The sequence below is a fragment of the Bradyrhizobium sp. CCBAU 11386 genome, from assembly GCF_028128955.1.
Taxonomy (GTDB): domain Bacteria; phylum Pseudomonadota; class Alphaproteobacteria; order Rhizobiales; family Xanthobacteraceae; genus Bradyrhizobium.
Map to the genome: position 1 here is coordinate 1 of NZ_LBKA01000214.1, position 43,465 is coordinate 43,465.

The following is a 43,465-nucleotide window of genomic DNA, read 5'->3' on the forward strand; positions in this document are numbered from 1 at the left end:
ATGCCGGAGCCGCCGGCCCCTCCACCTGCCGGACGCGATCGCGCGGCTGGGCGCCGCCCGCCGGACATCGGACCTCCGCCGCCGCTGCCGCCCGCACCGGGCGTGCGCGGCTTCCGCGACATCACCGCCGACGTCAACGATCTCGGTGGCGCCGCCGCGCAGGCCAATCGCGCCGCGCGCCGCACCTATGCCAACGTGCCCTCGCCCTCGCCGGAATTCGACCGGCTGGAGCCGAGCCTGGAGAACCGCGCCGGCGAGGGCGATGCGCCCTATTCCTATGACGAGTCGATCGAGGAGGCCGAGCGCTATGCGCCGCGGGCCGCGTCGACGCGCCCGCACATCCCCGTCCTCGACCGCGACACCAAGAAGCCCAAGCGCGCCCGCTCCGTCTTCCCGTTCAAGAGTGCGATCGCCGTCGGCATCGTGCTGATCCTGGTCGGTGCCGGCATTCTCTGGGGCAAACAGCTGGTCCAGATCGCGAACGGCCTGTTCAAGTCCTCGCCGACCCAGGTGGTTGAGGCGCCGAAGGATCCGTCCCAGCCGCAGAGCAAGCCGAAGATCCCCGATCGGGTCGGCCAGCCCTCGGCCAGCGACCAGCCGGTCGCGCCGGTGGCGCAGAAGGTCGTGCTCTATGACGAGGATCCGTCCGATCCGAAGGGCAAGCAATATGTCGGCTCGGTGGTGTGGCGGCTCGAGCCGATCAAGGCGTCGGGCAACCAGAAGGCCGACGTCGCCGTGCGCGCCGACATCGAGATTCCCGACCGTAAGTTCAAGATGACGATGTCGTTCCGCCGCAACACCGACTCCTCGCTGCCGGCGAGCCACACCGCGGAATTGACCTTCATCCTGCCACAGGATTTCCCGGGCGGCAGCGTCTCCAACGTGCCGGGCATCCTGATGAAGTCGAACGAGCAGGCGCGCGGCACGCCGCTCGCGGGCCTCGCGGTCAAGGTCACCGACGGCTTCTTCCTGGTCGGCCTGTCCAATGTCGACGCCGACCGTGCCCGCAACGTCCAGCTCCTGAAGGAGCGCTCCTGGTTCGACGTGCCCCTCGTCTACGCCAACCAGCGCCGCGCCATCATCGCGATCGAGAAGGGCGCCCCCGGCGAGCGCGCCTTCAACGACGCGTTCGCGCAGTGGGGCGACTGAAGCGTTTTCGAGCGAAGTAGATACCCGTTCGCGTCAGGAAAACGCGTCAAGGCAGCGATCTTGAGCCCGCTACCTTGAATCCGAACCGATCGGTTGCTCGGGCGAGCCGAGGCCCGAGCCTGAGCTGCCGATCGGTTGTCCGTTGGCAGTGTGGCCGACGCCGACACCCGCGGCGCCGACGTTGCCGGACGACTGGCTCGTCCCCGGTGCGGTATTTGAACCGTTGACGGCCGAGTTTTTCTGGGCCGCCGCCGTCGCGCTCGGACCGCTGAGCGACGGATCTGACGGGACGAAGTAGTTCGTCGCCTTCCTTGGCGTAGAGACTCCGCCGGCCGTCGTTCCTGTCGTGCTGCTTGTGCTGTCTGTCGTTCCGGAGTTCGTCGGGCGTGGGAGAGCGCTGGGCCCGCTGAAGGCCCCAGAGCTCGGCGCACCGTAGCTGCCGGCGCCGTAGGCACCGGCTCCGTAAGCGCCCGTCGAACCTGCGGCCGCAGCGCCCGTTCCTCCAGTGCCACCCGCGCCAGCTCCGCCCGCGCCTCCTGCGCCTTGCGCGAACGCCGGCGTAGCGATGCCGATCGCGGCGAGCGCGACCAGGGTTTCAAGTGTCCGTAAAGTCATACTCCGCTCCGATAAGTGTTGGAAACGGATCAATGACGGACGGCCGACAAGGTTTCCGGCGCCGGTGTCGCTTGAGCCACGCGCGGGTGGGCGATCCGCCGGCGTCGCCGCCTATTGCGCGGCGGCTTCCCGCTTCCGCGATGCTGCTGCGGCTGCGTGCTCGCGGTCCATCACGGCGCGGCAGCCGGGGCTGACCTGCGCCTTGTTCCGCACCATGCAGGCGGTGATCCGCGGGATATCAGGGATTTCACTGGAGCACAGCCGCATCGCATCGCCCGAGCACATCTGCTGTGCTTCGGGCGAGAAGGCGAAGCCGGGCGATGTCTGGAATGCGACAGCGGTGGTGGCGAGGGCGAAGAGAGTTGCGATGGTCTGATTGCGTGTCATGTCGAATGCGTCCCCGAGGTCCGTGGGCTTGAGCCGCTTGGTTTTGGGGCGCCGCACGCGGCTTGACTTGCCGCATGTCGCAGCCATCACGCCGGGAACTCAATCCCGCATGTGGTTGCTCGATCTCTCGTGATGTTCGAATCGAAAAGTGCTGCGCCGCCCGAGCCAAGTATGCGCCATTGTCGTATGGCTGCAATGGGCCGCGCGAACGAATTCGCAATTGTTGCGCAGACGTCACGTCGAAGCGACGCGTTGCGTCAGATGAGGCGATAGGATGGCGTGCTTGTGGCGTCGCTCTCGCCAAGTGCGGCGGCGTGTTCCTCGACGGCGGTGACGCCCTTCGCGGTGAGCTCGAACAGATCGCCGTCCTTCATCACGTAGCCGTCGGCGATCAATTGTCCCATCTTGCCTTGCCGGTCGTCGGCAAAGGCGATGGATTGACAGATGTCCCTGAGGATCGAGAGCTGCTCGTCGCGCAACATGGCTTCACCTCTCCGTTCACAGGGACTGTTTCCGATCCTCACATGCCGTGACTGGCGAACACCTTGCTGCACGATTTCGACAGCTTGGCCCGGTTGGCCTGCAGGCAGCCCTGCACCGCGCTGTCATTGCCGAGGTCCTTGCGGCACAGCCGCGAGGCATCGCGCGAGCAGGCGTTCTGCTCCTGCGGTGTGCCCATGTGGCCTTGCGCGAGAGCGGGCGCGCTCGACAGGCCACCGAGGGTTGCAAGCGTGATCGTCGCCAGAAGAAATTTGCGGGACATCGGCGGCTCCAGTCCAAGGGGGGTGATTCAGGTCCTGTCTGAACTCGTCGCCTTGCCACTTGTTCCCCTCGGGGGAGGCGCCGGCGCCCGCTATTCAAGGTTCCCGAGGCGCTGCTATAACAGGGGTGAAGTGTGAGGGTCTTTGATGAAACGCTATCTGGTGTTTGCGCTGGTCGGGCCGTTCGTCGGCGGGTTCCTGCTGCTGCTGACGACGACCTACCAGTCCGGCTACTGGACCCAGACCAACCTCGGCGAGGTCGGCAAGCTGTTCGCAGTGTTCTTCAAGTCCCTGCAATACAGCTATCTGTTCGGCTTCCTGCCGTCGCTGATGATCGGCGCGGTCGATGACATCCTGGTCCACATCCGCCGGGTCGGCCCGGTGCTGCGGACGCTGCTGGTCGGCCTGTTCGCCTTCGTCCTGGCCTCGCTGACGTACAGCTCGCGCGGGCCGGATTCGGGCGCGGTTCAGTTCATCCTGTACGGAATGGTCGGCTTCGTGCCGTCGGTGATTTCCTCCTGGCTCGTGCATAGATATGTCGAGGAGCCGCAAGCGGCGGCGGCACCGACCTGACCGCGCGACGTTCGGACGCGGTGCAGCAACCTCCGCCGCGTCGGCGAGTTTCCCCTGGGCTATGACCATGTCCGACGACGATATTCTTGCTCCGCGCAAATCCCGTTCCGGGAGCCGTTCGCGCTTCTCAGGCACCGAAGCACGCGGGCCGATCATCGACCAGGACGGCCGCGAGATCCGGCCCGAGACGCTGGAGCAGGGCTTTCGCGAGTTTCGTTTCGAGTTCGGCCAGGGTAATCCGTTCGGCAATCTGACGCGCGAGCAGCGCATCGCGCGGCTCGAGGCGATCGCAAAGCTGCTCGACGTCGCCTTCATCCTGCCCGGCACCAACATCCGCTACGGCATCGACGGCCTGATCGGACTGATCCCCGTCGTCGGCGATATCATCACCACGGCGATCTCGCTGTGGCTGGTGCGCGAGGCCCGCGCGCTGGGCGCGCCCTGGTACCTCACCGCGCGCATGCTCGGCAATGTTGCGGTTGACGGCGTGGTCGGCATGGTGCCGCTTGCGGGCGACGCCTTCGACGTCATGTTCCGCGCCAACATGCGCAACATGCGCCTGCTCCGCCGCTGGCTCGACAAGCAGCCGCGCTTGTAGGGCGCTGCTCTCCGTAATTGAATATGCCCGAACGGTCGTCATGCCCGGGCTTGTCCCGGGCATCCACGTTCTTCGTGCCGCGGTCTAAGGCGTGGATGGCCGGGACAAGCCCGGCCATGACGCTGTGGAAGCATGGGACTCCAAAGCCCTCAAACGCAAAAAGCGCGATAGCCTTTCGGCCATCGCGCCTTCTGCGCACATCGGAGGCTTGCGAAAAACTTATGCCGCGTCGGCGTCGGCCTCGGCGGCCGGCTCGGGCTTGCGGCGACGGGGCAGCGGGAAGGCTTCGCTCTCATAGAGCGAGCGGATGCCGTTCTGGTCGAAGCGCGCTTCCTCGACCTGGAGATAGGCGCCGTTCAGCGAATCCGTCGGCAACTGCTCCATCGCGAACTGCACGGCTTCGGCCGCGGTGCCGAACCGGCGATAGGTGAAGCCGGCACGCTTCTTCTTGCGGATCGCGGCGGGGAAGAGCTCGGCGGATGTGTTGAAGTTGAACGGACGCAGTGGACGCATGGTCAAAGACCTCGTGATCTTCTCTGGGGCTTTAAGCGCGTGGGGTTTGGGAGGGCGGAGGCCACAAGCGCGTGGGCCCGCCGCACATGTCATTTTCGTCCTCTAATATAGGCCGATTTGACAAAAATGCGACCCCTGCGATGGGAGATGATGAATCCGCGCATGGCTGCCCCGCAAGGGCTGTAAACCAAGTGATTTCAATGTGTTAAATGGTTTACAGCTTGCCGAGAAGCAACAGCACGACCAGCACCACGAGCACGACGCCGCCGATCCCCATGCCGGAATGGCCCATGCCGTAGCCATAACCGCCGACACGGCCGGACAGGCCGCCGAGCAGGTAGATGATCACCAGGATGATCAGGATGGTCCCGAGTGTCATGGCATCCTCCCTGGCGGCCGCCAAAACGCGATGATCGGCCGCACCGCCAGAGAAGAAAAGCACATCGCGCCGCCGGGTTCCATGGCGGAACCCGGCGGCGCGCAACGTTTATTTCGGCTCGAGCTTCAGCGCCGCCGAGTTGATGCAATAGCGCAGGCCCGTCGGCCCGGGGCCGTCGGGAAAGACATGCCCGAGATGGCCGCTGCACTTGGCGCAGAGCACCTCGGTGCGGATCATGCCGTGGCTCACGTCCCTTTCCTCGTCGACGTGGCTGTCGACGGCGGGCTGCGTGAAGCTCGGCCAGCCGCAGCCGGAATCGAACTTGGCATCGGACTCGAACAGCACGTTGCCGCAGCCGGCGCAGACATAGGTGCCGGCACGGTGGTCGTGCTCATACTCGCCGGAGAAGGGACGCTCGGTCGCCTTCTCGCGCAGCACCGCGTACTGCATCGGCGACAGCTCGCGCCGCCACTGCTCTTCGCTCTTGATGACTTTGTCGTCCGTGGTTTTCGTCTTGGCGTCGGGCATGGGTCTCCCGTTTTTTGGTGATCTCGCGATCAGTTGGTGGCCTTGCTGGCATTCACCAGCGTCGGCTTCTCGATGTAGTTATCCGCGAACAGCTTTTTCAGGTTCTCGATCTTGGGGAGGTCGTTATAGGCGATGTAGGGCTGGTTCGGATGCAGCGTCAGATAATCCTGATGATAGGCCTCCGCCGGATAGAACGTCTCCAGCGCGCCGACCTTGGTCACGATCGGTTTGCTGAACACCTTGGCGCCGTCGAGCTGGGCGATATAGGCCTCGGCCACCTTCTTCTGCTCGTCGGAGGTGGTGAAGATCGCCGAGCGATATTGCGTGCCGGTGTCGGGACCCTGGCGGTTGAGCTGGGTCGGGTCGTGCGCCACCGAGAAGTAGATCTGGAGGATCTTTCCGTAACTGATCTTCTTCGGGTCGTACTTGATCTCGACCGATTCCGCATGGCCGGTCCGGCCGCTCGAGACGGTCTGGTAGTCGGCGGTCGCCTTGGTGCCGCCGGCATAGCCGGAGACCGCGTTGACGACGCCCGCGGTGTGCTGGAACACGCCCTGCACGCCCCAGAAGCAGCCGCCGGCGATCACGGCGGTCTGGATGCCGCTCGCCGGTGCCGCGTCCATGGTCGGGGCGGGGATCACGACCGCATCCTCGGCGGCCCGGGACGGCACGGCAAAGGCCAGCGTCAGGGCGGTCGTGGCAGCCAGCAGGGACAGGAGTGCGGGACGGCGCATGGCAAATCCTCTTTCCGGAAGGTGGATACTCTAGGTCGGTTGGCGCCGGGCGAACAGCCTGTCCGGCGGCATTCGGTCACCTGAGATACGGGGACAGGTGCCGATTGTTACGCCGCGGCGGACACGACTCTGTGAAAAACGCGGCCCGAGGCAGCCCGGCTTGGCGCGGTGAGGAACTCCGCGCTAGATGAACCCGCGCGATCGACGATCGACTCAAAAGTGGTGGCTGGAGCTGGCCTGACAACATGCTGCGCGTCGTTTCCCTGACCCTCGTCATCCTGATCTCCGCCGCCGCGATCGCCGCAGCCGAGCCGCAAGCCGGCGACAACCTCGCCATTTGCCGCGACCGCCAGGCGGAGGCGCAGGCCCGCGCGGCGGCCTGCGACAATCTGCTCAACGCCGACCGGCTCACCGGCAAGGACAAGGCGATCGCGCTATCCGTGCGCGGCAACACCATGATCAACAAGCGCGACTACGTCCACGCGATCGAGACCCTGTCCATGGCCGTCGACCTCGATCCGGACTACGTCATTGCGCTCAACCTGCGCGGTCTCGCCTATGAGCGCAGCGGGCAGGACGACCTCGCGATGGCCGACTACAACCTCGCGCTCCAGAAGCGCCCGGCCTACGGTGTCCCCTACAACAACCGCGGCATCATCCAGGCGCGCCGGGGCGCGCTGCAAAGCGCGCTCGACGATTTCAACCTGTCGATCAAATACACGCCCAAATTCCTGCTCGGCTGGACCAATCGCGCCCGCGTGCGCACGCTGATGAAGGATTTCGACGGCGCGATCGCCGATTTCGCGGAGGCCGAGAAGATCGATCCGAACGCGCCGCAGATCGCCGGCAACCGCTGCATCACCTGGGGCATGATGGGCAAGTTCGACCGGGCCCTTGCCGACTGCAACGGCCTGATCGAAAAGCAGCCGAAAAACGTGTTCGCGATCAACAATCGCGCCGACGTCAACATGATGAAGGGCGATCTCGACGCCGCGCTGAAGGACTACAACACGGCCATCCAGATCAATCCGAACAATGTCCGTGCACATTCAGGCCGCGGCCAGATTTACGAGCGCAGGAAGGATCTTGCCCAGGCCCGCGCCGACTATCGCGCCGCGGCCTATTCGCTGACCAAGTTCGACGAGACCGAGGTCGCGCGCGCCCGCGCCATCGCGCAGGAGCGGCTCGCCGCGCTGACGCCGCAGGCGCCCGCCGGGGTGACCGGGCGCCGCGTTGCGCTCGTGATCGGCAACGGCGCCTACAAGAACGTGCACGCCTTGCCCAATCCGCCACGCGACTCGAAGCTGATCGCAAACGTGCTGCGCGAGGTCGGCTTCCAGACCGTGATATCCGTCAGCGACCTGACCCGCGACAAGTTCTTCGAAGCGCTGCAGACGTTCGCTGCCGAAGCGGAGAAGGCCGACTGGGCGGTGGTCTATTACGCCGGCCACGGCTTCGAGATCGGCGGGGTGAACTATCTCGTCCCTGTCGACGCCAAGCTGGCTGCCGACAGGGATGCCGAGGCTCAGGCCGTCGCCCTGGAGCAGGTGATCGCAGCGGTGGGCGCTGCGAGAAAAGTGCGTCTGGTGATGCTGGATGCATGCCGCGACAATCCGTTCGCGCCGACCATGCAGCGGACGCTGTCGCTCAAGCTGGTCGACAAGGGCTTTTCCAACATCGAGCCCGGCGCCGGCTTCATGGTGGTCTACGCCGCCAAGCACGGCGAGACCGCGATGGACGGCGACGGCGGCGCCGACAGCCCGTTCGCCACCGCGCTCGCCCGCGAGATCAAGGAGCCGCGCGTCGAGATCAGGAAGCTGTTCGACATCGTCCGCGACGACGTCTGGTCCGCGACCAGGCACGGGCAGCAGCCGTTCACCTACGGCTCGCCTCCGGGGCGGGAGGATTTTTATTTTGTCGCGGGGAAGTGACGGCGGCGCCGGGGGCGCAATGCCCTGCGTCGCCCTTGCTCACGTCATCGAATTGAACCAGTCGAAAACCGTGGGCTGTCCGTTAAGGACCGTGCTGTCGCCATAGAGGCTTGCCAGGAAGGTGCCGCGGTGGCTCGCGCCGTTGACCGGAACGCCGCCTGCAAGTTGTCCGCCCGAGGCGGGCGCCATCCTGACCAGGCTCGGATACAAGGCCTCGTCGGCCAATCCGTAGTAGAATCTGATGGGTGAATCGTAGTCCCAAAAGGTCGCGCTGTTCGAGCCCAGGCGCCGCAGGAGTTTGCTGTTGGCCTCGTCGGTGAAACGCTCGAAGAATCCGTCTACCAGGAAGTCGGAGGCCGGCGGAATGGTTTTCGCGATCTCCCCATCGAGGCTGTAGTCGGACCAGTACTTTTCGGCAAAGGCGCGGTATTGCGGCTTGATCGCCGCATCGAACAGCTTGTTCAATCCATAGTATCGCCGATAGCTTCCAAGAAGGACGATGAGGCAGGGCGTGATCCACGCCGGCGGCATCGGATAAGCAGTATCCGCAGATGGTATGTAGGACTTGGGAGCCACCCAGTAATGAAAGCTCTCGGGCAGATTATTGAACGGACTCTGGGTCGCGCTCGCCATCACCTTGATACCGCGCCGTTGCATTTCCTGCTTGAGCCATTGCGTATTGAGGGCTCCCTGCGACCAGCCGTTCAAGAACAGGGAGGATTTGCGCAGGCCCAGTTTTCCGAGCTCCAGCAAGCCGGCGTTCAAGACGTCGAGGCAGCATTGGACGGTAGCGTCCTTCACTGCATAGGCTTCGCTGCGGCCGTTCCGATAGGGCCCCTTGCCAAGGTAATCCGCGGCGATGACGGCGTAGCCGTTTCCCGCGAAGCGCTGGATGTTGAACAGCGTCTCGATCGAATCGACGTTGTCGCGCAGCTCGTAGCCCTCGGCTTGAAGTCGCGTCAGGTTCGAGGGGACCTGATCGAACGAAAGAATCGTACCGTGCTGCCAGGATATGACGGGAAGTGGACCGCGCTTGCCTACCGGGACTGCTAGCAGTCCGCTGATCTTGACCTTTTCTCCCGTTTCCGGGACGCGTGTAAAGGTGGTGATGCGTCTCAACTCGACATCGAAGCGCGCGGAATGATTTTCCGGAAAGTTCGCGGCCAATATGCTGCGCTCGTTGAAAACCGCGTAGAACTTCGCGGCCAGCGCGTTGAGTCTCTCCTTGGAGACGTGCACCGGTCCGCTCAGATCGTCACGTGAGCTTCCGGCCGGTATTGCAACGGCAGGGCCGTGCGCGGCCATTGAGATTGCGAGTGAACCAGCTGCGGCACCCGCGGACTTCAGGAAGCCTCGACGGCCAACCTCAATGCGCTCAAGGTTCGCGTTGAGGTAATTAGGTCTTGTCGCGTGCGTATTCATGCCGTCCGCCCCCGTTTGGCTGGGCGCTGATAGCACGTCAATCCCTAGCGCCTGATGAATGCAGAATTGCGCTCGACTGGAGGAATGCGCGGCACACCCTGGAGAAATTCAGACGACGATGGAGAGCCGCTTCGCCGCGCGCGTGATCCCCGTGTACAGCCACCGCGCCCGCGAGTCCTGAAACGCAAAACTCTCGTCGAACAGCACGACGTCGTCCCATTGCGAGCCCTGCGACTTGTGCACGGTCAGCACGTAGCCGTAGTCGAACTCGTCATAGGGCTTGCGCTGCTCCCAGGCGATCTGCTCGACGCCGCCCTCGAAGCAGTCGGCGCGCACCGAGACCTTCGTCACCTTGTGGCCAAGATCCTCGTCCGGCGACAGCCGCATCGAGAGGATGCGCGATTTCGAGCGCGCGGTGTTGCGCGACTTCACGCGCCAGAGGCCGCCGTTGAACAGGCCCTTCTTGCGGTTGTTGCGCAGGCACACCAGCTTGTCGCCGGCGACCGGAAAGGCGTCCTCGATGTTCTGGCGCTGCCGCACACGCATGTTGTACGCGCGTCGCGTGTTGTTGCGGCCGACCAGCACCTGGTCGGCGCCCATGACGCGGTCGGGATCGAGCTCCTTGCGCGACACCACCTCGCTCTCGCCGTAGCGGCCGATGTCGAGCTCGCGGCCTTCGCGGACGTCCATCGACATCCGCACGATCGGATCGTCCTGCGCCTGGCGGTGCACCTCGGTCAGCATCGCGTCGGGCTCGGTGTTGGTGAAGAAGCCGCCGCCCTGGATCGGCGGCAGCTGCGCGGGATCGCCCAGCACCAGCAGCGGGCAGTCGAACGACATCAGGTCGCGCCCGAGTTCGGCATCGACCATCGAGCATTCGTCGATCACGATCAGCTTGGCCTTGGACGCGGGCGCGTCGTCCCACAATTCGAAGCTCGGCTGCTCCTCGCCGGATTCGCGGGCGCGGTAGATCAGCGAGTGGATGGTGGAGGCGTCGTCGCAGCCCTTGTTGCGCATCACCAGCGCGGCCTTGCCGGTGAAGGCGGCGAACTTCACCTCGCCGTCGACGCCCTCGGCGATGTGCCGCGCCAGCGTGGTCTTGCCGGTGCCGGCAAAGCCGAACAGGCGGAACACCGGCGGCGTGCCGCCCCGGCCGGGCTTGGCCTTGAGCCAGTCGCCGACGGCCTTGAGAGCGGCATCCTGATGCGGGGTGAATGTGGGCATGTCTGTCTTGAGGAGGGGCGAGCCGCGGCGATTCGCCATCCCTCAAAACTAACCATTCGGCCCGCCGGTTCAAGCGGGGTCGCCCGCTATTGCCGGGGGCACTCGAGCCGCGCAAGAGGTCGTCATGCCCGGGCTTGTCCCGGGCATCCACGTTCTTCGTGCCGCATGGCGAGGCGTGGATGGCCGGGACAAGCCCGGCCATGACGCTGCGGAGGCTATGGCGGCCAAACCGTCAGGTCATATGCGATCGCCCCTATTGCCAGCCGGGAACGCCGCGCATGTCGGGCAGATGGTGGGCGATGCCCTTATGGCAGTCGATGCAGGTCTTTTCCCCCGTGAACAGGAAGCGCTGGTGCGCCACCGAGGCCCGCGGCGACTGCTTCGTGATGTCCATGGAATCGGCGCTGTGGCAGTTGCGGCATTCCAGGGAATCGTTGGCCTTGAAGCGGGCCCATTCATGAGCGGCCAGCTCGAGACGGTGATCCTGGAATTTCTCCCTTGTGTCGATCGTGCCGAAGATCTTGCCCCAGACTTCCTTGGAGGCCTGCATCTTGCGCGCGATCTTGTCGGTCCAGTTGTGCGGCACGTGGCAGTCCGGGCAGGTCGCGCGCACGCCGGAGCGGTTGCTGAAGTGGATGGTCGACCTCAGCTCGGCATAGACGTTGTCCTTCATCTCATGGCAGCCGGTGCAGAACTTCTCGGTGTTGGTCAATTCCAGCGCGGTGTTGAAGCCGCCCCAGAAGATCACGCCGGCCGCAAAGCCGGCCAGCACCAGCACGCCGAGCCCGAACACCGAGCTCGGCCGGATCAGCACCTGCCAGAGCTCGAGCGCGAAATCCCAGCTTCGCGCGATGAAGCCGCGCTTGGCTTTTGGCTCGTCAGCGGTCGTCGTCATCGGCGGCCACCGGGGCTGGCGCGCGACAGCAGCGTGTCGATGTCGGTGAAATCGTTGCTGACGGGCGGGTTGGCGGTGTTCTGCGGCACGTGGCATTCCGTGCAGAAGAAGCGCCGCGGCGAGATCGAGGCCAGGAACTGGCCGTCGCGGTCCATGAAATGCGTGATCGAGACCATCGGCGCCTGCGATTCCGCGGTGCGCGCCCGCGCGTGGCAGGACAGGCATTTGTTGCCGTTGAGGTCGACCTGGTAGCCGTCGATCGTATGCGGGATCACCGGCGGCTGCTCCGGATAATTGCGCACCTCCCTCTCGGAGGTGTTGCGGTTCGGCAGTATCGGCGGCGCCGGCCCCTCGTCATTGAGCGGGGCCGGGCCGCGCAGGCCCGACGTCACCGTCTGCGCGGTCAGCGAACTCGCGCCCGCGGCGATCGCGAACGCAAGCAAGGCGATTCCAAATCGTTTCGTCATGACAGGCCCACCCGCTCGATGCGCACAGCGCATTTCTTGAAGTCGGTTTGCAGCGAGATCGGATCGGTGGCGTCCAGCGTCACCTTGTTGATCAGCTTGGATTCGTCGAACCACGGCACGAAGACGAGGCCGCGCGGCGGCCGGTCGCGGCCGCGCGTCTCGACGCGGGCGCGGATGAAGCCGCGGCGGGACACCACCTTCACCTCGTCGCCGCGCCGGATCTTCGCCTCCTGCGCATCGTCCGGATGCATGAAGCAGACGGCCTCGGGGAAGGCCTTGTAGAGCTCGGGCACGCGGCGCGTCATGGTGCCGGAATGCCAGTGCTCCAGCACGCGGCCGGTCGAGAGCCAGAACGGATATTCGCTGTCGGGCGATTCCGCCGGCGGCTCGTAGGGCAGGGCGAAGATGCGCGCCTTGCCGTCCGGATAGCCGTAGAACTGCACGTCGGTGCCTTGCTTGACGTAGGGATCGCTGCCCTCGCGGAAACGCCATTTCGTCTCCTGGCCGTTGACGACAGGCCAGCGCAGGCCGCGCTCGCGGTGATAGGTGTCGAACGGCGCGAGGTCATGGCCGTGGCCGCGGCCGAATGAGGCGTATTCCTCGAACAGGCCCTTGTGCACGTAGAAGCCGAACGCCTTGGACTCGTCGTTGAGATAGCCCTGCTCGATGTCGGAGACCGGGAACTTGTCGACCTGGCCGTTCTTGTAGAGCACGTCGAACAGCGTCTTGCCGCGCACGTCCGGCTTCTTGGCGATCAGCTCCTCGGGCCAGACCTCCTCGATCTTGAAGCGCTTGGAGAATTCCATGAGCTGCCAGAGATCGGACTTCGACTCGCCCGGGGCAGGGACGAGCTGATGCCAGAACTGCGTCCGCCGCTCGGCATTGCCATAGGCGCCTTCCTTCTCCACCCACATCGCGGTGGGCAGGATCAGGTCGGCCGCAAGTGCAGTAACCGACGGATAGGCATCCGAGACCACGATGAAATTGTCGGGATTGCGGAAGCCCGGATAGGTCTCCTCGTTGGCGTTGGGGCCGGCCTGGAGGTTGTTGTTGACCTGCACCCAATAGGCGTTGATCAGGCCGTCCTTCAGCATTCGGCTTTGCAGCACGGCGTGTGCGCCGGGCTTGTCGGGAATGGTGCCCTCGGGCAGCTGCCAGATGTGCTCGGCATGGTCGCGATGCGCCTTGTTGGTCACGACCATGTCGGCGGGCAGGCGGTGCGAGAAGGTACCGACCTCGCGCGCGGTGCCGCAGGCCGAAGGCTGGCCGGTCAGCGAGAACGGGCTGTTGCCGGGCGAGGAGATCTTTCCGGTCAGAAGATGGATGTTGTAGACGAGGTTGTTGCACCAGACGCCGCGGGTGTGCTGGTTGAAGCCCATGGTCCAGAACGAGACCACCTTGGTCTTGGGATCGGCGTAGAGCTCGGCGAGCGCCTCCAGGCGGTTGAGCGGCACGCCGGACATCTCGGCCGCCTTCTCCAGCGTGTATTCCGACACGAACTTGACGAACTCGTCGTAGCTCATGTCCGTGGAGTCGTTGGCCTTGGCCGCGCCCGTCGCCTTCTTCTGGAGCGGGTGCTCGGGCCGCAGCCCATAGCCGATGTCGGTCTGGCCGCGCTTGAACACGGTGTGCGCGGCAACGAAGTCCTTGTTGACGCGGCCTGTCTTGATGATGTGGTTGGCGATGGCGTTGAGGATGTAGAGGTCGGTCTGCGGCTTGAACACCATGCCGATGTCGGCGAGGTCGAACGAGCGGTGCTCGAAGGTCGAGAGCACGGCGACGCGGACATGCGGCGCGGACAGCCGGCGGTCGGCGAGGCGCGTCCACAGGATCGGGTGCATCTCCGCCATGTTGGAGCCCCACAGCACGAAGGCATCGGTGGCCTCGATGTCGTCATAGCAGCCGGGCGGCTCGTCGATGCCGAAGGTGCGCATCATGCCGGCGACGGCCGAGGCCATGCAGTGCCGCGCATTGGGGTCGATGTTGTTGGTGCGGAAGCCGGCCTTGAACAGTTTCGAGGCGGCATAGCCTTCCCAGATCGTCCACTGGCCGGAGCCGAACATGGCGACGCCGTTGGGACCGCGCTTCTTCATTGCCTCCTTCCACTTCACCTCCATGATGTCGAAGGCTTCGGTCCAGGACACCGGCGTGAAGTCGCCGTTCTTGTCGTATTTGCCGTTCGCCTTGCGCAGCATCGGCTGCGTCAGGCGGTCGTGGCCGTACATGATCTTGGAGAGGAAGTAGCCCTTGACGCAGTTGAGGCCGCGATTGACCTCGGCCTTGATGTCGCCGTGCGTCGCGACGACGCGGTTCTCCTTGGTCGCGACCATCACGGAGCAGCCGGTGCCGCAGAAACGGCAGGCGGCCTTGTCCCATTTCAATTCGCTCACCTCGCGCTCGGTGGCGAGGTTGGCGGCGAGCGCCGGCACCGGCAGCCCGGCGGCAGCCGCCGCGATGGCGGCGGCCTCTAGCTTGAGCATCTGGCGGCGGTCGAGCTTCGGCGATGTCATGATGGCTCTTCCTGACTCAGGCGGTTTCGATGGCGTGGAAGACGAGCGCCGCGGAATAGACGTTCGGCAGCGACTGGATGGTGTTGAGCAGGGTGCCGAGGCTGCCGGCGTCAGGCGCTTCGGTCACGACGACGAGCTTGCCGCGCGGGTCGCGGCCGTGGATCTCGCAGCCGGGCAGCGCGGTGATCTCGGCTTCGAGCTCGGCGAGCCGCTCGGGGCGCGCTTGCACAATGATGCTGGCGATCTCGGCGCCCGGCGGCGGCACGATGCGGTCGGTGCCGAGCACCCGGCCGGTGATCAAGGCGCGGCGGTTGAGCGTGGCTTTATTGAGTGAGGCTTGGGCCATGATGCCTGTCTTTCGCTCTGGGGATCAATGCGGGGAGGCTGGTGGGCCGGGAGGACCGGCAAACATCTGGTAGATCCAGACGCCAAGCCCGTAGGAGCCGACCGTTCCGACGGCGAGGACGGGCATCACGACCGCGGTCAGGAACAGGAAAGCGAAAATCTCCATGCGCTTACGGCGCACGCGCCCAGTCGTGTCGTCAGGGGCCGACATATTCGTCTCTCTGAAATTTTGGGAATTGAGACGGCATCCGGGCCGTTGCCTTGCCCTGCTTGTGCTGCAACCGCGGCGTTAATGCGTTGATCTGGATCAACCGGCCGACTTGCGCGGATGTCGCAGCGCGGCCCCGACGCCGGGCGCGCGCTGCGACGTGCAGACAAGGAGACGTTCTGCCACGCGGCGGAATTGCGATTCCGTGGACAGCCCCGCCTCACCCGTTAAGATGAGCTTAACAAGAACAATGCGGGAGAGGCGTCATGAAGTTCGGCATCTTCTATGAGCTGCAACTGCCACGGCCCTGGGTGGCGGGCGACGAGCTCAAGCTCTACCAGAACGCGCTCTCGCAGATGGAATTCGCCGACAAGCTCGGCTACGACCATGCCTGGGTCGTCGAGCATCACTTCCTCGAGGAATATTCGCACTCGCCTTCGCCGGAATCGTTCCTGGCCGCGGCGAGCCAGCGAACCAAGAACATCCGGCTCGGCCACGGCATCCTCCAGCTCACCACCAATCATCCCGCGCGTGTTGCCGAGCGCGTCGCGGTGCTCGACCTGCTCTCCAACGGCCGCTGCGAATTCGGCATGGGCGAGAGCGCGTCCATCACCGAGCTCGAGCCGTTCGGTCGCGACATGGAGACCAAGAAGGAGGTGTTCGAGGAGGCCGTCGCCGCGATCTTCCCGATGTTCAGCGACGCGGGCAGCGAGCACCACGGCAAGTATTTCGACATCCCCTTGCGCAACGTCGTGCCGAAGCCGGTGCAGAAGCCGCATCCGCCGCTGTGGATGGCCTGCTCGCAGTTGCCGACCATCGAGCGCGCCGGCCGTCACGGCTTCGGCGCGCTCGGCTTCCAGTTCGTCAGCGCCGACGCCGCCCATGCTTGGGTGCACGCCTATTACAACGCCATGACCAAGCGGCTGCACAAGCTCGCCGACTACGAGATCAATCCGAACATGGCGCTGGTCTCGTTCTTCATGTGCGCCAGGACGGATGAAGAGGCGCGTGCGCGCGCCGACGGCGCCACCTTCTTCCAGTTCGCGCTGCGCTTCTACGGCGCCGCGCAGAACCGCCAGCGGCCCGCGCCCTACACCGTCAACATGTGGGACGAGTACAACAAGTGGAAGCGCGACAATCCCGAGGCCCAGGAGGCGGCGCTGCGCGGCGGCCTGATCGGCTCGCCGGAGACGATCCGCAGGAAGCTGAAGCGGTTCCAGAGCTCGCATATCGACCAGGTCATCCTGCTCAACCAGGCCGGCAAGAACAGCCACGAGCACATCTGCGAATCGCTCGAGTTGTTCGGCCGCGAGGTGATGCCGGAGTTCCAGAACGATCCGGTGCAGGCGGCCTGGAAGAGGAGCGTCATGAGCGGCGAGATCAAGCTTGAGGAGATCGACACCCAGGCCTTCACCGACCGCTACGGCAAGCTCGCGATCAACGTCGCCCCGGCGAGAGCTGCGGCCGCGGGATAGGGGTGTACGTTTGACGTCGGCTGTGCCCTTATCGGCGGCGCGGGGCTTCCGCATCGGGCCAATCGCCCGCTCCCGCGCCGTCGCAACCCTTGCTGGTCGATCGTCTCGCCGAAACCCTTCGGGTGCAAAGGATCGTTAACCGTATGATGCGTTCAAGATCCTGTTTGCGCGGGAAGAATGCCGGTTGGGACCGCAATAGTCCGTACTTGATCTCCCCTGAGGGCTCTGTTTGGATATTCTCGTTCGCCAATTCGAATTTCGGGTAATCGAAATGAATAAGAGAAGTGGATACCGTTGTTCATGACTGCTCCTTCACCGGAAAGCATCGCGACCGTCCACCGCGCTGGCGTCGGCAATCGTTTGCTGGCAGCGTTGCCGCCGGCGGATCTCGGCTTGCTCACGCCCCACTTCCAGAAGGTCTCGTTCGAGCCGGATACCGTCCTGGTGCGGTCGGGCGATGAGCTCGACCCGGTTTACTTTCCCCATAGCGGTGCAATCGCCTTCATGCTCGATATGCCGGACGGGCAAACGGTTGCAACCACGTTGATCGGACGGGAAGGCGCCTTGGCCTCGTTCTCCGCACTCGGCCCGTCGCTTTCATCGGTGACCGCGGTTGCTCGCGTGGCCGGCACGGCATCGCAGATCTCCGCCGCCAGGTTTCGGGCTGCTTATGCGCGAAGCGAGGCCATCAGGAATGTCGTGCAGGTCCACGTCCGCGCGTTGATGTTGCAGCTCCAGCACGTTGCGGCCTGCAACGCGCTGCACCTGGTGGATGGCCGCATGGCGCGGTGGCTCCTGCAGCTCCACGACCGCGTTCCCAATGATCTCCTCCCGGTGACGCAGGAGGCGCTTGCGCAGTTGCTTGGAGTGCGGCGGACAACAGCGACTCTGACGATGAGCAAGCTGCGCGCGGCCGGCGCCGTCCCGTCCGACCGGCGCGGGTTTGTCGAGATCGACCGGGTGCGGCTCGAGCGCGTTGCATGCGATTGTTATGCGCTCATGCAGGACAAGATCGATCGGATGTATTGCCAGGAACTGTCGGCGCCGCAGCCTGCCCTTGCGCCATTCCCGGAAACAACCGCGCAGCAGTCAAGGCGCATATGAGGTCCGCTGCGCCCCGTTCATGAGTCCTCACTCTGGACGTTCGGCGTCCTCCGCGCCGGAGCGAGCTTGCGCCGTCGCGCCGCGATCTCATGCGGGCTCCGCCGCCCTGCTTGATTGTGAACGGCGGGCTGCAACTGGGCCAGGCTTTCGCGAAGGCGCAGGTCGGCCGCCGCCACCGCCGGGTTACCGTCATCGCCGTGCACAACGGCGTCGCCGACTTCAGTCTCGGGCAGCTGCGCCTGGGCGATATCGTGCTCGGCGGGCGCGGGACGCAGTCCGAACCCGCTGGTGTCGATGACGGCCGCTTCGGGTCCCCTCCGCTCTGAGTGAATCCGGATCGGCGGCAACGCGGAATGCGAGTCCGTGAGCCGGCTCGGCGAAGGTGCGGGCAACACCCAGTCGGCCGCCAGAAGCAGCAGGAGCAGCGCGCCCCCAGCCGAGAGAAAATACGCCCGCAGGGGCATCTCGGGCTCGACGACGCCGCGCGCACGCGACAGCACAGACTTCCTGCTCACGGCCGCCAGCTCCCGGGCATGAAATGATTCCGTCTCATTTTCAGAAGCTCGTGGGCCGCGGGTGCCGGCACGCGCGTTCGGCGTCGAGATAGCCGCGCTCGTCGAGCCATTCGATCGGGCAATAGGCCATCGCCTTCGGGTCGATCATGTGCCCGTCGCGCTCGAGGGCCGTCCGCGTGCCCGTGAGTCCGGTCCACACTGAAGCGCCGGTGGCCGGCTCCACGTCCATGACGTCGTACACTTCGATGAAGTTGAGCATGTCGGACTTCCGGGATGCTCACGCGGCGGCCGGGGAAGGGGGCTCGACGCCTTCAAGCGCGACACCTCTGCGGACGAGTTCGGATTCGATCGCGTCGAAGATGGATTCGACCGGCGCGAGCCACACCGTGACCCAGCAGATGATGCAATCGCGGGCAAGCAACAGCCCCGACGTCATGCGAGGCTCCTCCGGCTGGCCGCATGCCGCACCGGCGCGGCTTCGCCGCCGGCGAGCGCGTGCACCCAGGCGAGCACCGAAATGGTGAGACCCAGCAGCAGGCTCACGCCCACGAGCGACACGGCCACCATCAGATTGAGCGACGCGACGGCAATCCCAGGCCAGGGATTTTCCCGCACGAGCGCCAGGAACAGGCTTGACATCTTCGGTCTCCTAAATAAACTACACCGTATAGTTCATATACAGCGCGGATCGCGGGATGTGTCAAGAGCCGAGGCTCACAAGCCCGTGTTCGTCCTGGTCGGACGAGGGAGACTTCGGAGTGAGGCCAAGGATCCCTTTGAAAGCAGATGCCTCAAACTGAGAAAGGATTCGATATGTTCAAGAACCGGTTGGTGCTCGCAGTCCCGGTGCTCGTTGCGCTGGGCACCGCTGCGTTCGCGCAGGAGGACCGCGGCACAGCTGAGCAGAGAGCGGCGTGCACTTCTGACGCGTTTCGCCTGTGCGCCGGCTACGTCCCCGATCCCACCAATGTGGAAGCCTGCCTCAGGCAAAGAAAGTCGGACCTGAGCGAAGCTTGCAGAGCGGTCTTCGACCACGCAGCCGCCGCGGTTTCGGTCAGGACCGTGGGATCGCACCGATAGCGCGACGCCAGGAATGAGGACCGATCGTATGAACACAATCTATGCTCCTGCTTTCGCCGCGTTCGGAGGTTCGGCCTTCGGAGCGATTTCAACGATCGTGACGGGATGGATGAGCCGGCGCCGCAGACTCCGCGAGCGCCATCACGCGCACGCGACGTCGAAGCGTGAAAAGCTGTATCGAAGCTTTATTGAGGAGGCGTCCCGACTTTACGCGGACGCACTCACCAGCGACAAATCCGAGATCCCGGCATTGGTGAATTTGTATGCGCTTATCGGGCGCATGCGGATTCTGTCCGACGATGAGGTGGTCCATGCCGCAGAGCGGGCAGGCCGGCTGATCATCGAGACCTACCTCGCACCGAACACGTCGTTCGTCGACCTGCCGGGCTTCCTGGAGGAGATGGATCCGTTGCGCGAATTCGGCGAGGCCTGTCGGCGTGAAATGCACGCGATTCCGTTGCGTTGAGGCAGAGCATGCTGAAGGCGCAGACGACCCGCCGGGCTGGATTGTCGTGCACGCGTGAACGAATTGTGCAGGCTGCAATCCGCTTGTACCGGGAGATCGGGTACCGAAAGACCACGGTTGCCGACGTCGCTCGCGGCGCAGCAATGTCCCCGGCAAATCTCTACCGGTTCTATCCCTCCCGCCGGGCGCTCGAGGAGGCTGTCGTGACGGAGCTGCTCGAGGAGGTGTCGGCGGCGGCCGCAAGTGCAGCGCGAAGCGGCCGCTCGAGCCTGGAGCGCCTGAATGCAGCATTTGGTGCGATCTCCCGGATGCATGAACACCGGCTGACAAACGATGTCCGATTGCACGAACTGGTGGTGGCCGCAGGACAGGCGAACTGGCTGGCCTGCCTGTCTCATGCGGATCGGCTTCGCGGCGTCGTGCGGTCGATCATCGCGGCCGGCCAGGTGAACGGGGAGTTCCGGGGCGGCAGCCCGATGGCGCTCGCCTGCTGTCTGCTGGACGCGATGGATGCCTACCTCAATCCCTCCCGTGTCAAGGCGACCGCGCTTCGGCCTGCGTTCGACGAAATGATGCGCTTTTGCGCGGGGGCGCTTGGCAACGCGGCGTTCGCTGGCCCGGCGCCTCCTCAACTCATCAACGTTCAGGCCGGTTTGCGCCATAAATCCACCTGTTGAGGCCGGCGCGCGACGGCTCACAGCGTCCTGTGCCTCACAGGCCGCAAGGAAGAAGCCGACACGTTCGCGCATGGAAACGATGCGGCCCCACGGGATGGGTGGCGGCGGAGTAGGGCGTGTACTCCCCTAGATCAATCCTTTGCTGGACGCGTTTTTTGCCGCCGATTGTCCGCCAGCGTCATAGCGCCGGCAGCCACCAGGACAATGACGATGACCATGGCAAGCGCCTCCACCGAGGCTAGGGTGCCGTACCAGCTGTTCCAAAGCTCAAGCATGCGCTGGCCTCCATCTGAGCGGGCGTCCACCAGCGATAAAATACGCTCTGTCGAAAGGACGTGCCTTCGCGCACAGGGACAATGCTACGTTTCGTCGCGCGCGTTTTGATCGCGCGGCAACATGACCTATGCCCGGCGCCCGAATATCGAGCGAACGTAGGTTCCGGTCGCCGTGCACTGAGATCGCCCGCGGCTATGTCGAAGATGCTGGCCGACTGTGAAGTAGCTTACATCCCGTGTTCTTGGCCCGGGCTAATGTGGCGGAAGCTTCTTGCCTTGAAGGAGGCATCCAATGCTCGCAGCAATCAAATGGAACTCCCGATACAACGCTCGCGAATGGGGGATGATGGTCGGGGCGCTCGCCGTCCAACTCCGTGCACTGAATGCAAATCGGCAGAAGGGCGAAAGCAAGCCGAGGCGGCCACCCTGGAAACACTTCGACGACACCCATCATTGGGACCCAGCCGCGGAGGAATGGGTCCCCAACAATGATCGGTGATCAGGCTTCAATATCCCTTTCGCTGATGGACCTGTCGAGCGGTGCGGTCACGTACAAGCAGCTGGATCGGGATGTGCGTCGGGACTTCCCGAATGAGTGACGGCGCCGGGCCGGGACCCGGAGGCGGCATGGTAACGGCCAGCTTCCGGCACGCCGGCCTTGCTGATATTCTCCGCCAAAAGACGTTTGGCGGAGGATAACGATGCGGGCCCACGGGATGGCCTCGAATGTAGCGGCTGGCGATGTCACGCCCGCGGTCCTCGCGATCGGTCGGCCGGATTTTCCGGAAGTGCTCATCGAGACGCTGCGCCGGCAGGCGGCCGTCGGCCATTGCATGGTGTTCTCGCTGAGCCGCGCGGGCGCCGCGCACTGCCTGCTCGATGCCGGCAACATCCCGATCGGCGCGGACCTCGGCGCTGCCTATGCCGGACAGTTCCATGAATCCGACCCCAATCGCGATGCGATGTTCGAGGACGAGGGCGGCGCGTCGATCATGCTGCCGGCCTTCGCACCGCGCATGTATGGCGCGCGCTACCGCAAGATCTTCTTCCAGGATTCCGGCATCGTCGACAAATGCGCGACCGCAATCTGGGTCGACGACACCTGCTTCTACGTCAATTTCTATCGCATCGCCGCGCAGGGCCGCTTCAGCGACGCCCAGCGCGAACGCCTCCGGGCGATCGCACCAGCGATCGGGGCGAGCGTCGCACGCCACTTTCAGCGCAGTGCAACGCCCGATCAGTCTCTCGCCACGCTGTTTGCCACCCGCGCGCCGCTTGCCGATCTCACGCCGCGCGAGCGGGAGGTCTGCCGGCGCATCCTCGAAGGCTTCAGCTCCGAGGCGATCTCGCAGGCGCTCGGCATCAGCGTGCATTCGACGCTGACCTACCGCAAGCGCGCCTATGGGCGGCTCGGCATCTCCTCGCAGAGCGAGCTGTTTGCGATCGTGCTGCGCCTGCTCGTCGGCTCCAGCCTGAACTAAGGGGTACTCTTAGTCCGTGATCTCGGCTTCCAAGAGCAAAGCGGACACGCGATCGTCGCCTTTTGACCCATTTCAGACTTCGAGGGGAGGGCTTACCAGCAGTTTGCGGGTTCTTCTAACTCGAAATGGGTAGTTTCCTCAACGACCCCGATTTGCGATAAGCCGATGCCGATCGGCATCGGCAGAGAGTTTGCCCTCGTGAACCAAACACGCGCCATCTCTTCGTCCGTCGGCAGACTGCAGTGATCAATCCGATCTGAGCGCATCTCGCCGAGTTCTGCATTGTCGCACCGATCGGGCGCAGGGGTCTCGATCAACCGCTTGGTGAGCGGGAAAGTAGCGATCTTCGATCTTTATCAGGGAGATCAAAAGGTCAGTCATGATGGACAATCCAACTGCCTGGTCCAGGCGACGACGATGTCCGATCCACGATCGCTAACGCCGGAGATAAATTTCCGCCAAGGCACCAGATATGCCGGCGGCCTGGTCGCGATTGGAGTGATCTATTTCGTCCTGGCAAAAGGCGGCCTCGCTCTCGCCTCTTTTCATCCCAGTGCAACACCAATTTGGCCACCGACGGGTCTCGCGCTGGCGGCGGTGCTGTTGTGGGGATATCGGACCTGGCCCGCAATTTTCATTGCAGCGGTGATCGCCAATGCGACCACCGCCGGCTCCGTTGCCACCGCAATTGCGATTGCGACCGGCAACACGCTTGAGGCCGTTGTTGGCGCTTATCTGGTCAATCGATGGTCGCGTGGACGTCATACGTTTTCGAGACCAAATTCGGTCGCGAAGTTTGCGCTGATCTGCATCGTGATCGCGACGCCGATCAGCGCCAGCATTGGACTGACCAGCCTGGCGACCGCCGGGTACATCGATCGGACCAATTTCGCGAACGCCTGGGTCACATGGTGGCTGGGAGATGTGACCGGCGCGCTGGTCATTGCCCCCGTTATCGTGCTTTGGGCATCAAGCCACGACCATGCTTTCGACCGCGATGATTCTTTGGAGACGGTCGGCGTCCTCGCAACAGCGGCGGCTGTTGGACTCATTGCTTTCAGTCCCCTGATCGAGCAAACGCCGAGCAGAGATCCACTGGGTTTTCTCGCGATCCTGCCAATGTTGTGGGCGGCGCTGCGCCGCGGTCCACGTGACACCGCAACGGTTGCGCTGGTGCTTGCCGGCATCACGGTTTGGGGGACGCTCACGGGCGGCGGCCCCTTCACGACCGCGGACCTCAACGTTTCATTCCTGCTGGTGTTGATGTTCCTGATCAGCATCACGGTTCCGAGCTTGTTACTGAGCGCCGACGTCGAGGTCCGCAAGAGGGGGGAGAAACGTCTGCGCCGCGCGCAGGTCGAACTCGAACGGAAGGTCGCAGAGCGTACGCAGGAGCTTGAGCTCGCCAATGCAGCAAAATCGCGCTTCCTTGCCATGGCAAGCCACGATTTGCGGCAGCCATTGCATGCACTGGGCTTGTTCATTGCCCAGCTGCGCATGCCGCTCAGATCGGCGGAACGGACAAGGACGATCGAACTGGTCGATGCAACGCGCAAGGAAATGGATGAAATGCTCAATTCGCTGCTGGATATGTCCAAGCTGGATGCCGGAATCCTTATACCCACAATTACTGAATTCCCGATCGCGCGCCTGTTGCAAAAAATTGAGACGACGTTTGATCAGGCAACGCGAGAAACGGGCTTGCGTCTACGCGTCAGGCGAAGTGACGCCTGGGTGCGGAGCGACGCCATGCTGCTCGAACGCATACTGCTTAATTTGGTATCCAACGCTGTGCGCTATACATTGCGGGGTGGGATCATTGTCGGCTGTCGCCGGCGCGGTCAAATGTTGCGCATCGAAGTATGGGACAGTGGTCCCGGCATTCCCGAGGATCAGAAGCAGAATATCTTTGGCGAGTTCTTTCAACTGGCCGCCCGCGACCGGAACCGGTACGGCAGCATGGGGCTCGGCTTGGCTATTGTCGACAGGCTTCGCCTGCTTCTCAACCATCCAATCGACTTGGCTTCGACCGTGGGCCGAGGTTCGCGATTCGCGATCCTGGTTCCGATGGTCGATGAATGCGACACGTCCGCCGAGCCCGTCGACTCTCCCCACCCCGCGGCCTTTGCAGTCGAAGGCAAGGTCGTTCTTGTTATTGCCGATGCTCCAATTGTCCAGGAGGGAACGGGCGGATTGCTTGGCAGATGGGGATACACCGTCCTTACCACCGGATCCGACGAAGCGGCACTTATCCGACTTGCGGAGCGCCAACGCCCCGATCTCATCATCTCGGATTATCATCTTGCGAATGGAAAGACCGGGATCCGAGCCATTGAAAAAATCAATGCGGCGTTCGGTTCATCCATTCCAGCTATTCTCATCAGCGGCGATACGGCACCTGAACCAGCACGTGAGGTCAAGGATAGAGGATACATTTTGCTGCACAAGCCTGTCGATCCGATGCGGCTCCGCGCTGTCATGCACGAGCTCTTGATGGATCATGACGATGGGAGGGATACCCGGGCGGCTTCATGACTCGGATTTCGGCGGCGAGTCCCAGCCCATTTTTCCTACTTTTATGACTGCCTCGGTGCGGCTCGTTACGCTGAGCGCCTTGAGAACGACCGTGATGTGATTTTTCACTGTCGGCACTGCCATGTTGAGCGTCTTGGCAATGATCTTGTTGCTTTTTCCCTTCATCAGAAGCGCAAGCACTTCGATCTGCCGATCGGTCAATCCGAGACCCCTGAGAAAGTCGGGCGTCGTCGGTTTGTTTGTAAGCCGCGGAGACGGTGTTTCCTCCAGAATTTCAGAGGGAATGTAAATGCCGCCAGAGAACACCAACTCAATGGCGTTGAGCATGACCTCTCGTTCGGTCGTTTTAGGGATGAAACCCAGTGCGCCAAGTTTGAAAGCGCGCTTGACTGTGTCTTGATCATTCGAGGACGAAAGAATGATGATAGCAATGGTCGGATAGCCGTCTCGCAGTTCGCGGAGGACAGAGAAGCCATCTCTGTCGGGCAAATTGATATCAAGCAAGATGAGGCTGATGTCGGGATGTTCGTCGACTATGTCCACTGCCTGACGGCTGCTCGAAGCTTCGAATATGACGGCTTCTCGCTTCAGCTGTCTCAGGACTGCGCACAACGCCTCGCGTATCAATGCATGATCGTCAACAATAAGGACTTTCATGAAAAGCTCTCCGTCATCCTATGGCACGGAGATCCAATTTGAGAAATCATACACCCGCCTTTGGGTCTTTGGCGAGGAAGAGGCTGGCGGGAAGACTGGGCCCGAAACCGTCCATTCTTCATCGCTGGCCCAACCAGCGGCCCACGGTTTAGGCACTCAAGATAGAAGTTGAATGCCGTTGTATGCTGTAATTGCAATCAGCTCACGGGACGCCAAAGAAAGCGAGTGCGGACCACAGGAGTCGCGGGATTCAGACTGCGGATATCTGCAGGTACCTTGATCATAGGACCTAGGAACCCCTCCGTGAGGACCTCCGGCTGATTTACGCGCTGTGCCGTTGAGCGATAATCGTCAACCGACAGCCTCCCGCGCCAGGAGGTTCTACCAGGCGTCGCCGTAATTCGCGGCCGGGTCCGGCGCGGCTGATGTTTTTCGTCAGTTTCGGTCCCTCTTGAAACGTGCTCGGACGCCGGACGGGGAACCAGATGCTTGATCGAACTGCCACCCCGAAGCCATTCGCAGGCGCGCTGCCGGAGCTGAACGGCTACGGCCGCGATCTGCGCATTGATGCCTGCCGCGGCATCGCGCTCTGGTGGATCTTTCTTGACCATGTCCCCGACAACATCGGGAGCTGGCTGACGCCACGCAACTACGGCTTCAGCGATGCCGCGGAAGTATTCATGTTTCTTTCGGGTTTGACCTGTGCGCTGTCCTACGGCAAGGCACGGCAGAGCGGGGGCTGGGCTGGCGCGATCGGCCGGACGCTGTGGCGAAGCTGGGATATTTATGTCGCATTTCTACTGCTCACCCTCGCCTGCGCCATCGTGGTTCACCTCGCGGGCGGCGGCCCTCTTGCCGACAAGAGCAATACGCGCATTCTGTTGGATCAGCCGGGCGTGACGCTCGCGCATGCGGCGATCCTGCAATACCGCCCAGTGAATACCGACATCTTGCCGCTCTTCGTGCTTTATCACCTTTTGTTCGCGCCGCTGCTGTGGCTGCTGCTGCGAGCGCCGAACGCAACGCTGGGCGCGTCGCTGCTGCTTTACGCACTGGTGCACGTCTTCGGCTGGACCATCCCGGCATGGCCGAATGGCCACTGGTTCTTTAATCCGCTGGCCTGGCAGCTGCCGCTTGTGCTTGGCGCGTGGTGGATCATCGAGGGCAAGAGATTTCGACCGTGGGTGACCTCCCGCACTGTGCTTGTTCCTGCGATTCTCTATCTGCTGATCAGCCTCATCATCGCATTGAGCTGGAGCGTCAAACCGCTGGAAGCGTTGGTCCCGCAGGCACTCCTGACGCTGTCTTACCCGATGGACAAATCGAATCTCGCTCCATTGCGACTGCTGCATTTTCTGGCCCTTGCAGTTTTGGCCGCATGGCTCGTGCCTCGCGATTGGCGGGGGCTGACGACGCCGGTGATGCGTGGCGCCATTCTCTGTGGGCAGAATTCGCTGCCAATCTACTGCCTTGGCGTTCTGCTGACGCTGGTCAGCCACCTGGCGCTGCTCGACATCTCGGAGGGGCTGACGGTGCAGATCGCGCTCAGTGTTGGTGGCGTCCTGGTGATGATCGTGGTGGCGACGCTGCTGAATTTGATCAAGATCAAACCCAGGCAGCAGCCGCACGCAAAAGCCGTCGAGCAGCCAACCATGTTTGGATTAGATCACAAGGACGCACAAGGACTGTGGAGCCTGCCCCTTAATCTTCCGGCCATCGTACAGGAGCCAAGGCCATGATTTCTCAGCCAAGGACCCACAAGAGAGCGATGCTGATCGCGGCGTCCGTGATGTTTGCCTGCGTAGCGGCATTTCTGTCGGTCAACCTGACATCACCCACCAGCGCCGCGCTCGGCGCGGACTGGCAGTGCAGCCGGTTTGCGCTCGTATTCACGACCTGCACCCCGGTGGGTGCACACGAGACCGTTTCCACTGGTATGCGCAAGCTGACCTACCAAAAGCCGGGCGCCATGCTGCGAATGTAAGCTGAAATCAGAGGACACCCTCTGCGAGGGCTCCGTTACTAATTTGAGTCGGGCTGCCGATACGCTCGGCCAACTCCAACAGCTGCTCGGTCTGGCGCTCGGTTGGAATGTCGCCTCTGTCGCTTCATGGCCCTTAACGAACGTTGTTTATGCGTTTGTCGATGTCCGCAGTCGTGGGCCATGCGGACCCGCTACCGTGCGCGCGCGCACTCCCTGTCCCTGTCGCTAGGGACAGACGGCAGCTCCTGAACGCGCTAGCTTGGCGGGACACAGCAGGAGAGCGAAGCTTGAGCACCGCGCCGCGCATTGACGTCGACCCGGCCGCGTTCTGGGCCGACCCCTATCCGATGCTCGCGACCATGCGCAAGGAGGCGCCGATCGCCTTCGTGCCGCAGCTCGGCTCGACGATGCTGACGAGCCGCGACGACATCTCGATCTCCGAGAAGCAGATCGACGTGTTTTCCTCGCACCAGCCCGCCGGCCTCATGAACCGGCTGATGGGCCACAACATGATGCGCAAGGACGGCGAGGCGCACCAGGTCGAGCGCCGCGCGATGTTCCCGACGGTGTCGCCGAAGACGGTGAAGGCGCATTGGACCGCGCAGTTCCAGGCCCATGCCGACCGCATCCTCGACGCGATCGAGCCGGGGCGGATCGACTTCATGCGCGACTTCGCGCTGCCGTTCTCCGGCGAGTGCCTGAAGTCGATCACCGGCCTCACCAATATCGGCTTCCAGGACATGGACGCCTGGTCGCAGGGCATGATCGAGGGCATCGCCAACTATGCCGGTGATCCCGCCGTCGAGGCGCGCTGCCATGCCGCGACATCAGGCATCGATGCCGCGATCGACGATATCCTGCCGGTGATGCACAAGCATCCCGACCAGAGCATTCTCGGCGTCCTGCTCGCCTCCGGCATGCCGATGGAGAGCGTGCGCGCAAATGTGAAACTTGCGATCTCCGGCGGCCAGAACGAGCCGCGCAAGGCGATCGCCGGCACGGTGTGGGCTCTGCTCACCCATCCCGAGCAGCTCGATCTCGTCCGGCGTGGCGAAGTCTCCTGGCTCCAGGCTTTCGAGGAATATGCCCGCTGGATCTCGCCGATCGGTATGTCGCCGCGGCGCATCGCAAAGCCATGGTCGATCCGCGACGTCGCGTTCGAAACCGATGAACGCGTGTTCCTGATGTTCGGCTCCGCCAACCGCGACGAGAAACATTTCGAGCGCGCCGATCAGTTCGACGTGCGGCGCGACACCAGCAAGAGCGTCGCGTTCGGCGCCGGCCCGCATTTCTGCGCCGGTGCCTGGGCCTCGCGCGCCATGATCGCCGACGTCGCGCTGCCGACGGTGTTCGCGCGCGCCGGCCGGATCGAGATCGCCGGTGACGAGCCGGTGCGGATCGGCGGCTGGGCGTTCCGCGGGCTGCAGAATTTGCCGGTGAGATGGCAGCATTAGTCCGCCTTGGGGGGGACCATCCCGAACGCCGCCATGATGCCATCTTGCACCTGTCTTGCCCGACGAGTCAAACGAACTTCGGATAATGCGTAAGTAATTGTTTTCGCACGCCACGGCTACTGTGCATGGGGTTGTTTTCGCGGTTTTTGGTTCCGGCCGCGAGTCTTGAGGCCGAACGTGCGCGGCCTTCACATCTGCGTGCAGAAAAATTCCATCTTCATTCGCACGGCGCCTTGAAAGATTAATCATGCGCTCCGCCACGCGCGCAGTGCTCGCATCGCTATTTTTCCGCGCGTCTCGACACCTCCGCCGCTCCGCACCATCATTCACGACACGTGAATGATGACGGCCGCAGGCGGCCGGGAGTTTGGAATGCAGCGTCGGGACTTTCTGAAACTGTCCGTTGGAACCGCAGCCGCGGCTGCGTTCGCCTCGCGCGCCGTCGCGCAAGGCGCGGTGAAGGAAATTCGTATCGGCTACCAGAAGAACGGCGTGCTGGTCATCACGCGCCAGCAGGCCGCCCTGGAAAAACATTTTGCCCCGCAAGGCATCGAGGTGAAATGGGTCGAGTTCTCCTCGGGCCCGCCGATGATGGAGGCGATGAATGTCGGCAGCGTCGATTACGGCGCGGTCGGCGATTCCCCGCCGGTGTTCGCGCAGGCCGCGGGCGCCGCGATCGTCTATGCCGCAGGCCAGCCCATCACCAACGGCCAGGGCATTCTGGTGCCGAAGGATTCGCCGATCCGCACGATCACCGAATTGAAGGGCAAGCGCGTCGGATTCACCAAGGGCTCCAGCGCCCACAACATCGTGGTGCAGACGCTGGAGAAGGCGGGCCTCACCTATGCCGACATCACCCCGGTCTACCTGACGCCGCCGGATGCCGGCCCCGCCTTCGCCAACGGCAGCATCGAGGCCTGGGCGATCTGGGATCCGTACTTTGCCATCGGCGAGACCAAGCAGAACGGCCGCATCCTGATCAACGCGCGCGAGGTCACCAAGACCAATTCCTTCTACATCGCCAACCGCGACTTCGCGAAGAACCACGGCGCCATCCTGCAGCAGATCGTCGACGTCACGACCGCGACCGCCAAATGGGCCGAGCAGCACCGCGACGAGGTCGCCAAGTCGCTGGCCGCGGTCACCGGCATTCCCTTGGAGATCCAGACCATCGCGGCGAACCGCTCGTCCTTCGTGGTCGGTCCCGTCACCGACGACATCGTCACGACCCAGCAGGGCGTCGCCGATCGCTTCCACAAGCTCGGCCTGATCCCGAAGCCGATCGTCATCCGCGACATCGTCTGGCGCAACCCGGCAGCCTGATCGTGCCGACCAATCTCCCCGTTTCAAAAGGTCTAGACATGAGACGCATCGTTCAACGCGTGATCGCAGCCATCGTCATGTCGGTCGGTATCGTCGCGGCCGCCGTTGGCACGACCTACGGCTAGCCATCGGAGCCCATCCATGAGCCAATCCAAAAGCAACATCCTCTGGTTCCTCCCGACCCACGGCGACGGCCGCTATCTCGGCACCGGCATCGGCGGCCGCGAGGTCAATTTCAACTATCTGCGCCAGATCGCGCAGGCCGCCGACCAGCTCGGCTATTTCGGCGTGCTGCTGCCGACGGGGCGATCCTGTGAAGATTCCTGGATCGTGGCCTCGAGCGTGGCGCCGTTCACCGAGCGGCTGCGCTATCTCGTGGCTGTCCGTCCCGGCCTGCAATCGCCGAGCGTCGCGGCGCGCATGACGGCGACGCTCGACCGCATCACCAATGGCCGACTTCTCGTCAACGTCGTCACCGGCGGCGATCCCGTCGAGAACAAGGGCGACGGCATTTTCCTTGGCCATGACGAGCGGTACGAGGTCACCCGCGAGTTCCTCAACGTCTATAGCGACCTGCTCGCCGGCAAGACCGTCAATGTCGAGGGCAAGCATATCCATGTCGAAGGCGGCAAGCTCTTGTTTCCGCCGGTGCAGTCGCCGCGTCCGCCGCTGTATTTCGGCGGCTCGTCGGATGCCGGCATCGACGTCGCGGTCGACACCGTCGACAAATACCTCACCTGGGGCGAGCCGCCGGCCCTGGTTGCCGAGAAGATCGCGAAGGTGAGGGACGTCGCCGGCGCGCGCGGTCGCAAGCTCTCCTTCGGCATCCGCCTTCATGTGATCGTCCGCGAGACCAATGACGAGGCCTGGAGCGCCGCGGGCGAACTGATCAAGCATGTCAGCGACGACACCATCGCGCTGGCGCAGAAGAATTTTGCCCGCATGGATTCCGTCGGCCAGCAGCGCATGGCGCAACTCCACGGCGGCAAGCGCGACAAGCTCGAGATCGCTCCGAACCTGTGGGCCGGCGTCGGCCTCGTGCGCGGCGGCGCCGGTACGGCGCTGGTCGGCGACGCCCAGACCGTCGCGGCCCGCATCAGGGAGTATCAGGACATCGGCATCGATACCTTCATCATGTCGGGCTACCCGCATCTGGAGGAGGCCTATCGCTTCGCCGAGCTGGTCTTCCCGCTGCTCTCGCTCGAGCAGCCTTCTAACGTGACGAAGCTGCACTTCAACGGTGGCCCTTTCGGCGAGACGGTCGGCAGCGACTTCCGCCCGCAGCATCGGGTGTCGCAGTCATGAGCCTGATCGACAGCATTTCACGTCCGCGCGGCTTCCGCCTGCCGCGCGCGGACGGGCTGATCCAGTGGATCGTACCACTCGCCATCGTCGCGATCTGGCAGGTCGCGAGCGTCACCGGCTTCGTGCCGACGCGCGTGCTGCCGGCGCCGAGCGACGTCGTGCTCGCAGGCTGGAAGCTGCTGCTCTCCGGCGAGCTCGTTCGCAACATCTGGGTCTCGTTCTGGCGCGCCTCGATCGGGTTCCTGATCGGTGGCAGCATCGGCTTCGCCTTCGGGCTTGCCAACGGCCTGTCGCAGCTCTCGGCAAAGCTCACCGACACCACGCTCCAGATGGTGCGCAACGTGCCGCATCTGGCGCTGATCCCGCTGGTCATCCTGTGGTTCGGCATCGACGAGAGCGCAAAGCTGTTCCTGGTGGCGCTCGGGGTGTTCTTTCCGATCTACCTCAACACGCTGCACGGCATCCGCACCGTCGATCCCCAGCTGATCGAGATGGGCCGCATCTACGGCATGAGCGACGGCGAGCTGTTCCGCCGGGTGATCTTCCCGGGCGCGCTGCCCTCGATCTTCGTCGGCATCCGCTTTGCGCTCGGCATCATGTGGCTGACCCTGATCGTCGCCGAGACGATCGCGGCGTCCTCGGGCCTTGGCTACATGGCGATGCAGGCGCGCGAGTTCATGCTGATCGACGTCGTCGTGCTCTCGATCCTGATCTACGCTCTGCTCGGCAAGCTCGCCGACAGCGCCTCCCGCGTGCTGGAGCGGGCGACGCTCTCCTGGCACCCCGCCTTCCAGAAACGTTGAGAGTGACATGCAGACAGCCCTTCGGACCTCCCTTCCCGAAACCGAGCTCGCCAGCCGCGCCAATTTCGCGCCTCACGCCCGTGTGGTGCGCGAGGAGCGGGCGGTGCACGCCAGCGGCCTGCCGCTCAGCATACGTGGCCTGCGCAAATCCTTCGGCGACAACGAGGTGCTGCGCGGCATCGACCTGCACATCCCCGCGGGCCAGTTCGTCGCCATCGTCGGCAAGAGCGGTTGCGGCAAGAGCACGCTGCTGCGCCTGATCGCCGGCCTGGACAGGATCGATGCCGGCAGCATCAGCTTTGGCAGTGACGTCCAGCCCGAGGATATCCGCGTGATGTTCCAGGAGCCGCGGCTGCTGCCCTGGGCGCGCGTTCTCGCCAATGTCGAGGTCGGTCTCGGCCGCGATCGTTCATCTGCCGATGCGCATGCGCGCGCCGAGAAGGCACTGACCGAGGTCGGCCTTGCCGACAAGCGCGACCAGTGGCCCTCGGTGCTGTCGGGCGGCCAGAAGCAGCGCGTCGCGCTCGGCCGCGCGCTGGTCTCCCGTCCGCGCGTGCTGGCCTTCGACGAGCCACTCGGCGCGCTGGACGCGCTGACCCGCATCTCGATGCAGCGGCTTCTGGAGCGGGTCTGGCGCGACCAGGGCTTTACCGCGATCCTGGTGACCCACGACGTTTCCGAGGCGGTCGCGCTGGCGGACCGGGTGCTGGTGATCGAGGAGGGCAGGATTGCCCATGACGTCGTGGTTAACGCAGCCCGGCCGCGGGAGCGCGGCTCGGCCGAGCTTGCGGGTCTCGAAGGCTCGATCCTGAGCCACCTTTTGTCGGCGGACGATCGTACCTAAATAGAGGGAACCCCGCTTCGGGGACCACGCCATGAATGTAGTGCCTCGCGATCTCATGACTGAAATCCCCGTCTCGCCCGCCGATTTCCGCGGCGCCATGCGCCACCTCACCGGCGGCGTCAGCGTCATCACCGCCGGGCGGGGCAAGGACATCACCGGCATGACGGTGACCTCGGTCACCTCGCTGTCGGTCGAACCGCCGACGCTGCTGGTCAGCATCAATCGCGACGCCTCGTCCTTCCCGCTGATCCGGCGTCACGGCGCCTTCGGCGTGAACATCCTCAACGCCGACCAGCTCGACGTCGCCGAACGCTTTGCCGGCAAGGGCGGGCTCAAGGGCGCAGACCGTTTCACCGGTGCCCGGTGGGTGACGGCGGTCTCGGGAGTCCCGCTGCTGGTCGGCGCATTGTCGGCCTTCGATTGCGAGGTCGAGGAGATCGTCGAGCGACACTCGCACGGCATCGTCATCGGCCGTGTCAGGGACGTCAAGAGTTCGACGCGGACTGCGGCGCTTGCCTATTGGCACGGCCAGTACGTGGCGGTCGACCAGGACGAAGACGCCGCAAGGCTCGCCGAGGTCAGCCTTCCCGCGCGCGGCCGGCGCGGCATTTGATCGCCGCCGGCAGACGGCGCGGAAGGCTGGCCTTTTCGCTCGCATCGCTCTAGAAGCGCTGCCTGAGCCTCCCGCCGGGGCGGCAAAGGAGCGGAATGATGAAGCGCGTTGCGACCTGGGCCTTCTACGCCGTCGGCGCGCTGGCGATCGCCTATCTCGCGCTCTACGCCTATGCGATGTTCAGCGGCCAGCCGATCATTCCCGGCGACCCCATCCACATTTTCCGCAAGCCGGATGCGCCGAGTTATTCGTGAGGTGAATGCGTGCGCAGCCATGTGGCGCACCGATCTCTCCGCTCGTCATGGCCGGGCCTGACCCGGCCATCCACGTGCTGCCGCGATTGAGGAGAGACGTGGATGCCCGGGTCAAGCCCGGGCATGACGACGGAGTGCGTGGCGACTAGCCCCGCAAGATCGCCAACGCCAGCGCCTGGGCGCGCGGCACGATGCTGTCGATCTCAAGATATTCCTCCGGCGTGTGCGCGAGCCCGCCGACCGGACCGAGGCCGCAGATGGTCGGCGTGCCGACCGCGGCGGTGAAACCGGAATCGGCGCAGCCACCGGAGAACTCGCCCTGGAGCGTGGTGAGGCCGACCTGCCTTGCGGCCGCTTGATAACCCTCGAACAGCGTCTTCGAGGCCTCGCTCTGCACCACCGGCACGAACTCGCCCTTGATCGTCAGCGTTGCGCTCGTGCTCGGCACGTAGGAGGTCGCGACGATTGTCTCGATCGCGGCCATCACGGTGGCCCGGTCTGCGGGATCGACATAGCGCAGATCGATCTGGCCTTCGGCATAGGGCGCCGTCGTATTGACGGACTGGCCGCCGGAGACGAGGCCGACATTGAGCGTGATGCCCTTGTCGAGATTGGTCAACGCGTGGATCTGGACGATCTTGTGCGCGAGCTCTCCGATCGCGCTGACGCCGGCGGCGAAATTGGCGCCGGAATGCGCGGCTTTGCCGGTGATGGCGACATGCATGAAGATGCCGCCCTTGCGGCCGGTGACGACGTTGCCTGTGGGGCGGCCCGGCTCGGAATTGAACACCGCGCGCGCGGCGCGCCCCTCGCGCTCGATCACGGGACGTGACGAGGGCGAGCCGATCTCCTCGTCCGAGGTGATCAGCACCTTGATCGGATGCGGGCTGCCGCCGAACTTGTGGAAGGCGGTCGCCACGAACACGTTCATGACGAGGCCGGATTTCATGTCGGCAACGCCGGGCCCATAGGCGCGGTTGTCGCGGATCGTGAACGGACGTCGCCCGGCCTCGCCCTTGCCGAACACGGTGTCGCGATGCCCCATCAAAAGCACGGGCTTCTCGTTGCTGCCGGGCTTTGCCACCTCGGCATGAATTGCATCGCCGAAGGTGGCGTCATTCTCGCGCCGGAACGGGATGCCGTGCTCGGCAAAGTGCCGCTCGAACCGCGCACCGACCGCATCGACGCCCTCCTTGTCATAGGACCCGGAATCGATGTTCACGACATCGCGCAAGAGATCGATCATCGCCTGCCGTTGCGACGCCAGCCAATCCGTGATTTGAGCTTCAGACATGTTTACCCTCGTGTGGTTCTCACGCGGGGTTATAGGGCCTTGCGCAGGCGCGACCTAGTCGCCGGATGCGGTGCGGCCATGTGCTCGGCCCCGTAGCCCGGATGAGCCAAGCGATATCCGGGAGCGGTCACGCCGAGAGCACCCCGCATGTCGCTACGCTCATGCGGGCCACGGCGCTTCAAGAAGGCAGCCGGCTTAGCGGCTTGGCTGCGCCATCGCCTCCACACCGCGAAGTTGCGTCGCGACGGTCAACGCACCGATCTTTCGGCCCATGTCCTTGCCGACTTCGGTCGAGAACCGGTAGTGAAAGCCGGCCCAGATGCGGGCGTTGGAGACTTCGTCGCTATAGTCCTGGAGCCGCGACCACTTTCGCGTGACGCCTGGTGCAGTGGGACTGGTCAGCGAGAACTCGCCGAAGTCTCCAACGACAGTCTGGAGCACGGTCGAAATCGCTGCCGACGTGATGCAGTGGGCGCAGGGATATTCCGGATGCATCGGCGTTTCCCCCAGCGGCAGCCAGGATGCATCACGAGGCGTTGCCGCATTCGACGTCAGGTCGGCGTTGCGTATGGCGGTGATCGGCCGCCAGAGATTGTAGTGGTACTTGGCGTCGAACACGGCGACGAGGGCGTCGTTGCCCGCAATTGACGTCAGCGCGAACAGCCGGGCACAGTCGACGAGATCCATTCCCTTGGCTGTTGCGGCCTGCCTCACGATCGGGTTGTAGGTGCGGGCACCGACGAAGAACCAGAATCGTCCGATCGTCGTTTGCTCGGGCGTCCGGGTCGAACTGCCTCGGCTGCCGACCTCGCGGATCTCGTTGACGTCCCGGGTCCAAACCTCTGAATCGAGCGCTGGCGGTGGTCCGGGGCGGAACTGTGACCCGGACGTCATGACCCACGGCGTTGTCGCACCCGTGGTCGAGAAAAGCGGGACGACGGTTGGAACATAGGCACCCGGTGTGGTCAGGGGCCGGTACGTTTCCACGGCGTTGCTGCCGTCCTTCGCACGAAGCTCCATGATCTGCGCCGCAGCCTCTTTTCCGAGGGCGATGCCGGCGATCTTGGACTCGCCCTCGGCAATCGGTGCCAGCGCGTTCGTCAGCGTCGCGTCCAGGTCCGGCTTGAGGTCCGGATAGATCGACAGCAGCACGTCGTGAACCGCAACTGCCGCTGCGGCTTCCCGCGAGGTCGAGCGGTCCGCGGACAACGAGATCTTGTATGGCGCGTAGCGGTGGTCGATCGCGTTGACCGCCTCGAACATTGCAACATGCATCATGGACAAGGCGCGGCTGTGCGGCGCCGGAGGAATTTGTTTCTCTGCGGCGATCGCATCGGCCTTTGCATTCCAGTCCATGATCACGTCGGCGCGCGCAAGCGGCGCCGAGACTGCAATCAGCGTGACAATCAGCGAAAGGCGGGAGATGGTCCACGAGGAGCATTTCATGGCGTGCCCTTTCGATTTGAAGGACGTTTCGCGCGGCCGATGCGGCTCTGGCCGACGTCGCGTCGCGCTGCCCGCGGACTCTAGCGATCTTGATGTGTTTTGATTGTGAACTGCTTCACGCGCCGCGCGCGGCTCGACTGAGAAGCAGATTTTTCCTGGCCGGCACAACAGTGGCGTTCCGAATGGGTAGGCTTGCCTTACCGTTCGCGCTGCATTGTGGAGTCGGCTATAGTCGCCACAGGCTGCCAGTTGGACGTGCCGAAGTCCGTGGCTCAATTTTCAAGGCAGCTCGCATGCCGTCGGCAGGCTGTGCCTTGCTCTCGTTTCAGAGCGTCTTTTCTAGGACGACATTGTCACCGGTGTAACCTTGACGGAGAGAAACATGCCGTTGTTCATCTCGTACGTCTCATACTCAAATGCCGGTATCAAGGGAATGGTCGACAAGCCGGTCGATCGCACATCGGCCATCGGCGCGCTGGTCGAGAAGGCCGGTGGGAAGCTCCAGGGAGCTTTCATGACCACTGGTCAGCACGATGCGGTGCTCGTCACGGAGTTTCCTGACGGCTCCGATGCCATTGCGATTGGAATGGTGGCCGCTGCGGCTGGCGCCGTCTCCAAGATCGAAACCGTACGCGCTTGGAAGATGAGCGAGTTCAAGAGCATCGCGGAGAAGGCTTCCAAACTCGTGAGCACCTACGTTCCGCCGGGCAAGTAGACCCGCGCGGGCGACTTGCTAAAAAAAATGCCCGGGCCAAGCCCGGGCATTCGCATCCTCTCAGTCTTCGCAGAAGCCTCACGCCCCCACCATCGGCATGCGCGGATATTCGCCCGGCGTTCCCGCCGGGGTGATCGGGATGCCGCCGTCGGCGTATTCGTTGAGCTTGTTGCGCAGCGTGCGGATCGAGATCCCCAGGATGTTGGCGGCGTGGGTGCGGTTGCCGAGGCAGTGCTTCAGCGTCTCCAGGATCAGGTCGCGTTCGACGTCCGCCACCGTGCGGCCGACGAGCGCGCGCGTCACCTGCTCGGCGGCCATCGTGGCATGCGCCACGGCCGGTACGGTCTTGGCGAGGTCGAGGCGGTCGCCGTCCGGGGTGAGGATCGCGTCGGGTCCGATCTCGTCGCCCTGCGCCATCAGCACGGAGCGGTGCATGGTGTTTTCGAGCTCGCGGACGTTGCCCTGCCAGCGGTTGCTGGAGAGCACGCGGCGCGCTTCCGCCGAGATCGGGCGCACCGGCACGCCGTTGGCTTCGGCGTACTTCTTCACGAAGTGCTGGGCGAGCTCGAGGATGTCGAGGGGACGCTCGCGCAGCGGCGGGATCTTCAGGTTGACGACGTTGAGGCGGAACAGCAGGTCCTCGCGGAACGTGCCTTCGCGCACGGCCTCGGCCAGATTGCGGTTCGAGGTCGCGATGATGCGGATGTCCACCGGCACCGGCTTGGTGCCGCCGACGCGGTCGATCACGCGCTCCTGGATGGCACGCAGCAGCTTCGATTGCAGGCGGACGTCCATCTCCGAGATTTCGTCGAGCAGCAGCGTGCCGCCGGTCGCTTCCTCGAACTTGCCGATGCGGCGGGCGATTGCGCCGGTGAAGGCGCCCTTCTCGTGGCCGAACAGCTCGGACTCCAAGAGATGCTCGGGGATCGCGGCGCAGTTGATGGAAATGAACGGGCGCTTGGCGCGCGACGAGCGCGTGTGGACGTAGCGGGCCAGCACTTCCTTACCCGTTCCGGATTCGCCGGTGATCATCACCGAGGCGTCCGAACCTGCGATCTGCTGCGCGAGCTTGATCACCTTCGCCATGGCCTCGTCGCGATAGACCAGCTCGCGGGAATCGTTGGCGACCGCGGCCAGCACCGCGGCGATCAGCTCCGGATCCGGCGGCAGCGGGATGTATTCCTTGGCGCCGGCGTGGATCGCGGCGACCGCGGCGCGGGCGTCGTTGGTGATGCCGCAGGCGACGATCGGGGCGTGGATGTGCTCGGCCTCCAGCCGCATCACGAGGTCGCGGATGTCGAGGGCGACGTCGACCAGCAGGAGATCGGCGCCCTTGCCGCCGCGCAGCACGCGCATCGCCTGCTCGTGATCCTCGGCATGGGTCACGGTGGCGCCGTTCTCCATCGCGATCTTGGTGGCGGTGGTGAGCTGGCCCTTCAATGTGCCAACGATGAGAAGCCGCATGTCAGTCTCCTGTCCGTCTGGTCGCGCTGCCGCGCGTCATTCCCTGCAATGGCAAATAATCAGGTGCGTTCGGTCTTGATGATTTCGGTCATGGTCACGCCGAGCTTGTCCTCGACCAGGACGACCTCGCCGCGGGCGACCAGCTTGTTGTTGACGTAGATGTCGATGGCCTCGCCGACGCGCCGGTCGAGCTCCAGCACGGTGCCGGGCCCGAGCTTCAGGAGCTCGCCGACGTCCATCTTGGAGCGGCCGAGCACGGCCGAGACCTGCACCGGCACGTCGAACACGGCCTCGAGGTCGGCGGCGGCGCGCGCCGCATATTCGTCCTCGCTGTAGCCGACGTCGGTGCCGGTTGGCGGCAACGGGCCGTTGAGATCGGGCAGCGGGACCTGTCCGTCGGTGTCGCTCATGGCTTAGCTCCCCCTGCGGGACGCGATATAGCGTCCGACCATTTCGTCGATCTTGGCCGCGATGGCGCCGCGCTCCAGCACGACGCCGCCATCGGCCCATTCGATCCGGCAGTCGCCGGTCGCAATTTCCGGCTCGGCCAGGATCACCAGCCGGCCCTCGAAGCCGCTCTGCTTGGCAAGCCGCTCGATCTTCTCGCGGGCACTGTCGTAGAGCTCGTTGTTGATGCGGACGACGAGATGCGGCGTCGCGACCAGATGCGAGAAGCAGTCCTTGACCAGCGCTACGATCTCGCCGAGCGGCTCGGCGGCGACCAGATCGGCGCACAGCTTGCGCGCCACCGCGACCGCGACCTCGACCGCCTCGGTCTCCATCTTGGTCTCGATGCTGCCCATGCCCGAGGCGACGCCCCGGATCGCGATGTTGATCTCTTCCATGGCGAGCGCGATGCGGCGGTCGCTCTCGGCCTTGGCCTCGCGCTGGCCGGCAGCAAAGCCGTCCTGATAGGCGCGCGCCTCCGCTTCCGCGACCTTCTGGGCGATTTCGGCCGCGGACGCGGCCTTCTCGCGCGTCCGGTCCGGCGCGGCGAAGTCGGTGTCGAACAGGAATTTTGCCGGAGCGGCCATCAATACACCAGTTCGTCGTCGGCGCGGTTCTTGGTCAGCATGATCTCGCCCTTGGCGGCGAGGTCCTTGGCGAGGTTCACCAGCAGCGCCTGCGCCTCGTCGACGTCGCGCAGACGGACCGGGCCCATCGCCGCCATGTCGTCCTGGAGCATCTTGGCCGCGCGCGAGGACATGTTGCCGAAGAAGAAGTTGCGGACATCCTCGTTGGCGCTCTTGAGCGCGACGCCGAGCTTGTCCTTGTCGACGTTGCGCATCAGGGTCTGGGCCGAGCCGGAATCCAGCTTCACGAGGTCGTCGAAGGTGAACATCAGCGCCTTGATGCGCTCGGCCGATTCCCGGTTGTCCTCTTCCAGCGAGGTGATGAAGCGGGTTTCGGTCTGGCGGTCGAAATTGTTGAAGATTTCGGCCATCACCTCGTGGGCATCGCGGCGGCGGGTCTGCGACAGGTTGGACATGAATTCGGTGCGCAGCGTCTTCTCCACGCTCTCGATCACCTCCTTCTGTACCGCTTCCATCTTCAGCATGCGGTTGACGACGTCGAGGGCGAGATCCTCGGGGAAGATACCGAGCACGCGCGCGGCGTGCTCCGGCTTCAGCTTCGACAGCACCACCGCGATGGTCTGCGGATATTCGTTCTTGAGATAGTTGGCGAGAACCTCTTCCTGCACGTTGGAAAGCTTCTCCCACATGTTGCGCCCCGCGGGGCCGCGGATCTCGTCCATGATGCCGTTGACGCGCTCCGGCGGCAGGTATTGCTGGAGCAGCCGCTCGGTGGCGTCGAAATTGCCCATCAGCGCGCCCGAGGCCGACATGCGCGAGACGAACTCGAGCAGCATGTCCTCGACCGTGTCGACCTCGACGGTGCCGAGCGTCGACATTTCCAGCGAGAGCTGGCGCACCTCGTCGTCGTCGAGCATCGACCAGATCTTGCCGCCGTACTGCTCGCCCAACGCCAGCATCAGGATCGCGGCGCGCTTGGGGCCCGCCACCGCCTCGGTCTTGGCGCCCGCACGGCTGCCCTGGCGGGCGCCGAGCGTCGAGATCACGCTGGTGATGTCGTTGGAGTTGGCGTTTTGCAGGCTGGCGGCCATGTCAGTTCACTTCTCGATCATTTCGCGGGTTCGGTCAGCCATTGACGGATGATGGCGACGGTTTCGTTGGGGTTGCGTTCGGCGAGCTCGCCGACGCGATGAACGGACTGGGCGTGGACCTGGCCCTGGATGGTGGCGACGTCGATCGCGCTGGCGGCGCCGCTGGGCAGCAGCGCCTGGCCGGCGGCTGGCGCGGCCTCTTCCGAGGCGGCCGGGCCGGCGAGGGCGCCGGAGATGGCGGCGGCAACCTCTTCGGAGGCCAGGATGCGCTTGACCAGCGGGCGGATCACCATGAACAGCACGACCAGGCCGAGCAGCATCATCACGCCGAGCTCGACGAAGTACATGACGTCGTCCTTGGTGAACTGGAGCATGCCGAGGAAGCCCGAGGGCTCGGCGATCGGGGCGGTGGAGGGGGCGTCGGCAAAGCGCAGATTGACGACCTCGACCTGGTCGCCGCGCTTCTGGTCGAAGCCGATCGCCGAGCGCACCAGGGTCGCGATGCGGTCGAGCTGCTCCTTGGTGCGGTCCTGATAGGCCAGCTCGCCTTTCTCGTTCTTGCTGTAGATGCCGTCGACCAGCACCGCGACCGAAATGCGGTTGACCCGGCCGGCCTCGGTCACCTCGGTCTTGGTGGTGCGGGAGATCTCGTAATTGTTGGTCTCCTCGGTCTTCTTGCTCTGGTCCTTGGCCGCGACGCCGCTGTTCTGCTGGTTGCCCGGCAGCTCGTTGTTGACGGTGACCTGGCCGTTGTTGTCGGCGGTCATGCTGCTTTCTTCGCGGGTCTGGCTCGAGCGCAGCACGCGGCCCTCGGGGTCGAACTTGTCCGAGGTCTGGGTGATCTTGTTGAAGTCGAAATCGGCGGAGAGCTGGACGCGGGCGCGGCCCGAGCCGACCACCGAGGAGACGATGTCCTCGACCTGCTTGCGCATCCGCTTCTCGAAGGTGGTGCGGCGCTCGTCGCCGAGCGCCTGCTCCGGATCGGTCGCGGCGCCGTCGGCGAGCAGCTGGCCGGCCTCGTCGACGATCGAGACCCGCTGCGGCTTCAGTCCGTTGACGGCGGAGGCGACGAGATGGCGGATGGCCCTGATCTGCTGCGCCTCCAGCGCGCCGCGGACCCGCACCACGATCGAGGCCGACGGCTCCGGCGCCTCGCGCGAGAACAGCGGGCGCTCCGGCAGCACCAAATGGACGCGGGCGGCCTGGATGCGGTCGATGGCGCGGATGGTGCGGGCGAGCTCGCCTTCCAGCGCGCGCAGATGATTGATGTTCTGGACGAAAGAGGTGGTGCCGAGCGCGTCCGACTTGTCGAACACCTCGTAGCCGACGCCGCCGCCCTTGGGCAGGCCGCCCTCGGCGAGCTTCATCCGCAGCCGCGTCACCTTGTCCTTGGGCACCATGATGATGGTGCCCTCATTGCGCAGTTCGAACTGGATGCCCTGGCGTTCCAGGTCCTTGATAATGCTGGAAGAATCTTCAACCGAGAGGTCGGTGAACAGCGTCGTCATCTGCGGCGTGGTGACCCGCATGATGACGAACGCAAAGAAGCCGATGAGCGCGGCGGTGACCGCGATCATCGCCCCGAACCGGGCGGCGCCGATACCTTTTAAAAAGTCCGCAAGACCTTGCAAGCAACCGCCCCGACAGCTTCGACCCGCATTCCAGAGCGGTCGACTGGGCAATTATTGCCTAGGTGATGGTTTCGATATGGTTAACGAAGGTTAAGAGCTGGGACAAAAGTAGCGCCAACAAGGAACATGAAAAAAATCGGCCCCGCAGGGCGAGGCCGATTTTCGTCAAAAGCCGCAGATTTCCGGATCGCTTACTGGCGATATTGCTGGATGCGGGTGGTGCGAAGACCCGCCAGACCGTGCTGGTCGATGGAAAACTGCCAGGAGAGGAATTCGTCGACCGTCAGCGTATAACGGCTGCAGGCCTCCTCGAGGGACAGAAGTCCGCCGCGGACGGCGGCGACGACTTCAGCCTTGCGGCGGATGACCCAGCGTTTGGTGCCGGGTGCTGGCAGATCTGCGATCGTCAGCGGACTGCCGTCCGGCCCGATGACGTATTTTACCCTCGGGCGATGGGGTTCTGTCATGGCGTACTCACAAACTCTCAACCACTGAACTCACGCCATAACCCTACGCGCCGCGGCTTAAAAATCCGCTAAGCCTAAGGGTTCAATACAATTCTCGTTGAAACTTGCGGGAACGCGGCCGGCTTGGCGGGCTGAACACCATGGTTCGGGCCGGCCAAGCGGGTCTTCGTAAATACTTTACTAACAAAACGAGGCCTGCGCGGCGATGCTGCAAGGCCTTTGTAGTCGTCCCGGCGAAC

Annotated in this window: 48 protein-coding genes; 20 read left to right on the forward strand and 28 right to left on the reverse strand. The window is 64.2% G+C overall.

What is annotated here, in order from left to right:
• Window positions 1–1,149, forward strand: a 1,149-nt coding sequence (locus XI09_RS17330) for a hypothetical protein (protein ID WP_271567898.1), incomplete at its 5' end; no start/stop codon positions are given.
• A 726-nt stretch (window positions 1,150–1,875) separates the two neighbouring features.
• Here XI09_RS17330 and XI09_RS17335 read toward each other — a convergent pair.
• The 3 genes from XI09_RS17335 to XI09_RS17345 form a co-directional block, all read right to left on the reverse strand.
• Window positions 1,876–2,238 carry a hypothetical protein gene (locus tag XI09_RS17335; protein ID WP_271567939.1) on the reverse strand — a complete coding sequence of 121 codons (363 nt, stop codon included), beginning with the start codon at window positions 2,236–2,238 and terminating at the stop codon, window positions 1,876–1,878.
• Window positions 2,239–2,408: 170 nt separating this feature from the next.
• On the reverse strand, window positions 2,409–2,633 hold the full coding sequence (locus XI09_RS17340) for a hypothetical protein (RefSeq protein ID WP_271567899.1): 225 nt from the start codon (window positions 2,631–2,633) through the stop codon (window positions 2,409–2,411).
• A 38-nt stretch (window positions 2,634–2,671) separates the two neighbouring features.
• Window positions 2,672–2,914: a hypothetical protein gene (locus XI09_RS17345; RefSeq protein ID WP_271567900.1), complete on the reverse strand. Its 243-nt coding sequence runs from the start codon at window positions 2,912–2,914 to the stop codon at window positions 2,672–2,674.
• A gap of 145 nt (window positions 2,915–3,059) precedes the next feature.
• Between XI09_RS17345 and XI09_RS17350 the strand changes: the two genes are divergently transcribed.
• Both XI09_RS17350 and XI09_RS17355 read left to right on the forward strand, forming a co-directional pair.
• Complete coding sequence (locus XI09_RS17350; protein WP_271567901.1) at window positions 3,060–3,485, forward strand: DUF5413 family protein; 426 nt, start codon at window positions 3,060–3,062, stop codon at window positions 3,483–3,485.
• Between the two features lie 61 nt (window positions 3,486–3,546).
• The gene (locus XI09_RS17355; RefSeq protein ID WP_271567902.1) at window positions 3,547–4,083 is read left to right on the forward strand and encodes a DUF4112 domain-containing protein; all 537 of its coding nucleotides are present in this window, start codon (window positions 3,547–3,549) and stop codon (window positions 4,081–4,083) included.
• Window positions 4,084–4,302: 219 nt separating this feature from the next.
• Here XI09_RS17355 and XI09_RS17360 read toward each other — a convergent pair whose 3' ends face one another.
• The 4 genes from XI09_RS17360 to msrA form a co-directional block, all read right to left on the reverse strand.
• Window positions 4,303–4,596 carry a hypothetical protein gene (locus tag XI09_RS17360; protein WP_028173077.1) on the reverse strand — a complete coding sequence of 98 codons (294 nt, stop codon included), beginning with the start codon at window positions 4,594–4,596 and terminating at the stop codon, window positions 4,303–4,305.
• A gap of 214 nt (window positions 4,597–4,810) precedes the next feature.
• Entirely contained in the window at window positions 4,811–4,975 is a 165-nt protein-coding gene (locus XI09_RS17365; protein ID WP_167771251.1) for a DUF3309 family protein, read from the reverse strand.
• A gap of 108 nt (window positions 4,976–5,083) precedes the next feature.
• Window positions 5,084–5,503, reverse strand: coding sequence for a peptide-methionine (R)-S-oxide reductase MsrB (gene msrB / locus XI09_RS17370; protein WP_271567903.1), 420 nt, complete (start codon window positions 5,501–5,503; stop codon window positions 5,084–5,086).
• 29 nt (window positions 5,504–5,532) lie between these two features.
• Window positions 5,533–6,237 (reverse strand): peptide-methionine (S)-S-oxide reductase MsrA, encoded by a 705-nt coding sequence (gene msrA, locus XI09_RS17375; RefSeq protein ID WP_271567904.1) that lies wholly within the window; start codon window positions 6,235–6,237, stop codon window positions 5,533–5,535.
• A 245-nt stretch (window positions 6,238–6,482) separates the two neighbouring features.
• Here msrA and XI09_RS17380 point away from each other — a divergent pair, with 245 nt between their 5' ends.
• A complete protein-coding gene (locus XI09_RS17380; protein WP_271567905.1) occupies window positions 6,483–8,168 on the forward strand; it encodes a caspase family protein in 1,686 nt (561 codons plus the stop codon).
• 39 nt (window positions 8,169–8,207) lie between these two features.
• On the opposite strand, the gene XI09_RS17385 is transcribed toward XI09_RS17380, so the two are convergent.
• From XI09_RS17385 to napE, 7 genes are all read right to left on the reverse strand, one after another.
• Complete coding sequence (locus XI09_RS17385; protein WP_271567906.1) at window positions 8,208–9,590, reverse strand: lysophospholipase; 1,383 nt, start codon at window positions 9,588–9,590, stop codon at window positions 8,208–8,210.
• A gap of 108 nt (window positions 9,591–9,698) precedes the next feature.
• Window positions 9,699–10,814 carry an ATP-dependent DNA helicase gene (locus XI09_RS17390; protein WP_271567907.1) on the reverse strand — a complete coding sequence of 372 codons (1,116 nt, stop codon included), beginning with the start codon at window positions 10,812–10,814 and terminating at the stop codon, window positions 9,699–9,701.
• 253 nt (window positions 10,815–11,067) lie between these two features.
• Window positions 11,068–11,709, reverse strand: coding sequence for a NapC/NirT family cytochrome c (locus XI09_RS17395; protein ID WP_271567908.1), 642 nt, complete (start codon window positions 11,707–11,709; stop codon window positions 11,068–11,070).
• On the reverse strand, window positions 11,706–12,176 hold the full coding sequence (locus XI09_RS17400; protein WP_271567909.1) for a nitrate reductase cytochrome c-type subunit: 471 nt from the start codon (window positions 12,174–12,176) through the stop codon (window positions 11,706–11,708). Before XI09_RS17400 ends, XI09_RS17395 begins: the two co-directional genes overlap by 4 nt.
• Complete coding sequence (gene napA / locus XI09_RS17405; RefSeq protein ID WP_271567910.1) at window positions 12,173–14,686, reverse strand: nitrate reductase catalytic subunit NapA; 2,514 nt, start codon at window positions 14,684–14,686, stop codon at window positions 12,173–12,175. The genes XI09_RS17400 and napA overlap by 4 nt, the downstream gene beginning before the upstream one ends.
• A 16-nt stretch (window positions 14,687–14,702) precedes the next feature.
• Complete coding sequence (locus XI09_RS17410) at window positions 14,703–15,032, reverse strand: chaperone NapD (RefSeq protein ID WP_271567911.1); 330 nt, start codon at window positions 15,030–15,032, stop codon at window positions 14,703–14,705.
• A gap of 24 nt (window positions 15,033–15,056) precedes the next feature.
• Window positions 15,057–15,242, reverse strand: a complete 186-nt coding sequence (gene napE / locus XI09_RS17415) for a periplasmic nitrate reductase, NapE protein (RefSeq protein WP_271567912.1) — start codon at window positions 15,240–15,242, stop codon at window positions 15,057–15,059.
• Window positions 15,243–15,505: 263 nt separating this feature from the next.
• Here napE and XI09_RS17420 point away from each other — a divergent pair, with 263 nt between their 5' ends.
• Together XI09_RS17420 and XI09_RS17425 are read left to right on the forward strand one after the other, a co-directional pair.
• The gene (locus XI09_RS17420; RefSeq protein WP_271567913.1) at window positions 15,506–16,714 is read left to right on the forward strand and encodes an LLM class flavin-dependent oxidoreductase; all 1,209 of its coding nucleotides are present in this window, start codon (window positions 15,506–15,508) and stop codon (window positions 16,712–16,714) included.
• Window positions 16,715–17,014: 300 nt separating this feature from the next.
• On the forward strand, window positions 17,015–17,818 hold the full coding sequence (locus XI09_RS17425) for a Crp/Fnr family transcriptional regulator (RefSeq protein ID WP_271567940.1): 804 nt from the start codon (window positions 17,015–17,017) through the stop codon (window positions 17,816–17,818).
• Window positions 17,819–17,835: 17 nt separating this feature from the next.
• Here the strand turns inward: XI09_RS17425 and XI09_RS17430 are convergent, their stop codons facing one another.
• The 4 genes from XI09_RS17430 to XI09_RS17445 are packed head-to-tail and all read right to left on the reverse strand — an operon-like array spanning window position 17,836 to window position 18,972.
• Window positions 17,836–18,333, reverse strand: a complete 498-nt coding sequence (locus tag XI09_RS17430) for a hypothetical protein (protein WP_271567914.1) — start codon at window positions 18,331–18,333, stop codon at window positions 17,836–17,838.
• A 40-nt stretch (window positions 18,334–18,373) separates the two neighbouring features.
• A complete protein-coding gene (locus XI09_RS17435; RefSeq protein WP_271567915.1) occupies window positions 18,374–18,592 on the reverse strand; it encodes a hypothetical protein in 219 nt (72 codons plus the stop codon).
• Between the two features lie 18 nt (window positions 18,593–18,610).
• Window positions 18,611–18,769, reverse strand: coding sequence for a hypothetical protein (locus XI09_RS17440; RefSeq protein ID WP_271567916.1), 159 nt, complete (start codon window positions 18,767–18,769; stop codon window positions 18,611–18,613).
• Window positions 18,766–18,972, reverse strand: coding sequence for a hypothetical protein (locus XI09_RS17445; protein ID WP_271567917.1), 207 nt, complete (start codon window positions 18,970–18,972; stop codon window positions 18,766–18,768). Before XI09_RS17445 ends, XI09_RS17440 begins: the two co-directional genes overlap by 4 nt.
• 469 nt (window positions 18,973–19,441) lie before the next feature.
• Between XI09_RS17445 and XI09_RS17450 the strand changes: the two genes are divergently transcribed.
• Window positions 19,442–19,879, forward strand: a complete 438-nt coding sequence (locus tag XI09_RS17450; RefSeq protein ID WP_025575521.1) for a hypothetical protein — start codon at window positions 19,442–19,444, stop codon at window positions 19,877–19,879.
• Window positions 19,880–19,887: 8 nt separating this feature from the next.
• A complete protein-coding gene (locus tag XI09_RS17455) occupies window positions 19,888–20,556 on the forward strand; it encodes a TetR/AcrR family transcriptional regulator (RefSeq protein ID WP_271567918.1) in 669 nt (222 codons plus the stop codon).
• A 131-nt stretch (window positions 20,557–20,687) separates the two neighbouring features.
• Here XI09_RS17455 and XI09_RS17460 read toward each other — a convergent pair whose 3' ends face one another.
• A complete protein-coding gene (locus XI09_RS17460; protein WP_271567919.1) occupies window positions 20,688–20,831 on the reverse strand; it encodes a hypothetical protein in 144 nt (47 codons plus the stop codon).
• A 701-nt stretch (window positions 20,832–21,532) separates the two neighbouring features.
• Here XI09_RS17460 and XI09_RS17465 point away from each other — a divergent pair.
• Both XI09_RS17465 and XI09_RS17470 read left to right on the forward strand, forming a co-directional pair.
• On the forward strand, window positions 21,533–22,312 hold the full coding sequence (locus XI09_RS17465; protein WP_271567920.1) for a helix-turn-helix transcriptional regulator: 780 nt from the start codon (window positions 21,533–21,535) through the stop codon (window positions 22,310–22,312).
• A 282-nt stretch (window positions 22,313–22,594) separates the two neighbouring features.
• Window positions 22,595–24,847, forward strand: coding sequence for an MASE1 domain-containing protein (locus XI09_RS17470; protein ID WP_271567921.1), 2,253 nt, complete (start codon window positions 22,595–22,597; stop codon window positions 24,845–24,847).
• Here the strand turns inward: XI09_RS17470 and XI09_RS17475 are convergent.
• Window positions 24,842–25,504, reverse strand: coding sequence for a response regulator transcription factor (locus XI09_RS17475; protein ID WP_271567922.1), 663 nt, complete (start codon window positions 25,502–25,504; stop codon window positions 24,842–24,844). The two genes, XI09_RS17470 and XI09_RS17475, sit on opposite strands and share 6 nt — an antisense overlap.
• A 485-nt stretch (window positions 25,505–25,989) precedes the next feature.
• Between XI09_RS17475 and XI09_RS17480 the strand changes: the two genes are divergently transcribed.
• From XI09_RS17480 to XI09_RS17520, 9 genes are all read left to right on the forward strand, one after another.
• The gene (locus XI09_RS17480) at window positions 25,990–27,243 is read left to right on the forward strand and encodes an OpgC domain-containing protein (RefSeq protein WP_271567923.1); all 1,254 of its coding nucleotides are present in this window, start codon (window positions 25,990–25,992) and stop codon (window positions 27,241–27,243) included.
• A gap of 29 nt (window positions 27,244–27,272) precedes the next feature.
• The gene (locus XI09_RS17485) at window positions 27,273–27,488 is read left to right on the forward strand and encodes a hypothetical protein (protein WP_271567924.1); all 216 of its coding nucleotides are present in this window, start codon (window positions 27,273–27,275) and stop codon (window positions 27,486–27,488) included.
• Window positions 27,489–27,775: 287 nt separating this feature from the next.
• Window positions 27,776–28,942 carry a cytochrome P450 gene (locus XI09_RS17490; protein ID WP_271567925.1) on the forward strand — a complete coding sequence of 389 codons (1,167 nt, stop codon included), beginning with the start codon at window positions 27,776–27,778 and terminating at the stop codon, window positions 28,940–28,942.
• 372 nt (window positions 28,943–29,314) lie between these two features.
• Complete coding sequence (locus XI09_RS17495) at window positions 29,315–30,265, forward strand: sulfonate ABC transporter substrate-binding protein (RefSeq protein WP_271567926.1); 951 nt, start codon at window positions 29,315–29,317, stop codon at window positions 30,263–30,265.
• 141 nt (window positions 30,266–30,406) lie between these two features.
• Window positions 30,407–31,570, forward strand: coding sequence for an FMNH2-dependent alkanesulfonate monooxygenase (ssuD, locus tag XI09_RS17500; RefSeq protein WP_271567927.1), 1,164 nt, complete (start codon window positions 30,407–30,409; stop codon window positions 31,568–31,570).
• Entirely contained in the window at window positions 31,567–32,373 is an 807-nt protein-coding gene (gene ssuC, locus XI09_RS17505; RefSeq protein ID WP_271567928.1) for an aliphatic sulfonate ABC transporter permease SsuC, read from the forward strand. Before ssuD ends, ssuC begins: the two co-directional genes overlap by 4 nt.
• Window positions 32,374–32,380: 7 nt before the next feature.
• Window positions 32,381–33,217 carry an ATP-binding cassette domain-containing protein gene (locus XI09_RS17510; protein ID WP_271567929.1) on the forward strand — a complete coding sequence of 279 codons (837 nt, stop codon included), beginning with the start codon at window positions 32,381–32,383 and terminating at the stop codon, window positions 33,215–33,217.
• Window positions 33,218–33,248: 31 nt separating this feature from the next.
• A complete protein-coding gene (locus XI09_RS17515) occupies window positions 33,249–33,830 on the forward strand; it encodes a flavin reductase family protein (RefSeq protein ID WP_271567930.1) in 582 nt (193 codons plus the stop codon).
• A gap of 95 nt (window positions 33,831–33,925) precedes the next feature.
• A complete protein-coding gene (locus XI09_RS17520) occupies window positions 33,926–34,084 on the forward strand; it encodes a hypothetical protein (protein WP_177234306.1) in 159 nt (52 codons plus the stop codon).
• A 145-nt stretch (window positions 34,085–34,229) separates the two neighbouring features.
• Here the strand turns inward: XI09_RS17520 and XI09_RS17525 are convergent, their stop codons facing one another.
• Both XI09_RS17525 and XI09_RS17530 read right to left on the reverse strand, forming a co-directional pair.
• Window positions 34,230–35,378: a M20 family metallopeptidase gene (locus tag XI09_RS17525; protein ID WP_271567931.1), complete on the reverse strand. Its 1,149-nt coding sequence runs from the start codon at window positions 35,376–35,378 to the stop codon at window positions 34,230–34,232.
• A gap of 195 nt (window positions 35,379–35,573) precedes the next feature.
• On the reverse strand, window positions 35,574–36,824 hold the full coding sequence (locus tag XI09_RS17530) for a vanadium-dependent haloperoxidase (RefSeq protein WP_271567932.1): 1,251 nt from the start codon (window positions 36,822–36,824) through the stop codon (window positions 35,574–35,576).
• A 382-nt stretch (window positions 36,825–37,206) separates the two neighbouring features.
• On the opposite strand from XI09_RS17530, the gene XI09_RS17535 reads away from it, so the two are divergent.
• Window positions 37,207–37,539: a GYD domain-containing protein gene (locus tag XI09_RS17535; protein ID WP_271567933.1), complete on the forward strand. Its 333-nt coding sequence runs from the start codon at window positions 37,207–37,209 to the stop codon at window positions 37,537–37,539.
• Window positions 37,540–37,617: 78 nt separating this feature from the next.
• Here the strand turns inward: XI09_RS17535 and flbD are convergent, their stop codons facing one another.
• The 6 genes from flbD to sciP all read right to left on the reverse strand — a co-directional run bounded on the left by flbD (window position 37,618) and on the right by sciP (window position 43,226).
• The gene (flbD, locus tag XI09_RS17540; protein ID WP_271567934.1) at window positions 37,618–39,003 is read right to left on the reverse strand and encodes a sigma-54-dependent transcriptional regulator FlbD; all 1,386 of its coding nucleotides are present in this window, start codon (window positions 39,001–39,003) and stop codon (window positions 37,618–37,620) included.
• A 59-nt stretch (window positions 39,004–39,062) separates the two neighbouring features.
• Complete coding sequence (gene fliN, locus XI09_RS17545) at window positions 39,063–39,413, reverse strand: flagellar motor switch protein FliN (protein WP_271567935.1); 351 nt, start codon at window positions 39,411–39,413, stop codon at window positions 39,063–39,065.
• 3 nt (window positions 39,414–39,416) lie between these two features.
• Window positions 39,417–40,037 (reverse strand): FliH/SctL family protein, encoded by a 621-nt coding sequence (locus XI09_RS17550; RefSeq protein WP_271567936.1) that lies wholly within the window; start codon window positions 40,035–40,037, stop codon window positions 39,417–39,419.
• Window positions 40,037–41,128: a flagellar motor switch protein FliG gene (fliG, locus tag XI09_RS17555; protein ID WP_271567937.1), complete on the reverse strand. Its 1,092-nt coding sequence runs from the start codon at window positions 41,126–41,128 to the stop codon at window positions 40,037–40,039. The genes XI09_RS17550 and fliG overlap by 1 nt, the downstream gene beginning before the upstream one ends.
• Before the next feature lie 17 nt (window positions 41,129–41,145).
• Entirely contained in the window at window positions 41,146–42,759 is a 1,614-nt protein-coding gene (fliF, locus tag XI09_RS17560) for a flagellar basal-body MS-ring/collar protein FliF (RefSeq protein ID WP_271567938.1), read from the reverse strand.
• A 191-nt stretch (window positions 42,760–42,950) separates the two neighbouring features.
• Window positions 42,951–43,226 (reverse strand): CtrA inhibitor SciP, encoded by a 276-nt coding sequence (gene sciP, locus XI09_RS17565; protein WP_002714638.1) that lies wholly within the window; start codon window positions 43,224–43,226, stop codon window positions 42,951–42,953.
• Between the last annotated feature and the right edge of the window lie 239 nt (window positions 43,227–43,465).

Coding starts and splice junctions, on each gene's coding strand:
- ssuC (WP_271567928.1), top strand. CDS start 31,567: ATGAGCCTGATCGACAGCATTTCACGTCCGCGCGGCTTCCGCCTGCCG.
- ssuD (WP_271567927.1), top strand. CDS start 30,407: ATGAGCCAATCCAAAAGCAACATCCTCTGGTTCCTCCCGACCCACGGC.
- sciP (WP_002714638.1), bottom strand. CDS start 43,226: ATGACAGAACCCCATCGCCCGAGGGTAAAATACGTCATCGGGCCGGAC.
- XI09_RS17455 (WP_271567918.1), top strand. CDS start 19,888: ATGCTGAAGGCGCAGACGACCCGCCGGGCTGGATTGTCGTGCACGCGT.
- napA (WP_271567910.1), bottom strand. CDS start 14,686: ATGACATCGCCGAAGCTCGACCGCCGCCAGATGCTCAAGCTAGAGGCC.
- msrA (WP_271567904.1), bottom strand. CDS start 6,237: ATGCGCCGTCCCGCACTCCTGTCCCTGCTGGCTGCCACGACCGCCCTG.
- XI09_RS17515 (WP_271567930.1), top strand. CDS start 33,249: ATGAATGTAGTGCCTCGCGATCTCATGACTGAAATCCCCGTCTCGCCC.
- XI09_RS17510 (WP_271567929.1), top strand. CDS start 32,381: ATGCAGACAGCCCTTCGGACCTCCCTTCCCGAAACCGAGCTCGCCAGC.
- XI09_RS17425 (WP_271567940.1), top strand. CDS start 17,015: ATGACTGCTCCTTCACCGGAAAGCATCGCGACCGTCCACCGCGCTGGC.
- napE (WP_271567912.1), bottom strand. CDS start 15,242: ATGTCGGCCCCTGACGACACGACTGGGCGCGTGCGCCGTAAGCGCATG.
- XI09_RS17530 (WP_271567932.1), bottom strand. CDS start 36,824: ATGAAATGCTCCTCGTGGACCATCTCCCGCCTTTCGCTGATTGTCACG.
- XI09_RS17440 (WP_271567916.1), bottom strand. CDS start 18,769: ATGACGTCGGGGCTGTTGCTTGCCCGCGATTGCATCATCTGCTGGGTC.
- XI09_RS17550 (WP_271567936.1), bottom strand. CDS start 40,037: ATGGCCGCTCCGGCAAAATTCCTGTTCGACACCGACTTCGCCGCGCCG.
- XI09_RS17520 (WP_177234306.1), top strand. CDS start 33,926: ATGATGAAGCGCGTTGCGACCTGGGCCTTCTACGCCGTCGGCGCGCTG.
- fliN (WP_271567935.1), bottom strand. CDS start 39,413: ATGAGCGACACCGACGGACAGGTCCCGCTGCCCGATCTCAACGGCCCG.
- XI09_RS17495 (WP_271567926.1), top strand. CDS start 29,315: ATGCAGCGTCGGGACTTTCTGAAACTGTCCGTTGGAACCGCAGCCGCG.
- XI09_RS17350 (WP_271567901.1), top strand. CDS start 3,060: ATGAAACGCTATCTGGTGTTTGCGCTGGTCGGGCCGTTCGTCGGCGGG.
- XI09_RS17380 (WP_271567905.1), top strand. CDS start 6,483: ATGCTGCGCGTCGTTTCCCTGACCCTCGTCATCCTGATCTCCGCCGCC.
- XI09_RS17390 (WP_271567907.1), bottom strand. CDS start 10,814: ATGCCCACATTCACCCCGCATCAGGATGCCGCTCTCAAGGCCGTCGGC.
- XI09_RS17360 (WP_028173077.1), bottom strand. CDS start 4,596: ATGCGTCCACTGCGTCCGTTCAACTTCAACACATCCGCCGAGCTCTTC.
- flbD (WP_271567934.1), bottom strand. CDS start 39,003: ATGCGGCTTCTCATCGTTGGCACATTGAAGGGCCAGCTCACCACCGCC.
- XI09_RS17365 (WP_167771251.1), bottom strand. CDS start 4,975: ATGACACTCGGGACCATCCTGATCATCCTGGTGATCATCTACCTGCTC.
- XI09_RS17385 (WP_271567906.1), bottom strand. CDS start 9,590: ATGAATACGCACGCGACAAGACCTAATTACCTCAACGCGAACCTTGAG.
- XI09_RS17410 (WP_271567911.1), bottom strand. CDS start 15,032: ATGGCCCAAGCCTCACTCAATAAAGCCACGCTCAACCGCCGCGCCTTG.
- XI09_RS17475 (WP_271567922.1), bottom strand. CDS start 25,504: ATGAAAGTCCTTATTGTTGACGATCATGCATTGATACGCGAGGCGTTG.
- XI09_RS17400 (WP_271567909.1), bottom strand. CDS start 12,176: ATGACGAAACGATTTGGAATCGCCTTGCTTGCGTTCGCGATCGCCGCG.
- XI09_RS17345 (WP_271567900.1), bottom strand. CDS start 2,914: ATGTCCCGCAAATTTCTTCTGGCGACGATCACGCTTGCAACCCTCGGT.
- XI09_RS17395 (WP_271567908.1), bottom strand. CDS start 11,709: ATGACGACGACCGCTGACGAGCCAAAAGCCAAGCGCGGCTTCATCGCG.
- XI09_RS17340 (WP_271567899.1), bottom strand. CDS start 2,633: ATGTTGCGCGACGAGCAGCTCTCGATCCTCAGGGACATCTGTCAATCC.
- XI09_RS17485 (WP_271567924.1), top strand. CDS start 27,273: ATGCTGATCGCGGCGTCCGTGATGTTTGCCTGCGTAGCGGCATTTCTG.
- XI09_RS17335 (WP_271567939.1), bottom strand. CDS start 2,238: ATGGCTGCGACATGCGGCAAGTCAAGCCGCGTGCGGCGCCCCAAAACC.
- XI09_RS17355 (WP_271567902.1), top strand. CDS start 3,547: ATGACCATGTCCGACGACGATATTCTTGCTCCGCGCAAATCCCGTTCC.
- XI09_RS17525 (WP_271567931.1), bottom strand. CDS start 35,378: ATGTCTGAAGCTCAAATCACGGATTGGCTGGCGTCGCAACGGCAGGCG.
- XI09_RS17460 (WP_271567919.1), bottom strand. CDS start 20,831: ATGCTTGAGCTTTGGAACAGCTGGTACGGCACCCTAGCCTCGGTGGAG.
- XI09_RS17535 (WP_271567933.1), top strand. CDS start 37,207: ATGCCGTTGTTCATCTCGTACGTCTCATACTCAAATGCCGGTATCAAG.
- XI09_RS17435 (WP_271567915.1), bottom strand. CDS start 18,592: ATGCTCAACTTCATCGAAGTGTACGACGTCATGGACGTGGAGCCGGCC.
- XI09_RS17480 (WP_271567923.1), top strand. CDS start 25,990: ATGCTTGATCGAACTGCCACCCCGAAGCCATTCGCAGGCGCGCTGCCG.
- msrB (WP_271567903.1), bottom strand. CDS start 5,503: ATGCCCGACGCCAAGACGAAAACCACGGACGACAAAGTCATCAAGAGC.
- fliG (WP_271567937.1), bottom strand. CDS start 41,128: ATGGCCGCCAGCCTGCAAAACGCCAACTCCAACGACATCACCAGCGTG.
- XI09_RS17445 (WP_271567917.1), bottom strand. CDS start 18,972: ATGTCAAGCCTGTTCCTGGCGCTCGTGCGGGAAAATCCCTGGCCTGGG.
- XI09_RS17450 (WP_025575521.1), top strand. CDS start 19,442: ATGAACACAATCTATGCTCCTGCTTTCGCCGCGTTCGGAGGTTCGGCC.
- XI09_RS17465 (WP_271567920.1), top strand. CDS start 21,533: ATGCGGGCCCACGGGATGGCCTCGAATGTAGCGGCTGGCGATGTCACG.
- XI09_RS17420 (WP_271567913.1), top strand. CDS start 15,506: ATGAAGTTCGGCATCTTCTATGAGCTGCAACTGCCACGGCCCTGGGTG.